This window comes from Pantoea sp. CTOTU50773 (assembly GCF_032082325.1).
Classification (GTDB): domain Bacteria; phylum Pseudomonadota; class Gammaproteobacteria; order Enterobacterales; family Enterobacteriaceae; genus Pantoea; species Pantoea communis.
In genome coordinates this window covers 1-52,139 of record NZ_DAMDQC010000012.1, presented here as the reverse complement: position 1 = coordinate 52,139, position 52,139 = coordinate 1, and the positions used below count along the sequence as shown (strand labels likewise).

Genomic DNA, 52,139 nt, shown 5'->3' with positions numbered 1-52,139 from the left:
GATCCTGATCGGAAATGCCTTCACGTGCATCAATCACCAGCATCACCACGTTGGCATCTTCAATGGCCTGCAGCGTTTTGATGACAGAGAATTTTTCTACGGTTTCGGTGATTTTCCCGCGTTTACGCACACCGGCGGTATCAATCAACACATACTCGCGCTCATCACGTTCCATTGGAATGTAGATGCTGTCACGCGTGGTGCCCGGCATATCGAAGACCACAACGCGGTCTTCACCCAGGATGCGGTTAGTCAGCGTGGACTTGCCGACGTTAGGACGGCCAACGATAGCCAGCTTGATCGGCAAGGTGGTCGGGTCGAAGTTTTCTTCTTCCTCCTCCGCCAACGCCTTCTCGTCCTCTTCTTCTTCTAACGCGGCCCAGTAAGCGGCGTTTTCTTCTTCTTCCGTCAACTCCACTTCCGGAACGGCTTCTTCCATCCATGGCAGCAACGCAGCTTCAAGCAGGTTGTTCACACCGCGACCGTGCGAGGCCGCAATCGGGTGAATGTCACCCAAGCCCAGCGCATAGAAATCCAGCACGGCAGCATCAGGATCGAGACCGTCAGTTTTGTTCGCGACCAGGAAGGTGGCTTTTTCGCGCGAACGTAGGTGATTGGCGATCTGTTGATCGGCCGGCATCACACCCGCACGCGCATCCACCAGGAACAGCACCACATCCGCTTCTTCAATCGCCAGCAGCGATTGTTCTGCCATGCGGTTTTCGACGCCTTCCTCGGTGCCATCAATACCGCCGGTATCAATAACAATGAATTCGCGCCCTTCCACTTCGGCGCGACCATATTTGCGATCGCGAGTCAGTCCAGGAAAATCCGCTACCAGCGCATCACGAGTGCGCGTTAAGCGGTTAAATAGCGTAGATTTTCCCACATTGGGACGCCCAACCAGCGCGACCACAGGTACCATAACACTTGCCTCAGTTTTAAAAATAAATCGCCCGAATGGCGTGATTATAACGACATTTGCCAGAAGGCGTCAGGCTGAAGGCGCTAAGAATACCATGCCTGACTAAAAACGAAACGGCCCCTGACGAATCAGGAGCCGTATTAGCGAGCAGGAAGCCGGTTCCTGCAAAGCCCAATCTTAACGAGTGATGGCGTAAACTTCGCCGCCCTTCGCCTGGATCAGCAGCTTGTCACCGGCAACCACCGGGTCAGTCTGGAAGCCATCGCTGTCCAGTTTCTGCTGCGCAACAAAGCGCCCGTCAAGGGTGTTAATCCAGTGCACATAACCTTCGCTATCGCCAACCACCAGATAACCGTTAAACAGCACTGGTGAAGTCAGGTTGCGATGCAGCAGATCGCTCTGGCGCCAGATGGCCACGCCACCGTCGGCATTGAGCGCAATCACGCGGTCATCCTGATCGACCAGGTAAATACGACCCGCATCAACCACCATGTCTTTCACGCCGCCGATTTCGCGTTTCCACAGAATCTGGCCTGAACGCAGTTCCAGCGCGGTCAGATTACCGTTGTAAGCCAGCGCATAGATCACACCGTTAACCACAACCGGCGTCGTATCCACATCGCTCAGACGATCAATCTCTGTGGCGCCACTTGGTTGCGAAATACGCTGCTGCCAAATCAACTGCCCCTGGTTCATGATTACTGCACTCACGCGGCCATTGTCACCACCGACAATCGCACCACCGAATGCCACAGTCGGTGCAGATTCACCGCGCAGTGACAGCGCAGGCATATCGAGGTTGACGCTCCATTTGATCGCGCCAGTACTCTGGTCCAGCCCCTGCAACATACCGTTGCTGGTGTGGATCAGTACCAGGCCATCACTCACAACTGGACGCGACATCGCTTCACCGGCGACTTTCGTCTGCCAGGCGATGCTGCCATCGTTATTGTTCAGTGCAAAGACCTGGCCGCGCTCGCTGCCGATATAAATGCGATCGCTGGTAGCGGTAATGCCGCCAGAGAGAAGAGCTGAGATGTTTTTCGAGAAGAAACCGGTTTTCTCAGAGAGATCGACTTTCCATTTCTCTTTACCGTTGCTGGCATCCAGGGCTTTCACTACGCCAAAGCGGTCGGCCGCATAGACGGTACCGTCCTGCCAGGCTGGATGCAGATTGGAATAGAAATCGCCAACGCCATCACCCACCGAGGTGCTCCAGGCCGTCTGTGGCGTAAACTGGTTTTCCACTTTCGGCAGCGGAGCCATTTTTACTACATCTTCTTCGCCGCTGAACAGCGAGCAACCGCTGAGCAGAGTGACTGAAATCAGCCCTGGCAGCAGGTATTTACGTAATTCCATGTGCGCTCTCTTGACTGGCTTAACTTAAGTTATTCATCTTCATCTGCAGCATTTGCTTCAACGCAGGAGAGGCCTGCGATTCAGCACCTTTGCTCCAGGCATCACGTGCGCCCTGCTTGTCGCCTTTGCTCAGCAGTGCTTCGCCACGAATGTCCGCAATAATGGCTGTCCAGCCATCACCCTTAACATTGTTAAGAGTTGAAAGTGCGGCATCGGCCTGATTTTGCTGCAGTTGAATGCGTGCCAGACGCAGGTTAATCACCGCCTGCAGGTTGGCATCTTTGGTATCTTTCAGCCCGCTCTGAAGCAGCGTAATGGCTTTATCTAACTGATTTGCTTCAACGTACTGTTTCGCTAAATCGAGCGAAGCCAGTGCGCCATAAGTGTTGTTATTTTCATTGGCAAAGGCGGCAACCGCTTCCAGCGTTTGCGGCTTATCCGCCTGCATCGCAGTGGTCAGTTGTTGATACTGTGCCGACGCAGCTTTATCCGCACCATCCTGATGACTGGTCCAGAAACGCCAGCCACCCAGTGCAGCAATGCCGATGATCACACCCACAGCCAGCGCTTTGCCGTTGTTCGCAAAGAACTGACGCAGTGCGTCAACCTGTTCGTTTTCGTTGCTGTAAACTTCCACGCAATCCCTCTCCTTTAAATGGCTGTTGCAGTGCTGCGTTTACTGCAGCAGCGTGCGCAATGTCGCAGCGGCTTCGCTTTGGGCAACGGTTTGTTGATCGCCTGTGCTCAGGTTTTTAATCACGACCTGACCCGCTTTCACTTCGTCTTCACCCAGCACCAGCGCAATGCGTGCGCCCCACTTGTCTGCACGGCCAAACTGCTTCTTGAAGTTACCACCACCGAAGTTGGTCATCAGCTTCAGCGCCGGATCTGCATCACGCAGTTTTTCCGCCAATTGCATCGCAGCGGACTGAACGCCCTGCCCCGAAGCGATAACATAGACATCAACAATGCGCGTCGGTTCAAATTCTGGATTAACCGCCTGGACCAGCAATACCAAACGCTCAAGACCCATGGCAAAACCGACCGCTGGCGTAGCGCGACCACCCAGCTGTTCAACCAGACCATCGTAGCGTCCACCGGCACACACCGTGCCCTGTGAACCTAAGCTGTTGGTCACCCACTCAAACACGGTGCGGTTGTAGTAATCGAGGCCACGCACCAGACGCTGGTTCACGGTGTAAGCGATACCCGCGTCATCCAGCAGGCTGCACAGCCCGTCGAAGTGCGCGCGTGAGTCTTCATCGAGATATTCATTCAGCGTCGGCGCATCGTTGAGTAACAGTTGGATGTCAGGGTTTTTGCTGTCGAGTACGCGCAGCGGATTGCTGTACATACGACGTTTGCAATCTTCATCCAGTTTGTCTTTGTGCTGCTCAAGGAAGGCCACCAGTGCGTCGCGGTAGTTCGCGCGCGCTTCCAGTGAGCCGATAGAGTTGAGTTCGAGACTCACGTGTTCAGCGATACCTAACGCTTTCCACCAGCGCGCGGTCATCATAATCAGTTCGGCGTCAATGTCCGGGCCTTGCAGACCAAACACTTCCGCACCAATCTGATGGAACTGGCGGTAACGACCTTTCTGCGGACGTTCGTAGCGGAACATCGGACCGATGTACCACAGACGCTGTTCCTGATTGTACAGCAGACCATGCTCAATACCGGCGCGCACGCAGCCCGCGGTGCCTTCCGGACGCAGAGTCAGGCTTTCACCGTTGCGGTCGTCAAAGGTATACATCTCCTTTTCAACCACATCGGTGACTTCACCGATAGCGCGTTTAAATAGCGGGGTCTGCTCTACAATCGGCAAACGGATTTCGCTAAAGCCATAACTGGCCAGCACCTGCTTCAGGGTGCCCTCAATACGCTGCCAAATCGCAGTATCCGCCGGCAGGTAGTCGTTCATCCCACGGATCGCTTGAATATTCTTCGCCACGTTAGAATCTCTTAATACAAAAAAACCTGTCCGGCATCATACCTTATGAGGATGAAACCGCACAGGTTCAATCACAAACCGGCACGCGGCGGGCGCGCACCGTCCCTTACTTTTCCAGCTGCTGCACGTTAATGCGGCGGCTTTCATCCAGCATGCTGGCCTTGGCACGAATACGTGCTTCCAGCTGGTCGATCATATTGTCGTTATCGAGGCGATCGCGCTGACGCACACCGTCCTCGTAGAAACCACTTTTACGGCTACCGCCCGTCACGCCCATGGTCGAAACAGTGGCTTCGCCAGGACCGTTCACCACACAACCGATAATCGAGATATCCATTGGCGTGATGATGTCTTCAAGACGTTCTTCCAACGCATTCACCGTCCCAATCACATCAAATTCCTGACGTGAACAGGTTGGGCAGGCAATAAAGTTGATACCGCGTGATCGAATGCGCAGCGATTTCAGAATGTCGTAACCGACCTTGACTTCTTCCACCGGATCCGCCGCCAGCGAGATGCGCAGCGTATCGCCGATCCCTTCTGCCAGCAGCAAGCCCAGGCCAATCGCTGATTTTACTGAACCGGCGCGCGCGCCACCCGCTTCGGTAATACCGAGATGCAGTGGCTGATCGATGGCTTTTGCCAGCAGGCGATAAGATTCAACGGCCAGGAACACGTCAGAAGCTTTTACGCTCACTTTGAACTGATCAAAGTTGAGGCGATCGAGGTGATCAACATGGCGCATCGCGGATTCGAGCAGCGCCTGTGGCGTTGGCTCACCGTATTTTTCCTGCAGATCTTTTTCCAGTGAACCGGCATTTACGCCGATACGGATAGGGATGTTGTAATGACGGGCACAATCCACGACCTGGCGGATACGCTCATTGTTGCCGATATTGCCGGGGTTGATGCGCAGGCAGTCGACGCCATATTCGGCGACTTTCAGTGCGATACGATAGTCAAAATGAATGTCCGCCACCAGCGGCACATTGACCTGTTGCTTAATCAGTTTGAACGCTTCCGCCGCATCCATGGTCGGAACAGAGACGCGCACGATATCGACACCGACACGCTCAAGCTGGCGAATCTGGTTAACCGTGGCGTCCACATCCGTGGTGCGGGTGTTGGTCATTGACTGAACGGCAATGGGCGCACCATCACCAACCGGCACCTTGCCGACGTAAATCCGTGTTGATTTGCGACGGATAATGGGTGCTTCGTTATGCATATTCTCTCTCCACAATTACCCGGAAAGCGCGCTGCGCGTTATTGCGCACCCAGCGTCAGACGGGCAACCTGGTTATTACGGATAAAACGACTTAAATCAACGGGCTGATTCTGATATTGCACATCAACCGCACTCGGAGCGCCAATTTTCAGACGATACGGAGCCGTTCCGGACAAGCTGAGCTTACCGCCGCTACGTTGCAATCCGCTGAACAGCTTCTTGCCAGTAGCGTCGGTGACCTCCAGCCAGCAGTCGGCTTTGAAATTCATCACCACCGCATTTGGGTCACCCGCTGGCTGGCTTACCGCCGCGTTGCTGGTCGGCATTTGACCTGCTGGTACACTGTTGGCAGGTGCCGGAGAGGTGGCTGCTGGCGGTGCGTTATCGATCGGTGCCTGGCTCGGTGAAACCACGGCGTTATCGCTGCTGGTCGCAGGCGCAGTGGTGTTGGCAGCCGAAGCCGCGTTGTTGCTGGTACTCGGTGTCGCAACCGCACCTGCACCGTTATCCACCGGCGTACCGGCGGCATTGGTATCACTGTCAGTCGCGCTGTCAGTGCTGTTTTCACCCAGCGGAATAGACTGACTGTTATCGCTGCTGCTGCCATTCTGGTCGGCCATTGAGACCAGATCGGCCTGCGAGGCTTTATGGTTTTGCCACCACCACGCGCCGGTCAGACCAATGACCACAAAAATCACCAGCCAGGTGAAAATCATCAGCCAGCCATCACGCTTTTTACGGCGCTTACCTAACGAGAAGCTCTGCATTGGCTCAATTTTGGCCGCGCGCACGGGAGCCTGCTTCGCCATCATCGGCAACAGGTCATCTTCCGGCACATGCACCAGACGAGCATAAGAACGAATGTAACCGCGCAAGAACGTCGAAGCTAAATCAGCTGGCGACTTATCCTCTTCAATGTCTCGTACGGTAGAAAGTTTCAGGCACAGGCGTTCAGCGACATTTTGCTGAGTCAGCCCCATCTGCTCACGGGCCAGACGCAGGCGTTCACCTGTGGAATGTACTGCAGAATTCTCTTGAGTGGCTTCAGTATTCATTAGCTAAATAACGCTGGTACTGTATCGATTGTGGAAAACTTCGCGCCAACCGGTCGCTATAACGTGTAACGTCAGCAGCGTTTCCCTGTTGCGCGGCGAAACGTATTTGTAACCACTGGCTCTCTGCCGTTGCGGGCAAACGCTGGTGGTACACTTCTAATAGCAGCGGAACCGCCATGCGATCCTGCTGTTCAAGCCGCCTTTCCACTTCCAGAAGCAGTTGACTGCCCTGCTCCGGTGCGGCAATCAGCGCGTTGCTCAAAGACTCGCGCGCTGAGGCACTCTCTCCAGCCTGCAGGTAACAATAGCCCGAAAACAGAAATGCATCCTGACGAGCTTCGATTTCCTGTGCAGCCATCGCCAGCTTAAACTGTTGATGCGCTTCGCCATACTGCCTTAAACCGCAAAGAAACGCACCGTAATTGTTAGCGATGTAGCCATTCGCTGGCGCTAACTGCTGGGCGCGTTGGTAGTGCCAATGGGTCTGCGCGCTATTCTGCTGCGCCTGTGCCAGCCGCGCAAGCGCCAACGGCACACGATAATCTTGCGGTGCGGCCCGCTCAGCGCGTAATAAATTACGCTGTGCTGCAGCAAAATCTTTCACCGCCAGGTAGTGCAACCCTAGCTGTAGCCTGATATCCGCAGCGCCTTGCTGGACCGGTGGATTGACACAACCGGTTACAACAAAGCCCGCCAACAACACTGCCGATAATCCTTTGTGCATTTCAGTCTCTCCCTCTGACATTGAGAGGAGAGACTGGCACGGCTTACGCCCGGTGGGTATCACCAGGCGCCGTGTTTCAGAGCGCCTTCACAGAGATGGTTTCACCGGCCATTTTCTTACGCAAGGTGCGCTTGGTACGGTCGATAACGTCACCCGCTAACTGACCACAAGCCGCATCAATATCGTCGCCACGCGTTTTACGCACGATAGTGGTAAACCCATAATCCATCAGCACTTTGGAGAAACGATCGATACGGCTGTTGGAGCTACGGCCATATGGCGCGCCCGGGAACGGGTTCCATGGGATCAGGTTAATCTTGCACGGCGTCTCTTTCAGCAGTGCAGCCAGCTCATGCGCGTTGTCGGTGCTGTCATTGATGTGATCCAGCATCACGTACTCGATGGTCACGCGGCCCTGATTGGCGTTCGATTTCCCAATGTAGCGTTTAACCGCCGCGAGGAAGGTTTCGATGTTGTACTTTTTGTTGATCGGCACAATTTCGTCACGAATCGCATCGTTCGGTGCGTGCAGCGAAATCGCCAGTGCCACGTCGATCATATCGCCCAGCTTATCCAGTGCCGGCACGACACCCGAGGTAGACAGCGTCACGCGACGTTTTGACAGACCAAAACCGAAATCATCCAGCATGATGTCCATTGCTGGCACCACGTTGTTCAGGTTGAGCAACGGCTCGCCCATGCCCATCATCACCACGTTGGTGATCGGACGCTGGCCGGTAATTTTCGCCGCGCCGATAATTTTCGCCGCGCGCCATACCTGACCAATGATTTCGGAAACACGCAGGTTACGGTTGAAGCCCTGCTGCGCAGTCGAACAGAATTTGCACTCCAGCGCACAGCCTACCTGTGAAGAGACACACAGCGTTGCACGGTCAGCTTCCGGGATATACACGGTTTCGACCAGCTGATCGCCCACGCGAATCGCCCACTTGATAGTGCCATCGCTGGAACGCATCTCTTCCGCTACTTCCGGCGCACGGATTTCAGCGCGCTGCATCAATTTGCCACGCAGCACTTTGTTGATGTCAGTCATCTGCTCGAAATCATCGCAGCAGTAGTGGTACATCCACTTCATGACCTGATCGGCGCGGAACGGCTTTTCACCCATCTCTAAAAAGAATTCGCGCATCTGCTGACGGTTAAGATCCAGCAGGTTAATTTTTTCGTTTTTTGGGGAAACAACCACGGGGGAAGCGGACGACGGCGTCACAATCTGTTCGGACATAATGTTCTCTGGCCTCGTTGTTACACGTTACGGCTCTGGTTAAGAATAGGAAAAAAATAACGCCCTCGCTGAGCCAGGCTCAACAAGGGCGCATTATTGTACTACATCTGCTGCATGATGCCAGGGGAACGACTTTACCGATGATGAAAAGGTGTAAAGTCGTTTATCCGCATTGGCAGCAACGCACTTAGCGAGTGCGTGGGCAGACTTCGTTCTCTGCGAAGAAGTATGCGATTTCGCGTGCAGCAGATTCAGCTGAGTCAGAACCGTGGGTTGCGTTCTCAGTGAAGCTGTCAGCGTAGTCAGCACGCAGAGTACCGGCCAGTGCGTTGTCTGGGTTGGTTGCACCCATCAGATCACGGTGACGCTGAACGGCGTTTTCGCCTTCCAGAACAGAAACAACTACTGGACCAGAAGTCATGAACTCAACCAGACCATCGAAGAATGGACGGCCTTTGTGCTCAGCGTAGAAGCCTTCAGCCTGCTCTTTGGTCAGGTGCAGCATTTTTGCGCCAACGATTTTGAAGCCTGCGCTTTCGAAACGGTTGTAGATAGCACCAATCACGTTCTTAGCGACGGCGTTTGGTTTAACGATAGAGAAAGTACGTTCGATTGCCATGATGACCTCTAGTTAGCATCCTGAAGAAACCGGGAATTCGCTCCCGGTAAGAAAACGCGCCGATTATAGGGACATCATCGGGCGTTGCCTATTGCCGATTGGTGGAATTATCGAAAATAATTGATTTTTGTCGGGGCGAACACGCGCAAAATCTGGCATGCGCGGATATCTAACCCCGAATAAATGAGACGGATGCCAGTTGGCCCGCCTCATCCATCACCACCAGTTGATACTGGCCCGGTTCGCTGAGCACCAGCGCCGCACTGTTTTGTTCTGCCTTCTGTTCCACCGGTTGCCCGTTCAAAAACCACCAGCGCTGCGCCCCCTTTCCGCCCTGAACGGCCACCGGCAGCACCAATACCACTTTGCCTGGCAGCGGCTGCACACGCTGCCCCTCAATCACGCCGGTGATCAAGAGCGGTGGCGCGCTGCCCTGATTTAAGGGTGGGCAGCGAGGATCAACAGGCGGCAGGCGCTGCTGGCGGCGTTCCGCCACTGGTAACCAGGGTTCCAGCGGCAGAGGCCACATCAAACGTTCGTGACTCTGCGCCTCGGGGCAATCGGCAGCCACGCGTAAGCCCTGCGGGTTTATCCAATAACGCTGACGTAAACCATTCACCCCTTCCTGACCGGGTGCCAACAGTGTCGGCGGCACGGTTTGATTCAGTATCCAGCTTTGGCGGCGCTGGCGGCAATTTTCGTCGCCCTGCGGCAAAGGTTGTCCTCCGGGCCAGCAAATACTCATGGCGCTGACGCTCTTCGGACGTGGATCGCGCGGTACGCCGTGCAGCGGCATATGCCCCGCCAGCAGGTTGTTAACCTGATTCATCACCGGTACCGCAGAGGCAAAGCCAAACTGACCGGCAACCGGCGTGGCATCGGGCCTGCCAACCCACACGCCAATTAAATAGCGGGGCGTAATGCCAATCGTCCAGGCATCGCGATAGCCGTAACTGGTGCCGGTTTTCCAGGCCAGTGGTGCAATATCAGGAATGGCCGCGGATGGCAGCGCTTCGCCCGCCAGAATACGTCGCCCAATCCCGGCTGCGCCCGGCGAAAGCAGTGGTCGCCCTTGTAATCGCTGATTGGGCAACCAGCGCAGCTGCGCGGCATTCCCCTGACGGGCAAAAGCGCTATAAGCCGCCACGATGTCATCGAGCCGCGCGCCCGTGCCGCCGAGCACCAGTGACAGATTCGGTTCGGATCCCGCCGGAAAGCGCAGGTTCAGACCGACATTGCGCAGGCGCGCCGCCACCGTTTTCGGGCCAAGCGCGTCCAGCAGTTGCACCGCTGGCAGGTTCAGTGAACGCTCCAGCGCCTCGCTGGCACTTACCGGACCGTGAAAACCGGAGTCAAAGTTTCCGGGGCGATAATCACCGAAACGGCGCGGCACATCCTGCAGCAGTGATTCACCGTGGATCAGGCCATCATCCAGCGCCATGCCATAAACAAAAGGTTTCAGCACCGATCCGGGCGATCGCACGCTGGAGATCATATCGACATGGCCAAAGCGACTGTCGTCATTGAATGACACCGAGCCAATATAGCCACGCACTTTCATATCCTGATGATCCACTACCAGCAGCGCCAGCGAGGTGCGTGGCGGCAACTGGGTTTTCATCGCTGACGCCAGACTCTCCAGTTCGCGCTGCAGCGACACATCGATGGTCGAGGTAATTTTGTTGTCGGGAGAGAGCGACAGCAGGCGGCGTGCCAGCAACGGTGCCATTTGCGGCGTTTGTCGCGGCGGCAACCAGATCGCTTCCTGTTTAATATCCGCCACATCCTGCGCCGACCACACCTGATATTCTGCCAGTCGATCCAGCACTTTATTGCGCGCCGCTTCCGCACGTTGCGGCCAGCGGTCCGGGCGCAGACGGCTCGGGGCCTGTGGCAGCACGGCGAGCAACGCTGCTTCACCTTTGGTGAGCTGAGATGGCGGCTTACCCAGCCACATCCAACTTGCTGCGCCAATGCCTTCCACCGTGCCGCCAAACGGCGCACGATTAAGATAGAGTGTGAGAATGTCACGCTTGGATAAATGCCACTCCAGCTGTAGCGCTCGCCAGGCCTGAACCACCTTACCACGCAGCGTACGCGGTTGTGGGTCGATCAATCGCGCTACCTGCATGGTTAGCGTGCTGCCGCCTGACACAATGCCGTGATGCAGCAGGTTTTGCCCGATGGCACGCACAATCGCCATCGGATTGATGCCGGGATGGTGCCAGAACCAGCGATCTTCGTAAGTGAGCAGCGCCTGAATATAGTCGGGCGAGACCTCCTCCAGCGTCACCGGATAGCGCCAGACGCCTTGCTTGTCGGCAAAGCGCCACAGCGGCGTGCCATCCTCCGCGACCACCACGCGTGCAGGTTGCACTTCCTGCAGCGGCAGGGGATCGAGTCGATCCAGTAGCCATATACCGACGAGCATCAGCAGTAAAAAAAGCGGCAGCCAGCGCCACCGCTTCAGTGCATGACCTTTTTTCATTACCGCTTAGCGCACATTCAGTTTTTCCGGCGTGATGCCAATCGCGCGCCACTCCGGCACATACATTGATTCGACCTGCGGAGGCGGCAGACGATAGCTACCCGGCGTCACCGCGCGTGCCAGATACAGCAGCGTGGCTGGTGTGTAGCCATCCAGCGCCAGTGCCGCAACGAAGCGGTCATCACGGAACTCAATGTGTTTGATGTTGGCTTGCTGCATATCCATCATGCTCTCTTTCAGCGCATCGGCACTGTCGCCCAGACTGGCGCTGCTATCGCTCAGGTTCTGGTTTTCCAGTTCCAGTCCTGCAGGCAGTAAATCCACCACCAGCGCATCGCTCACCCGCTCGCTGGCCGTCACTTTCAACCGCACCACCAGCAATTCACCACTTTTCAGGTTGGTGAGGTCAGCTGGCTTACCGTCGAGGGTGAAATACTCGCGGGTGATCTTCAGCACGTTGCTGATTGGCGACGGTGCTGTTTGCGGATAACCCACCACATTGAGCGTGCCGTAAAGCGGCGAATTATTGTCGCTTTTCACCGACAAGCCCTGGCGTAGCTGATCTTCGCTGATGCCCATATTGAGCGTCTGATTGCTGCTCAGCGGCTCACTTCTGCCCTGCAATGTGGCTTGCCACTGTTCACCTTTGTGCTGCTGCAAGGTGCGAGCGGCGAGGAACAGCGCATTGTTTTCCTGGGTGGAGAACCAGCGCTGACCATGTACCGCTTTCGCCAGATCAATCAGTAATGGCCCCTGCATATCGGGCAGCAGTTGGTTTTCAGTGATGAGCGCAACAATCAGCGCGCGGTCACGCACCGGGCTGCCGTAATCACCCAACCAGCTGTTGGGTTTGCGCTCCAGCCCTATGCCCTGTGCCAGCGCCAACTGCGCACGCTGTTGATCACCCATCAGTTTCAGCGCCACACCCAGTTGCACCAGCGCCAGACCTGATTTTGCCTGCTCACGCTTGTCGTACAGTGCACGCAATGCACCGAGCGGCGCCTGTTGCTGTCTTGCTAATACCAGCCCGGCGTAAGCTTGCACACTGAAACGCAATCCATCGGCATCGCTGCTCCAGCTGGTTTCTATCTGTGCCGGGTCCTGCAGATAGCGCAGCAAGCGTTCATCGGCGCGGCTGATCACCCCTTCCGGCACGCTATAGCCCGCTTCACTGGCACGCAGCAGGAAATCAGTGACGTAAGCCGTCAACCAGAATTCCTCTGGACGCTCTTTGCTCCACAAACCAAAGCTGCCATTACCACGCTGCATACCTGCCAGGCGTGCAATACCGGTGGCAATCGATGCCCGGCGTGCCTCATCGGTGCTGGTTTTAATACCCAGCGCATCCAGCTGCGCTTTGTTGGTGAACACCGACGGCCAGATGCCGCTGGCGGTCTGCTCAAGGCAGCCGTAAGGGTAGGCATACAGCTGGCTGATAAAGCTGGCGATATTCAGCGGCGGACGATTGCTGAGTGACAGCTGTCCGGTCAGCGTATCCTTTTGCAGGCCGCTAAAGGCACTCGCCACCACCTGCCAGCTCTGCCCGGTTTGCATCACATTATCAAAACTCAGGGTTTGGGCGGGATAAGCCGGGCGCACGCCGATGGTCCATTTACGCTCGCTGGGCTCCAGCGTCTCACCCGGCAGACTCATGCCAGAGACGTTGAGCTGCACCGCCCCCTCACCAAAGGCTCCCTGGGCTTTAACCGGGATTTGCAAGGTCGTGCGCGCACCTTTCGCCAGTTGCACGCTGGAAGTGACCGTGCCGTTCAGGGCGATCAGACCCTGCGTTGTTACGTCGACTTTTAGCGTCTGCGGCTGATCGGTCAGGTTGGTAAGATCCAGCGCCAGCGTCGACTGGTCACCGCTGGCCATAAAGCGCGGCGTCGCCAGTTCACTGATGAGCGGCGCGGCCACCACCATTTTGCGCTCCGCTGAGCCGAAGCTGTCTGCGCTCCATACCTGCGCCATCAAGCGTAACTCGCCATTAAAGGCCGGAATCGGGAGATCGATGGTGCCTTCGCCGTTGACATCCAGCGTGACTGGCTGCAGCTGTTGTGCGACGATCTGCACATCGGTGACCGGCTTTTTACCCCCTCGCGACAGTGCATCGGCATCATCGCCGTCACCACCAAAGCGCAGTGCCGCCAGCTTGCCACCGCCTTCGATGAGCTGACCATAGACATCATATTGATCGGCGTTGTAACGCTTACGGCCAAAGAACGCGTCCCATGGATTTGGCGTTTTGTAATCAGTGATGCTCAACACGCCGCTGTCCACCGCTGACAGCAAGACCTGAACCTGCTTAGGCAAATCGCCGCCTTCACGGCTGGCTTTCACCTTCACTTTGATTGTCTGCTCAGGGCGGATTTTTTCGGGCGCATCCATCGCCAGATTGAGACGTCGCGCTTCGGTCGCCATCGGCAAATGCAGCAGCCCTACTGCCCTTTTCGGCGTGGTGCCGTTGGCTTTATCGCCGTCACGCACCACGATGGCGCTGAGATAGAGATCGTGACGCTTCCAGCTCTCATTAATCGGTACATCAATGGTCGTGCCACCGGCAGGAACGTCGAGCGGCTGCCACCACAGCGTTCCGCTGCTGGATTCCACCATCAGATACCCTTTACCGGCAGCCGGTGATTCCACCTGTACTTTAGCGGTATCACCCGGTTGGTAGGCGCTTTTATCAATTTTCAGTTTGACCTGATCGGGACGTAACGCACCGGTGCCATCAGTGTTGTCCTGCCACCAGTAGCCCGCATTAAAGCGCACGCTACTGACAATGTTCTCTCCCGCATGCACCTCCAGACGATAGGTGCCCCACTCCACCGGGAAGCTGATTTTCTGGCTGCCGCCCGCGGCAATAGTGATGCGCTGCTCGTCTTCCTGCAGATCTTTCTGGTCATAACGCGACTGCCAGCCTTCGCTGTCTGAGAAGCTCCAGAAGTAGTCACGGCGTTCGTGGATCAGGCGCACATCCAGATCCTGCGCCGCCAGTTTCTCGCCTTGCGGATTGGCATAAACAACATCAAATTCCGCCAGGCCGTTTTCAGGTACAGTCGGCTCATCGCGGTAACGATCGGTGCGATAGTCATAAACTGACTCACTGTTAAACAGTGGACGGATACCCGGCAGTGCAGGCGCGGGCCAGATCGATTGAGTCGCGCGACGTGTCACCGGACGCCCACCGGTTTCCAGCAGGCTGGCTTGCAGTATCAGGTTGAGCGGCGAATGACTTTCTGCCCAGCTGCTTTCCACGTTGAGCTGCAGTTTGCCGCTCTCATCCAGCTTTTCATCAACGTCATCGAGACTGCGTTTCAGATCTTCAGTGATATCGCCAAATTGATAGCCTGGCAGCGCTACCACAGCTTCACGCGCCGGGCGCAGGAACAGTTGCCCCTGCAACTCATTACCCGCCGCTGGTGCGCCATACAGATAACGGCCCTCAACATCAAAGGTCACTGAGGCGTCCGGTGCCAGCGGCTGTTCGCTGTTGCTCAATGCCAGCGCCATACGTTCTGGCAGGAAATCTTCTACATGGAACGACCAGTTGCGCGGCTGGTTATCACCGCTGTTGATGCGCAGCGTCCATTCACCGGTCATGGCTGAAGCTGGAAGAGCAAAGCGCTGCTGGTACACACCGTTCTCCGGCTGCCAGACAAAGGTCTGGGTGACTTCACCATTAGGCTGCACCACTTCGGCTTTGACCGGTTGTGGCGGCAACGGCTTGCCATCGGCATCACGCAGCAGCGCATTAACGATCACCGTTTCACCGGGGCGATAGAGATCGCGCGGGCCGAACAGGAAGAACTGCTTGTCATAACCCTGCGGACCATCAATCGGGAATTCGGCGAGATCCAACGCCGGACGATTGAGATCGATCAGAGAGGTTTGCCCTTTCTGCGTTGCCAGCAGCAACTTGCCTTTGGCGTTGGCGGGCAGGCGCAGATGGCCATTGCTGTCACTGGTGCCACTCGACAGCTGTTGGCCTTTCTCGTCCAGCAGTTGCACATTGACGTCATCTAGCGGTGCGCCATTGGCGAGGCTTTGCGTAAAGAGTTCCAGTTGATCCGGGAAGCTATGCAGCGATAAACCAATGTCACTGAGCGTAAACAGGGTTGCTGGCTGTGTGTAATTGTAGGTTCCGGCCTGTTTCATCACCGCCAGATAAACACCGGGCTGCTTGAGCGCATCCACATCGCTGAGCGGCAGCTGCATCTTCTCACGCGTGTTGCGGGCCGGATTGAGATCAAAACGTCCACTGTAGACCAGATCGGCATTTTTCAGTAAATCGCGTGATTCCCAGTACGACAGGTTATTACCGTAATTCCACTGGGCGAGAAAATCGGCCAGTACGGCGCTTTTCACCCGGAAGAAATCGACATCAATGTTGTTCACATTGAGTGCCAGCACCGGTAATCCCTGCGTCAGGCGCAGCGGCAGCAGTGATCCCCGGCTGGCGAAACCCACCATCGGCTGGATATCGCGGGTAGTCAGCGTCTGGCTGAAAGGGCTGGATAAGGTACTGCCATCGGCGGCCTTGAGGCCGGCATCGACGGTCACTGTTAATTTGCGCGACGGTTCAGGATGGCGGAAGCGTAGCGCCTTGCCATTTTGCGCCAGTTCCCAGCCGCCATCGACCTTACCGCTTTTCTCATCGCTGATATGGACCCGCGCGTTCAAGTCCTGTTTGCTATCGATGGCAGTATTGAAACTCAGCACCAGTGCTGATGCGCCATCCAGTTGCAGCTCGGAAAGGTCGATCACCGAGATCGTTTTCGCCGCATTTTGCACCACAGGCGTATCCTCAGCCTGCGCAGGCAGCAAAGCGCCGCCCAATAGTGTTCCGCCGATCAGCACGCTGAGCAGCAGTCGATTAACGCGTTTTGCCATGGTAAGTCCCTCACCAGCCCCAAAGGTTAAAATAGTGTGCTGCGCAATTTCACATCAACCTACTCACTTTAGCAACGATACCCTTGAGATAGCGTTCACATTCCCGGACACTGGTCCTTTCCGTTTTCTGATGATTGAGAAGAGGTTGTTGCGATGACAGCTCCCCTGTTTGTCTCTGCCGATTGGTTAAAAGAGCATTACACCGATGAAACGTTGCAGGTATTAGATGCGCGCATGTTGCCGCCAGGTCAGGAAGCGGTGCGTGATATCCAGGCGGAATATCTGGCAGGGCATTTGCCCGATGCGCCTTATTTCAATATCGAAGCTTTGTCCGATCACACCAGCGCTTACCCGCATATGATGCCGCGCCCGGAAGCTTTTGCCGTGGCGATGCGCGAACTGGGTGTTAATCAGGATAAACACCTGGTGGTGTATGACGAGGGCAACCTGTTCTCTGCACCCCGCGCATGGTGGATGTTGCGCGCCTTTGGCTGCGTCAATGTGTCGATTCTGGCGGGCGGTTTGCAGGGCTGGAAAGCGGCAGGCTTTGATGTCGCTTCAGGCCCAGTTAACCTGCCGGAAGGCGAGTTCGAAGCTCATTACGATCAGGGGCTGGTGAAACGCCTGACCGATGTGTTGTTGATCAGCCATGAAGGCGGCGCGCAGATCGTTGATGCCCGAGCGGCTAACCGCTTTAACGCAGAAGTGGATGAACCGCGTCCGGGCCTGCTGCGCGGGCACATCCCGAATAGCTTGAATATGCCGTGGAACAATCTTGTGGCGAACGGCGAGCTGAAACCGGCGGCTGAACTGCGCGATTTGTTTGAAAAAGCCGGCATTAAATTGGATCAGCCCATTATCGCCAGCTGCGGTTCGGGTGTAACGGCGGTGGTGGTGATTCTGGCACTAACCTCGCTGGGCGTGCGTGACGTCACCCTGTATGACGGATCCTGGGGCGAATGGGGTAGCCGCGACGATTTACCGATTGAGAAATAAAGTTTAGCTAGCCGATTAAACTGCTGAGCATGGCAATGAAGGGGGTTGCAGAACAAACTTCTGAGCCTGCTAATGATGATTTGACTACCGCGCAATAAATTGCGCCGCTACCCGATAAGTGCGATCTGTAGCGGCGCGATCAGATAAGTGCGATCCGTAGCGGCGCGATTTATCGCGCGTATCTTAAGCCGGACAATGGCTGTCAGATGCGCAATAAATTGCACCGCAGCTAGCGATGTTTAGATAATCCGCTGACTGCCTTTGAAGTCGCGCAGGAAACTCCCCCAGCGACGTTCATAAAATGGCGTGATGTGCGCGGTAAAGAAGTGGCTGACGCCTTTCTCGTCGACCACCACTTCGCAGATATCAATCGGTGCGTCATCCGCCAGCGTATCGGTTGCCACGCTGCCTGCCGCCTGAATAATCTCATCGATATTGCTATCGGCTTCGATACCGATCAGTAGATTCGGCTCTTCCATAGCATTCTCACGAATGCTGGCGATGTAAGCACGACGCACCTGTTTATATTTAGCAAACAGCTGCGTCAGAGAATCAATCATCTGCGCGGGCGGTTCAGCCACTTCCGACAGAAGCAGGGCATGGCCGCCTTCCAACACCGTTTGCTGACTCAGCGCACTGCCCTCTTCACCGATCAGATGGGCGATTTCACCTGGCGAAAACTCTTTACCCGCCGGTAATTTGGGATTGAGGAACAAGCTCTCACCCAGGGTCATTTCAAACAGCGTGCGCGCGGGCAGGCGCAGATAAGGCTGCTCTTCTTTAATTGCTTCGCCCATCGCCTCTTCTGAGGTGAAGAACGGGATAACGCTGCCGCCACCCTCTTTTTCCCAATGCAGCAATTCCACGGGCGAAGTGGCATCAAACTGCTCTGCAGGACTTTCACCTGGCACCCAAATGTCAGATTCCAGCAGCAGTTGAAAGAATTCCGGACGGTGCGCAGGCTCAGTGGCGGCCAGCTTTAGCACCTCTTCAAGACGATTGCTCATTTATCAAGTTCCAAAAAAACGGCAAGCTCATGCATGAGGTTTGCCGCTTAAGCGCTGTTCGGTCGCCATCAATGACGACCCTACACAATACTGATGAAGGATGCACATCAACGACGACCTGACGTAGGTTGCACATCAATGGCGACCAGACGAAAGGTGCATGCACATCAATGGCGGCCTGACGTGGGTTACACATCTATCTGCGACCTGACTTAGGGTTCGCATTGATGCGCGCCGGTTTTACTTCAGCAGCAGATTGGCAATAGTGCGCACACCCAGACCGGTGGCACCCGCTGACCACTGATCCACCGCGCTTTTACGGTAAGTGGCAGAACAGTCAATGTGCAGCCAACCCTGCTGATACTTGCTAACGAAGTAAGAGAGGAACGCCGCCGCGCTGCTGGCGCCTGCTGCATGCGCAGGGCTGGCAATGTTGTTCAAATCGGCAAAGTTTGACGGCAGATGGCTGCGATGGAACTCCGCCAGCGGCAGACGCCAGAAGGCTTCGTTTTCACCAGTTGCACTGCCCAGCAGAGATTCCGCCAGTACATCGTCAAAGGTAAACAGGGCGTGATAATCGTTGCCCAGCGCCGTTTTCGCGGCACCGGTCAGGGTCGCGGCATCGATCAGCAGTTCAGGATTTTGCTCGCTGGCATCAATCAGGCCATCAGCCAGCACCAGGCGCCCTTCCGCATCGGTGTTCATCACTTCCACGGTTTTACCGTTACGATAGCGGATGATGTCGCCGAGACGGAACGCGTTACCGCTCACCATGTTGTCAGCACAGCACAGGAACAGCTTCACACGTTTGGTCAGGCCACGCGCAATCGCCAGCGCCAGCGCGCCAGTTACCGTTGCCGCACCGCCCATATCGGATTTCATCGAATCCATAAACGCGCTCTGCTTCAGGCTGTAACCACCGGTATCAAAGGTGATGCCTTTTCCGACCAGACAAGCGTATACCGGCGCATTTTCATCGCCGGTGGGGTTGAAGTCGAGCGCCAGCAGCACAGGTGCGCGAGTTGAACCACGGCCCACGGTGTGAATACCGGCATAACCCTGCTCACGCAGATCTTCGCCTTTGGTGATGCGATAGCTCACTGCGTCACCGCCCACTTCGCTGATCAGATCGATCGCGCTGTGCGCCAGTTGTTCCGGACTCAGATCTTCCGCTGGAAGGTTAATGGTGTCGCGCACCCAGTCAACGATCTTCAGACGACGATCAAATTCAGTTTGATCGTTTTCGCTTAATGCTGGCCACTCTACCTGGCGCTTGCCTTTCGGGCTGCGATAGCCTTGCCAGAATGCCCAGCACTTCTCTAAATCCCACTCTTCGCCGCTCAGGGCAACGTGGCGAATCCCCTGACCGTCCAGCTTACGCCCCGCGCGCTGGATGCTCATCAGCGCATCGGCGCCAGTCAGGTGAAGGGTCATGCCACTTTCAGTGCTGCTCAGCAGTGCTTTTTCACCCCAGCGCGCATCGGCGGCCTGGGAGCTGAGCGTAATTGTCATCGGTTGTGTTGTCATCGCGTGGCTCCGTTTGCGTTAGGTGTCACCTTACGCCAGAACCGGCGCAAGGGGTGCATGAATTAGCGGGACGTGGCGGGCGTTATTGCCCGTAAACGGCTTACCGCTTTATTGACCAGCTCAATGGCATAGTCAATTTCCTCTTCGGTAGTGAAGCGTCCCAGCGAGAAGCGCAGCGAGCTGTGTGCCAGCTCCTGCTCAACGCCCATGGCGCGCAGTACATAAGAGGGTTCGAGACTGGCCGAGGTACAGGCAGAACCGGACGACAGCGCCAGATCTTTCAGCGCCATAATCAGTGATTCGCCATCGACCTGAGCAAAACTGAGGTTGAGGATATTCGGTGCGCCCTGCTCCAGCGAACCGTTAATATTCACATTCTCTAACTGGCTGATGCCGTGCCACAGACGTTGGCGCATGGCTGCGAGACGCGCCATTTCACTGCTCATCTCTTCACGTGCAACGCGATACGCTTCGCCCATGCCCACGATTTGATGCACCGGCAAGGTTCCGGATCGCATACCGCGTTCATGACCGCCGCCGTGCATCTGCGCATCGATCTGTAATTTAGGTTTACGACGCACCCACAGCGCACCAATGCCTTTCGGACCGTAGATTTTATGCGCTGAAAACGACATCAGATCCACCGGCAGTGCCGCAACATCAATCGGCAATTTGCCGACGCTTTGGGTGGCATCAACATGAAACAGGATGTCACGCGCGCGGCACAAGGCTCCGAGCGCGGCGATATCCTGAATCACGCCGGTTTCGTTGTTCACATGCATCAGGGAAACCAGCACCGTGTCATCGCGCAGTGCGGCTTCCAGCATCGCAGGCGTGACAATGCCATCGCTGCCGGGTTGCAGATAGGTGACGTCGAAGCCTTCACGCTCCAGTTGCTGGCAGCTATCGAGCACTGCTTTGTGCTCAGTTTGACTGGTAATAATGTGTTTGCCGCGCGCCTGATGGAATTGAGCCGCGCCTTTAATGGCGAGGTTATCAGCTTCGGTGGCACCGGAAGTAAAAACGATTTCACGCGGATCGGCATTGACCAGCTCTGCAATCTGATTGCGCGCCACATCAACGGCTTCTTCTGCCTGCCAGCCAAAACGGTGAGAACGGGAAGCGGGGTTACCGAAGGTGCCATCCAAAGTAAGAAACTGCATCATTTTGGTGGCGACACGCGGATCGGCAGGCGTTGTCGCTGCGTAATCCAGGTAGATCGGTAATTTCATTGCGCTAAAACTCCGTATAAAAAATCATACGTCTTTATAGCACGATTCAGCCCCGGCTGTGTGAACAGCAAGGGCTGAAGGGGAGCGGATTAAGCACGCAGATTAACGTTAATGGTTTCCTGCATACGATGCTGCTGGAAGCGGCGAGTGTCGTTCATGTTCTGACGATCTGCCACATCCAGGATTTCCTGGTTGTTTACCAGTTCAGCCAGCGTGATGTTGTTGAGGAATTCGCTGATGCGTTCGCTCAGGTCACGCCACAGGACGTGAGTCAGGCAGCGCTCGCCACCCTGGCAGCCTTCTTTGCCCTGGCACTTGGTGGCATCAACAGATTCGTCAACCGCCGTGATCACCGCGCCAACGGCAATCGCGCCAGCATCTTTACCTAACAGATAACCGCCACCTGGACCACGAACGCTGGCCACTAAACCGTGCTTACGCAGACGTGAGAATAACTGCTCCAGATAGGAGAGCGAAATGCCCTGACGCTCAGAAATGTCAGCCAGCGGCACCGGGCCCTCGTTTGAGTGCAGTGCAACGTCCAGCATAGCGGTTACGGCATAACGTCCTTTGGATGTCAGTCTCATAGCATACAACCTCGTAAGCGTCCGTCCGGGTATCGGCGGGCTATCTGATGAATTGACGCCAGTCTGCCATTCCTGAGTAAAACGGTCAACTATTTAACCAAGTAATTTACTCAACTATTTAACCAACTGTTTTACTCAACTATTACCCTTATTACCTTTAGGCTTTTGGAACGAAGCCAGCATACCCCGCAGGATATTGAGTTCATCACGTTCCGGACGCGCGCGGGTGTAGAGACGGCGCAGTTTGCTCATCACCTGACTCGGGGTGCCTTCGCGGATAAAGCCGCTCTCCAGCATCATCTTCTCAATGTGTTGATAGAAGCGCTCCAGATCGTCCACCAAAGGATAAGGGGATTCTTCTTCTTGCGGTTGTGGGCTGGCTTTCTCCTGCGCATCCAGCCATGCCATACGCACTTCGTAAGCAATGATCTGCACTGCCATCGCCAGGTTTAGCGAGCTGTATTCCGGATTTGCCTGAATGGCGACGTGATAGTGGCACTTCTGCAACTCTTCGTTGGTCAGGCCCACACGTTCACGACCAAACACCAGTGCAACCGGTGCCTGCTGGCCCTCTTCCACGCTTTTGATACCGCATTCACGCGAATCCAGCATCGGCCAGGGCAGCGATCGGGAACGCGCGCTGGTGCCGACAACCAGGCTACAGCCCGCAATCGCTTCGTCCAGCGTATCCACGATTTTTGCATCGCCAATTACATCGCTGGCGCCGGCGGCAAGAGAGATGGCCTGCGAGTCAGGTTTGACCAGCGGGTTGACCAGATAAAGATTGGTTAAGCCCATGGTTTTCATGGCGCGAGCAACAGAGCCCATGTTGCCAGTGTGCGAGGTTTCAACCAGTACGATTCGGATATTTTGCAGCATAATAGTGAGCGGTGAGAAAATGATGGCGCGTAGCCTAGCATAAAAGCAGGACATTTGCTGAACACCCTGATATACTCCGCGCCGTTTTCACCCGTTCTTTAACATCCAGCGAGAGATACCGATGCATCCGATGCTCAACATCGCCGTGCGCGCAGCGCGCAAGGCCGGAAATTTAATTGCCAAGAATTATGAAACCCCGGACGCTGTCGAAGCCAGCCAGAAAGGCAGCAACGACTTCGTTACCAATGTTGACCGTGACGCAGAACGTCTGATTATCGAAGTGATTCGTAAATCCTACCCGCAACACTCCATCATCACCGAAGAAAGCGGTGAACTGGCGGGCGATGATCAGGACATTCAATGGGTAATCGATCCGCTGGATGGCACCACCAACTTCATCAAACGTTTACCACATTTCTCTGTATCTATCGCTGTGCGCATCAAAGGCCGCACCGAAGTGGCTGTGGTCTACGATCCAATGCGCAACGAACTGTTCACCGCTGTACGCGGTCAGGGCGCACAGCTCAATGGTTATCGTCTGCGTGGCAGCACCGCGCGTGACCTGGATGGCACCATCCTGGCAACCGGCTTCCCGTTCAAGCTGAAACAGCACGCAACCCCTTACATCAACATCGTGGGCAAACTGTTCACTCAATGTGCTGACTTCCGTCGCACCGGTTCTGCTGCGCTGGATCTGGCTTACGTGGCCGCTGGCCGCGTGGACGGTTTCTTTGAGATCGGTCTGAAGCCATGGGATTTCGCTGCGGGTGAACTGCTGGTACGTGAAGCGGGCGGCCTGGTGACAGACTTCACCGGCAACCATGGCTACATGATGTCAGGTAACATCGTTGCAGGTAACCCACGCGTTGTGAAAGCCATGCTGGCGACCATGCGTGAAGAACTGAGCGAAGCGCTGAAGCGCTAAGCACCAAAAAGGCGGATATCATATCCGCCTTTTTTTACGCCGTTAAAACGGTCGTAACCCGCTACTCATCATCGGCTGTGCGCTTTGCCACAGTAACCACCCTGCCAGTACCAGCAGAATCCCACCTGCTAATCCTAATGCCGGCATAATGATTTTCGCCCCGTGCGACATTGCACTGTTTGCCCCTAGCTTTTCAGCTAATCGCCGCGATCGTTGAACTAATAAGCCCATTGCGGAGACCGTGACCGCCGTACCGATGGCCATGGCCACCGCCGAGGCCACACCCCACGCATAAACACCAATCACCTTAGAAAACAGCAGCATCATGATGGCGCCAGAACAGGGACGCATGCCCATGGAGAACACTACCAGCGCCTGGGTTTTCCCGCTCACCGCGCGATCCATCTGTTCAGCACTCGGCAGATGCGCATGACCGCATCCGCAGTGTTCATCATGCTGGTGATGTGGGCGAATGGCGTGAATCTGAATCTTCGCCGACGCGGGACGTAATAGCGGAAGTAATGTACGCAGCGCACGCCAGCCGACCCACACGCCCAACGCCATCACCAGCAGATAACTGCCCTTCTCCAGCCAGTAACTGCCGAGATGCATTTGCCGCGATGAGGTTTGCAATACCACCAGCATCACTGTGACCAAACCAATCGCCACACCGCCTTGTAACAGTGCGGCCAGTAGCGTCAGTTTCATGCTGGTTTTCAGCTTCGCGGGATGCGTCGCCAGGAAGGTGCTGATCACCACTTTGCCGTGCCCTGGTCCCAGCGCGTGCAGCACACCATAAGCCAGGCTAAAAAGCATTAAAGTCACGCCCGCCTGCTGAGGCTGGTCAGCGACTTGTTGCAGGAGTTGGGTCATTTCGCGATTGAGGACTTTCTGCCACAACACGCTTTGCAGCAAAATTTGCGACCAGTGCTGCCACAGGGTATATCCGGCAGCAAGCATCACTATGGCCAGCAACCAAAGCGGCCACAGTCTGCGTGAACGAGAAGGCAGAGAAATCAATGACATGTCAGGGTTACCGTTTGCGCGAATTGCTGACCAAGATCCATGTCTTCCGGCGGCGCATCGGCTTTATCCAGCGACAGCGCATATTGCTTGAGCGAGTCATCCGGTTTGGGGGTGTGTAAGTCTATCTGGCAGTGTGCTTTTACGCCGTCGTCCATGGTTAATGCCTGTGGGTTATCGTAATACATATCAACAAAGTAGCTCGGATCGAAGGTCTGAATACGATACTGTTTCGCACTCAGCGACTGGGGTTCGCCAAACGGCACAATAAACTCCAGCACTGCTTTGTTGCCGTTGCGCGACAAATTGTACTCTTTGGGCAAATTCAGGAACTTCACCCGCGTTTTGTCCTGCCATACCTCTGAGAAGTAATGTTGCCCCAACACGTTCGCCATCACCTGCGCCGCCAGCTTTTTCCATACCACGTCACCGGGTTTCGCTTTGCCGGCATCGTAAAGCAGATCGGCTGAAGTAATTTCATCCATGGTCCACACCATTTTCATGCCTGTCAGGTGATCGTTTTCGCTGACAAACTCGTTTTTCATATCGATAAAGCTGTGCGGATGAGACCAGGCTGCAGCGCTGAACAACAGCGTAAAAGGAATGAGTGCAATTTTCATGTGTTATAAAGTAACAATTCTCAAGTGAAGATTATACTGGTCCAGAAAAACTGTGACCCGCCTAAAAGCTCTGAGCAAAAGTCACGACAAAGTGCAGGGTTACCGCGTGGAGTTAGCTATTCTTAACTCAAAAATGACCCGCGGATAATACTATTGATGAGTTCTGCACCTTCATCTGCACCACTCTTCAGCCGTGCCCAGCGTCGTTGTCATCTGCTATTGCTACTGTTTCTGCCTGCTCCCGCGCTAACGCTTGAAAAGCTCTGCCAGTTAAATGGTGTTGATCCTGCCGTTGCCCGACAGGATATCGCGGATGTCGGTGATGAGATACAGCGCTTCCATCAACTGGAGTTACACCAGATGGTGGATGGCAGCTTCCGCATACACGGGACGGAACTGGACAGGCGGCTCTGCCTGCTCCATTGGCTGCGACGCGCGCTTCGCCTGTCGCAGGATTTCGTCTGCGAACATTTTGCTCCCGTGCTGCGTCAGCGCCTGAAAGTCCTCAATATCGAAAAGGCGCTGTGGGATGAAACCAATCTGCAGGCGTTAATTCAACATTGCAGTCTGCGACTAAGCCGCGATTTCACGCCGCGCGATCGCCTGTTCCTGCAAACCTTTATGAAGTACGCGCTTTGCCAACGGCAAAATGCACTGTTTAATGAAAAACAGCGGGCATGGCTGGCAGCAAAAACCGAGCGTGCTGCCGCAGATGATGTGATTCACCACTGGCAGAAACGCTGCCATTTAGCGCCGGACGTTAGCGAAACCGACTTCTGGACGCTGCTGTTCAGTTTGATTTATGCGCCGGATGGGAATCAGCTTGAAGACCACCAGGCACAGCAGCTCATGCTGGCCGTAGAAGCGTTAATCGCCCGTTTTGAACAGCTGGCGCAGACACGCGTCAAAAATCAGCACGAGCTGAAATTGCAATTATTCACGCATCTGGCGCAAGCGCTGGATCGCAGTCACTTTGCCATTGGGATTGATAACAGTGTGGCATTGGACGTGGCACGTCTTTATCCACGTTTACTGCGCACCACCGAACGCGCGCTGTATCACTTTAGCAGTGATTTCGGCACGAAATTTAGCGCGGAGGAAGTGAGTCTGGTTGCAGTGTTGTTCGGTGCCTGGCTGATGCAGGATAGCGCACTGCAGGAGAAGCAGGTACTCCTGTTGACCGGCGCGGATGCGGCAATGGAACAATTACTGGAGCAGCAAATCCGCGAGATAACGCTGCTGCCAATCAACATCACTTATCAGGATATGCTGCACTTTCAACGAGAAGGTGCACCGCGTGACGTGGCTCTGGTGATCACACCCTACGCCACATCGTTACCGTTGTTTTCACCGCCGCTGATCCACGCCGAGCTGCCGCTGAGCTACCATCAGCAGCAACGCATTCGTCAACTGCTGGAAGCTTAAGCGGCGCGCGGACGAAGGAACAATGCAGGAAGCGCCACCAGTGCCATCACCCAGAACAGATGTCCCTGTAAATGGGTAAACAGCACACCGCTGATCATCGTCATCACGGCAATCCCGCCGCCCATCGCCAGTGCAGAGTAAAGCGACTGCAATCGAATCACCTCGGCCCCTTTGCGCGCGGCAATAAAGCGCATCGCTGCCAAATGGCATACGGTGAAGCTGCCACAATGCAAAATCTGAGCAGCAATGAGCAGCGGCAGCGCGGTGCTGGATCCCAGCATCACCCAGCGCACTAACGCACAGCAGCAAGAAAGCAGCAGCAAGTCGCGGGCACTCCAGCGACGGAACAGACGATTGCTCAGCGCGAAGATGACGATCTCCGCCACCACGCCCAACGACCATAGATAGCCAATCACCGATGCGGAATAACCTGCTTCCTGCCACCAGATAGCACTGAAGCTGTAATAAGCTGCATGTGCCCCCTGCATTAGCGTCACGCATAACATAAAGCGCCAGACCGCGTTCTCCCGTAGCATATCGCGCCACGCCGTCCAACCGCCGCTTGCCCCCTGCCGCACATCACCTTGTGGCCGGGTTTTGGGTACTAACATCATGCCGCTAAGCATGGCCAGCAAGCCCACACTCAGCAGTGCCAGAATCGCCTGTGATGACCAGGCACTCACCAGCATCCCCGTCAGCGCAGAGCTAATCACAAACGCCAGCGAACCCCATAGCCGCACCGGGCCATAAGCCAGACCAATTTGCTGCGTCCAGGTCGCTGCCAGCGCATCGCTGAGCGGCACCAACGGCGAGAAAAACAGGTTGAAGCCCACCATGACCAGTAACAGCCATAACCATTGGCCGCCAAACCAGAAACCTAACGCAAAAAGGCACGTCATCAATGCCAGCAGCCGCAACGCCAGAATCAGCTGAGAAGGGTTTTTAACCTGCGAGGCGATCAGCAGGCTACCGACAAATCGCGCCACCATGCCGCAACCGAGCAGTAAGCCGATTTTTTCAGCATCCAGGCCTATACCTTTGAGCCAGACGCTCCAGAAAGGTAAGTAGATGCCGTAACAGAAGAAGTAGGTGAAGTAGCTGAGTCCCAGCCATCTGGCCGATCCGATGGTCATTTTGCCTCCCACAGGCATGTCAGCTGCGCCCGCAGCCCATTGGGCCGCTACTTTGTCAGAGGCTTGAACAAAAGTGAAATGAAAGGTCGGGGAATCGCTTTTTCTGCGACAGGCTTCGTATCGGAAATCGTACCTCAGACGCCGTAATAACAAGGTCTGCGTGAACGCTTCATGTGCGGTGTGTGCGGTGTGTGCGGTGTGTGTTGACTCTATACAGCATGGGTCGCGTGCATAAAAAAAGGATGGCAAGCGCCATCCTCTTTAATCACATCAGCATGGTGCCAAATCAGGCATACACAGGCAGACGCGCACAGATATCGAGTACCTTCTGCTTGGTGCGCTCGATGGTCGCTTCGTCGTTGATGTTGTCCAGCACGTCAGCGATCCAGCCAGCCAGCTCACGCACGTCTGCTTCTTTGAAGCCACGGCGTGTCACTGCAGGCGTACCGATACGCACACCGGAGGTCACGAATGGGCTCTTCGGATCGTTAGGTACACTGTTTTTGTTCACAGTGATGTTAGCACGGCCCAGCGCGGCATCCGCTTCTTTACCGGTCAGGTTTTTGCTCACCAGATCGATCAGGAACAGGTGGTTATAAGTACCGCCTGAAACGATGTTGTAGCCACGCTCCAAAAGAACTTCAACCATTGCTTTGGCGTTTTTAGCCACTTGCTGCTGGTAAGATTTGAACTCTGGCTCCATTGCTTCTTTGAACGCCACCGCTTTACCCGCGATCACGTGCATCAATGGACCACCCTGACCACCCGGGAACACCGCGGAGTTCAGTTTTTTGTACAGATCTTCGTCGCCGTTTTTCGCCAGAATCAGGCCACCACGTGGACCCGCGAGGGTTTTGTGGGTGGTTGAAGTCACGATGTGTGCATGCGGAACCGGGTTCGGGTAGACATCAGCGGCGATCAGACCGGCAACGTGTGCCATGTCAACGAACAGGTAAGCGCCCACGCTATCAGCGATTTCGCGCATTTTTGCCCAGTCGCACACGCCAGAGTATGCAGAGAAGCCACCGACGATCATTTTTGGCTTATGCGTTTTAGCCAGCTCAGCCAGTTCGTCGTAGTTAATTTTGCCGGTTTCGTCGATGCCGTAAGGGATGACGTTATACAGCTTGCCTGACAGGTTCACTGGTGAACCGTGTGTCAGGTGACCACCGTGCGCCAGGTTCATACCGAGGATGGTGTCGCCCGGCTGCAACAGCGCAGTGTAAACCGCGAAGTTGGCCTGTGAGCCAGAGTGCGGCTGTACGTTGGCAAAGTCTGCGCCAAACAGCGCTTTCGCGCGATCGATTGCCAGCTGCTCAACGATATCAACGTATTCACATCCGCCGTAGTAGCGTTTGCCCGGATATCCTTCGGCATATTTGTTGGTGAGCTGTGAACCTTGCGCCTGCATAACGCGTGGGCTGGTGTAGTTTTCAGAAGCAATCAGTTCGATGTGCTCTTCCTGACGCACCTTCTCTTGCTCCATAGCCTGCCACAACTCGGCATCATAATCGGCAATGTTCATATCACGCTTTAACATCCGGCATCTCCTGACTAGCTAACTTTTTTAACGGCAGTTTAGGCCCCGGCAAGGGGCGAAGGCCAACAGTGTAAACGGTTTTGACAGGTGACGGTAGCGCCAATCCCCTCTTTTTACGCAAACGATTGGCACGGCGCTGGAACGGGTTTTTTACGCCTTTTTGCAAGCCTGTAAATCACGATATTTGCTCACGCTGGAGAGGAATATTTTTCAGGTTTGTGGGCCAGCTTCCAGCTTCAGCACCTAACCCGCAATCAAAACAGGGGATTTACAGGCTAGATGAACGATCATAAGATGTATTTAAAATACATGTTTAAATTCACTGTGAGGCATTCACCATGCTTGATGCGCAAACTATCGCTACCGTAAAGTCTTCCCTGCCCGCTATTGCTCAGCTTGGCCCGCAACTCACTGGCCACTTCTACCAACGTTTGTTAACGGCACATCCGGAACTGAAAAACGTCTTCAACATGATTAATCAGCGCAGTGGCAATCAGCGTGAGGCGCTGTTTAATGCCATTGTCGCGTACGGCAGCAACCTGGAGAACCTGGCGGTGCTGCTGCCGGCGGTAGAGAAAATTGCACAGAAGCACACCAGCCTGAATATTCAGCCCGCGCAATATGCGGTAGTCGGTGAAACGTTGCTGGCCACCATCGAAGAGTTACTCAATCCCGGCGATGACGTCTTACAGGCGTGGGGCAAAGCTTACGGGGTGCTGGCGGATGTGTTTATCCAGCGTGAAGAGGCGATTTATTGCGCCTCAGAAGAGAAAGTCGGCGGCTGGCGTGGCGCGCGTGACTTCCGTATTCGCACCATCAACACTGAAAGCTCAGTAATTAAAAGTTTTGAGCTGGTACCTAACGATGGTCAGCCCGTCGCCGATTTCCTGCCCGGACAATATCTGGCTGTTAGTCTGCGACCTGAAGGAAGCGAAAATATCCAGCATCGCCAGTATTCACTCACCCATCTACCTAACGGTAAATCCTATCGTATCGCAGTGAAGCGCGAGGAACACGGCAGCGTTTCCGGTTGGCTGCACACCCATGCGAAGGTCGGTGATATTGTGCAATGTGCTGCACCGGCGGGTGATTTCTATTTGCAAACAAAGGGAACCGCGCCGATCACGCTGATTTCTGCCGGTGTGGGTCAAACTCCGATGCTGGCAATGTTAGCCAGCCTGGCTGAGCAGCAGTATGCGGGCGCGGTTAACTGGCTACATGCGGCCGAATGTGGTGCACAGCATGCTTTCGCGGATGAAGTGCAAGCCACAGGTGCTCGCCTGCCACATTTCACCAGCCATATCTGGTATCGCGAGCCGGAAAGCGTGGACAGTGGCCGTTTTGATGCGCAGGGATTCATGGACCTCGCAGGCATCTCCAGCCAATTGAATCAGGCCGACCGCCAGTTCTGGCTCTGCGGCCCTCTGCCATTTATGCAGTTTGTCGCGCGGCAGCTGGTCGATGCCGGTATCAGTGCCGATCGTATCCATTATGAAGTTTTTGGCCCGCACAAAGTGCTGTAAATAAAAAAGCCTGCATCATGCAGGCTTTTTAACAGGCTAACGAAGTGGCTTAGATCGCCTCTTCGTCCTCTTCACCGGTACGGATTCGCACCACGCGCGCCACGTCGAACACAAAGATTTTGCCGTCGCCAATTTTGCCGGTCTGCGCGGTATTCATAATGGCTTCAACGCAGGTATCGACGATGTCATCACCGACCACCATTTCGATTTTCACTTTTGGCAGAAAATCGACCATGTACTCCGCGCCACGATACAGCTCAGTGTGGCCTTTCTGGCGACCAAAGCCCTTCACTTCACTGACCGTCATCCCGGTGATGCCCACTTCAGCCAACGCTTCGCGCACATCATCGAGTTTGAATGGTTTAATAATTGCATCGATCTTTTTCATGACAGATCCTTTTTTCACTCCCTCCATGATGGACGGATAACAAGTAGTATATACCCGTCCTGCTTCAAGTTGCAGAGGGGTTGGCGGCTCTCTTTTCCCCAAATCGCTTGAAGAAGTAAGCTCATCGGGATGCTTTCGTTTGCCGTCTGACTGCAACTCAAATTATTTGGGGTAGTCAATGGATGAATCAATATGCCGCAGCAAGCTACTCTTTAAATTCACTGGCGTCCAGCTCATGGCGTGACAGCAGCTTATAGAATTCTGTACGGTTACGTCCAGCCAGACGCGCAGCGTTAGTGACATTTCCTTTGGTCATTTGCAGCAATTTGCGCAGATAGTTGAGCTCAAATTGATTACGTGCCTCAACAAAAGTCGGCAGCGCCGTATTTTCACCCGCTAACGCCTGTTCAACCAGCGCATCCCCGATCACGGGTGACGTGCTCAGCGCGACACACTGCTCAATCACGTTGACCAGCTGCCGCACGTTGCCAGGCCAACTGGCCCCCACTAAACGTTTCATCGCATCCACAGAGAAGCTGCGCACGAAGGGTTTATGGCGTTCGGCCGATTGGCGCAAGAGATGGTTCGCCAACAGCGGAATATCCTCTGCACGTTCATGTAGTGCGGGAATCTTCAGATTCACCACATTGAGGCGATAGTAGAGATCCTCGCGGAAACTCTTTTTCTCCATCGCTTTGGGCAGATCGCGATGGGTGGCCGAGATGATGCGCACGTTGATATCGACATCCCGATTACTGCCCAGCGGACGCACTTTTCGCTCCTGCAAGACGCGCAATAGTTTGACCTGCAACGCCTGTGGCATATCACCAATTTCATCAAGAAACAGCGTGCCCCCCTCCGCCGCCTGAAACAGCCCTTCACGCGCACTCACGGCACCGGTGAAAGCCCCTTTGGCGTGACCAAACAGCTCAGACTCCAGCAGTTGCTCCGGTAGCGCACCACAGTTAATGGCAATAAACGGCTTGTTTGCACGCGGGCTGGCGGCGTGAATCGCCTGCGCCAGCACCTCTTTACCGGTACCGCTCTGGCCATTGATTAACACGCTGACGTCGGATTGCGCCACCATGTGCGCTTGATCCAGCAAACGCAGCATCAGTGGATTGCGCGTCACTACCGCTTCACGCCAGGTATCATCACTGACGGGCGCGCGCTGTGCTAACGCTTCATCAATGGCTTTATACAGCGCGTCACGATCCACCGGTTTCGTCAGGAAACTGAATACGCCCTGCTGCGTGGCAGAAACCGCTTCGGGGATCGAGCCGTGCGCCGTAAGAATGATCACCGGCAAACCCGCATGGCGTTTCTGGATTTCGCCAAATAACGTCAGTCCGTCCATTTCATCCATACGCAGATCGCTGATCACCAGATCAACTTTCTCTTTCTGCAACTGGCGCAGCGCATCCGGACCACTTGCGGCGGTGGTCACCTGATAGCCTTCACTGCTTAAGCGCATGCCAAGCAGTTTAAGCAGGCCGGGATCGTCATCCACCAGCAGTAAACGTGCAGACTGTTTCATGGTCACTGATCCTCACTTTGTGCATCACTGGCACCGTGCGATGTATCGCTGCTGTCCGCCGGTTTACGGGACGACAGCTGGCGTTCGATGTCAGTTAAGCGCTCAAGCTTACGCTGAGTCTCCTCCAGTGATTGACGCAGTTTGGTTTGCTGCTGGCGCAGGCTATCCAGCTCAGTATCGTGGCTTTGCTGGAGTGCAGCATAGCGGCTGCGTTCACCGCTTAACGCCAGCTGCGCCGCCTGATTACTACGCCACAACATTAATAACGGACGCACGGAGGCTGGATAGGAAGCGCTGTAGCCGTCTAGCGTATCGACGAACTGACGGCGCTCAAAGGGCGTCACATTGCCATTTGCCAGCAGAATGCCTTGTTTAAAAGCACGCGACCAGCCTTGTACTGGCCAGCGCCGTGCCTCAGCCCGCGCTTCCGCTGGGGATAAACGCTCACCACAGTCGATAGCACGCTGCCAGTAGAGGGGGTTGCTCATGGCTGTTGGCGTTTCAATCTTCCACACGTTTTGACAATCGGTCGCCAGATAATCAGGCAGCCGCACTTCTGGCTCAGGAAGATTGGTGCCATCGTGTAACGCGCTGCCCGTGGACGGTGTCTGGCAGGCACTCAAGCCAAATGCCACCAACGCGCAGCTAAAAAGTTTAATCAGAGTGTGTTTCATTAATCAGGCATTCCCGGCGCTGGTCGTCAAAATGATTCGAAAACAGACATCCGCATCCTTGCGCGTTACCAATTGCAAATCGCCCTGCATCCTGCGCAGGCAATCTTTCGCGATGCTTAACCCCAGGCCGCTGCCTTTAACTGGCCCTTTGCGCTGCTGGCTGCCCTGAAAAAAGGGCTCAAAAATCATCGCCTGCTCTTCAGCCGGAATCGGTGTGCCGGTGTTCGCCACCTCAATCCACACCTGGTTGCCTTTCTGTTGGCTCTGCAGCCAGATGTTACCGGATTCGCTGCCGTAGTTCACGGCGTTCGAATAGAGGTTATCGATGACCCTTTGCAGCAATGATGCCTCTGCCAGACAGTGCGCCACCTGAAGATCAACATGGGTGGTGATCTGACGTGCACCGGCGGGCAATGAATGGATTTTAACGACCGCATCAACGATGTCATTGATTGCTACCGGCTCCAGCGCCATGGGGCCATCCGCCAGTTTGCGGTTGTAATCCAAAAGTTGTTCGATGAGACGCTGCAAATGGCGGCTGCTGGTATCAAGAATCGCGACCACTTCTTGCTGTTCCGCATTGAGCGGCCCAGCCACCTGATCGGCCAATAATTCCGTGCCTTCACGCAAGCTGGCAAGCGGGGTTTTCAGTTCGTGCGAGAGATGACGCAGAAACTCATGTCGCTGCTCTTCCAGCCAACTTAGGCGCTCGCTCAGCCACACGATGCGCTGACCGAGTGAGCGGATTTCACGCGGACCGCGAAAACTCACGCTGTCACCCAGCGCTTTGCCTTGCCCCAGTCGGTTAATCATCCGTTCAACGCGTTTAACCGGGCCGATGATCATGCCGGTAAACAGCAGCACCAGTGCCAGACTGATCAGAAACAGAATCAGCGCCTGCCAGCCGAAAAACTGGCCGCGATCGGCGATTTCGCGCTGAAGCTGCAAGCCACGCGAAAATACCACTTCACGCGTCGCCTGCACCATTTGCGCATTGGCATCAGAAAAATGTTCGAGGGCCGTTGCGGCTTTTGCCACTGGGTTACCGTTGTCGCACTGCACGCTGGCGAGCTGCGGCAAGGTTTCCTGCAACGCTTTGAAGGAAGGAAGATCCGGCAGGCTATCCGCATGGCTGGTGAGCATCTGACCGTACCGCGTCCACTGCGTCTGATAAAGCTTTTGCAAGGTGGCATCCCCTAACACGCAATATTGACGATAACTGCGCTCCAGCTCGAGCGCCGTGCGCGCCATCGCTTCGCTGCGGCGTACGTCGGTGAAGGTATTGCGATTGGTATCTGCGGCCTGATTACTGAGCGCAGACAAACTTTCCCAGGCTTGCCACGCCAGCACCAGCAATGGCAACAGGACCAGTAAAAAAGCCATCAAGACTAACTGCCGCAGGGATCGGGGAAACAGACGCCATCTCTTCACTACCGCGCATCCTTTAATGTGAGCTGCTGGCATGCTAACGAAGTATCAATAGGGAAGAAAGTACCGAAAGGAAAACGGCAGCCCTTTTGGGCTGCCGTGAGAGCGACGCCGCAGCATCGCTTGCAAAATAGGTGGAGCCTAACTCAACGTTGCGTCCGATGCTTGATAACGTTGCAAAGCAAGCGATTATCGGTTGGGTGGACGGCAGGCTCCGTTTGGTGCGTCATTCGAATTTTATGAGCTCAACCGCAGTGCGGGGCAATCATAGACAGGAGAATGAGCAACGCAGTGAGTATAGCAACTATCGTGCCAGAAATGAAATAGCATTGATTATCAGAGTAATGCGAGGTGTGACGCAGTTTTTTTATGAAAAAGCGGACCGGCTGGTCTGGCGAAAGTGTCGCTGATCAGCAACGAGTTAGAGGATGAAAAATTGATCCAATATAAATCAATAATTTAAATGTCACCATTTAGCGACACATCAATATCGTGTTTGTCGCTAATTTCCGACAATTTTGCGAGCCAGCCAAGTAGGTCATGGCGTAATGGATTGAGTGAGTGAGTGAGTGAGTGAGTGAGTGAGTGAGTGAGTCTGGACCAGCTGGCTAAAAGAAAGGCCGCCTTGCGGCGGCCTCTGATGCAGTCGGCTAAATTAGCCCAGCTGCTTGCGTGCGTTGCGGAAGATACGCATCCACGGGCTGTCTTCGCCCCACTCTGCTGGGTGCCAGGAGTTGCTCACGGTGCGGAACACACGCTCTGGGTGCGGCATCATAATGGTGACACGACCGCTTTCGTTGGTGACTGCAGTGATACCGTTCGGCGAGCCGTTCGGGTTGGCAGGGTAATTTTCGGTCACTTTACCGAAGTTGTCCACGAAGCGCAGCGCCACCAGACCTTTGCTTTCCAGCTGAGCCAGATGCGCACCGTCACGCACTTCCACGAAGCCTTCACCGTGCGACACGGCGATTGGCATATGAGAACCGGCCATGCCGTCCAGCAGCAACGATGGGCTCGCAGCCACTTCAACCAAGCTGAAACGGGCTTCAAACCGCTCTGACTGGTTACGTACAAAGCGTGGCCACAGTTCGCTGCCCGGAATCAGCTCACGCAGATTCGACATCATCTGGCAGCCGTTACAGACGCCCAGCGCCAGGGTCTGCGGACGGTGGAAGAAGTTTTCGAACTCATCACGCACACGGCCGTTGAACAGAATCGACTTCGCCCAACCTTCACCGGCACCCAATACGTCACCGTAAGAGAAGCCACCACACGCGACCAGCGCCTGGAACTCTTCCAGACCACGACGGCCCGCCAGCAGGTCACTCATGTGCACATCGACAGCGGTGAAGCCAGCACGGTGGAAGGCAGCGGCCATCTCAACGTGGGAGTTCACGCCCTGCTCACGCAGAACGGCAACACGAGGACGCGCGCCTGTGGCGATCATCGGCGCAGCAACATCTTCCTCTGGCTTGAAGGTCAGATGAACGTTCAGGCCAGGATCGTTGTCGTCTTTCTTCGCTTCGTGCTCCTGATCGGCACAGGCAGGGTTGTCACGCAGACGCTGCATCTGCCAGGTGGTCTCTGCCCACCAGGTACGCAGCGTGGTACGGCTTTCGCTGTACACCGCGCTGTCGCCAGAGCGGATGACAAAGCGATCGCCCGGCAGCGCCTGACCAATCACATGCACATTGCTGCTCAGACCATGGTCGGCAAACACTTTCTCAACGGCTGCACGATCTGCGGCATTAATCTGGATCACTGCACCCAACTCTTCGGTGAACAGTGCTGCCAGCGCATCGTTACCCAGCGCGGCGATATCGGCTTCGATACCGCAGTGACCGGTGAAAGCCATTTCTGCCAGTGTTACCAGCAGGCCGCCATCAGAACGGTCATGGTAAGCCAGCAGCTTCTGCTCGGCCACCAGCGCCTGAATGGCGTTGAAGAAGCCCGCCAGTTGCGATGCATCACGTACGTCGGCGGGTTTGTCGCCTAACTGACGATAAACCTGTGACAGCGCGGTAGCACCCAGGGTGTTTGCGCCGTTGCCCAAATCAATCAGCAACAGCAGGTTATCCTGGTCAGCTTGCAGTTGAGGCGTTACAGTGCGACGCACATCTTCTACACGCGCAAAGGCGGTGATCACCAGCGACAGCGGCGAGGTCATCTCACGCTCTTCGGTGCCCTGCTGCCAGCGGGTTTTCATCGACATCGAGTCTTTGCCCACTGGAATCGTGATGCCCAGCGCCGGACAGAGTTCTTCACCAACCGCTTTCACTGCGGCATACAAACCGGCATCTTCGCCTGGGTGACCTGCTGCGGCCATCCAGTTTGCAGAGAGCTTCACGCGCTGCAGGGAACCAATCGAGGTGGCTGCCAGGTTGGTCAGCGCTTCACCGACCGCTAAACGGCCTGAGGCAGCGAAGTCCAGCAAGGCGACTGGAGCACGTTCGCCCAGTGAGAAGGCTTCGCCGTGATAGCTATCCAGGCTGGCGGTGGTCACTGCACAGTTCGCTACCGGGATCTGCCATGGGCCGACCATCTGGTCACGCGCCACCATACCGGTTACCGAACGGTCACCGATGGTAATCAGGAAGGTTTTCTCTGCAACAGTTGGCAGATGCAGTACGCGATTAACGGCATCTGCCACGGTAATGCCGTCACGCACCAGCGCATCGCCTTTGGCCTGCTGAGTGGCAACATCACGCGTCATCTTCGGCGTTTTGCCCAACAGCACGTCCAGCGGCATGTCGATAGGGTTGTTATCGAAGTGGCTATCCGCCAGGTTCAGGTGCAGCTCTTCGGTGGCTTCACCGATCACCGCATAAGGTGCACGCTCACGCTTACACAGCTCGTCAAACAGCGCCAGTTGAGCCGGTGCCACCGCCAGTACATAACGTTCCTGGGATTCGTTACACCACACTTCCAGCGGGCTCATGCCTGGCTCATCGTTGAGGATGTCACGCAGGTTGAAGTTGCCGCCACGGCCACCATCACTCACCAGCTCTGGCATCGCGTTAGACAGACCGCCAGCACCGACGTCGTGGATGAACAGAATCGGGTTGGCTTCGCCCAGCTGCCAGCAACGGTCGATCACTTCCTGGCAGCGACGCTCCATTTCCGGGTTGTCACGCTGGACAGATGCAAAATCCAGATCCGCATCAGACTGACCAGAGGCCATTGAAGAGGCTGCTCCGCCGCCGAGGCCAATGTTCATCGCGGGCCCGCCGAGCACGATCAGTTTCGCGCCGACGACGATCTCACCCTTCTGCACGTGGTCAGCTCGGATGTTACCAATACCGCCCGCCAGCATGATCGGCTTATGGTAGCCACGCAGTTCTGAGCCATTATGGCTGTTCACGCGCTCTTCATAAGTACGGAAGTATCCGTTCAATGCAGGACGGCCAAATTCGTTGTTGAACGCTGCGCCGCCCAGTGGGCCTTCAGTCATGATATCCAGCGCGGTAACAATACGCTCCGGCTTACCAAAATCTTCTTCCCACGGCTGTTCAAAACCCGGAATACGCAGGTTGGAAACGGAGAAACCGACCAGGCCTGCTTTCGGCTTCGCGCCACGTCCCGTTGCGCCTTCATCACGGATTTCACCACCGGAACCGGTCGCAGCACCTGGCCACGGGGAAATCGCGGTCGGGTGGTTATGGGTTTCCACCTTCAGCAGGATATGCGCCTCTTCCTGATGGAAGGTGTATTCGCCCTTCTGCGCATCGGCGTAGAAGCGGCCCACTTTTGAACCTTCCATCACCGCGGCGTTGTCTTTATAAGCAGACAGAACGTGCTCAGGATTGTGTTCAAAGGTGTTTTTGATCATTTTAAACAGCGACTTCGGCTGTTTTTCACCGTCGATAATCCAGTCGGCGTTGAAGATTTTATGACGGCAGTGCTCTGAGTTTGCCTGAGCAAACATATAGAGCTCGATGTCGTTCGGATTGCGGCCCAGTTTGGTGAAGGCATTCAGCAAATAGTCGATTTCGTCATCGGCCAGTGCCAGGCCCAGCGTGGTGTTGGCCTGTTCCAGTGCAATGCGACCGGCACCCAGCACATCAACGCTTTTCAGCGGCTGTGGTTCATGGTGTGCGAACAACTGCTGCGCATCATTCAGGTCACCGAACACGGTCTCCATCATGCGGTCATGCAGCAGGCTAGCCAACTGTTGCCATTGCGCTTCCGTCAGCTGCGGCGCCTGCACATAGAAAGCCATACCGCGTTCGAGGCGGATAACCTGGGGCAGATCGCAGTTGTGCGCGATATCGGTGGCTTTTGATGACCACGGAGAAATGGTGCCGGGACGCGGCGTCACCAGTAACAGACGCCCTTGTGGCGCGTGCTCGGCGAGAGAAGGACCGTATTTCAGCAGACGTTGCAGGCGGGCATGTTCATCCGCACTGAGCGGTGCACTGACATCGGCAAAATGGACGTACTCGGCGTAAATATCACTCACTGGCAGGTGAGCGTCCTGAAAGCGGGTCAGCAGTTTGTTTACACGAAATGCCGACAGAGCGGGCGAACCACGCAGAATTTCCATCATCAAAGATCTCTCGTCTTCGAAGCGCCGGGCGACGCTTCATTGGGCGCAACAGGGGAAAACGGGCGGTATTATAGAGAAACAGCACGGGTTACGAAACCGTTTGCGCATAAAATCTGGCACTCAGCATTTGGCTGAATTTTGCACAATTCTTGCTATATAAGTTGCCCTGCTGCACTTTGTTGCGCAAAATGCCCCTCGCTCTGGGAGTAAAAACAACACAAATACTGCCTTTAAAAGACAGAGGCCTGTGAGCCATTACGAGACAACTATTTGAAACGCCTGAAAATAAACTATCTGTTTATCGGTCTGATCACCGTGCTGCTTGCGCTGGCACTGTGGCCTTCCATCCCCTGGTACGGGGGCGGAAAAGACGCGTTATCACAGATTAAATCACGTGGAGTGCTGCGCATCAGTACCGTCAACTCCCCGCTGACTTACTACACCATCAATAATGCACCAGCCGGTATGGATTACGAGCTGGCGAAACGCTTCGCCGATTATCTTGGCGTCAAACTTGAGGTTACGGTGCGTCCGAACCTCGGCGATCTGTTTGACGATCTGGATGATGGTAAGGCGGATTTGCTCGCAGCTGGGCTGATCTACAACGGTGAACGCCTTGCCCACTATCAAAGTGGACCGAGCTACTACTCTGTTTCGCAGCAGTTGGTGTACCGCATTGATAAGCCACGGCCGAAGAATCTCGGCGATTTGAAAGGCCGCCTGATTGTGCAGTCCGGTTCGGCATATCTGTCAACTTTACGTTCCGCAAAAGCTGACAGCTATCCCGATCTCGATTGGGCGATTTCTACCGATCAGGGACAGAAAGCGCTACTGGAAGCCGTCGCCGACGGCAAGCTGGATTACACCGTGGGCGATTCGGTCACCATCGGCTTATTGCAGCGCATCCATCCGCAGCTGGCCGTAGCATTCGACATCACCGATGAAGAACCGGTCACCTGGTATCTGCCACGCAGTGATGATGACAGTCTGAATGCGGCAATGCTCGACTTCTACAGCCAGATGGGCGAAGAAGGCACAATGGCGCGCCTCGAAGAGAAGTATCTCGGTCACGTTGGCACTTTTGATTACGTGGATACCCGCACCTTCCTGCGCGCGATTGATAACACGTTGCCGGATATCAAACCGCTGTTTGAGAAATACGCGGCGAGCATGGACTGGCGTCTGCTGGCAGCCATCTCTTATCAGGAGTCGCACTGGAATCCGCAGGCGACCTCACCGACCGGCGTGCGCGGCATGATGATGTTGACGCGTAACACCGCTGACAGCCTCGACGTCAACGATCGCCTTGATCCTGAGCAGAGCATCCGTGGCGGCAGCGAATACCTGCAACGTATGATGGAGAAGGTGCCGGACACCATCCCTGATGATGAGCGCATCTGGTTTGCATTGGCGGCGTATAACATGGGCTATGCGCACATGCTGGATGCCCGCAAGCTGACGGCCAAACAAGGCGGTAATCCTGATAGCTGGGCCGATGTCAAACAGCGTCTGCCGATGCTGAGCCAGAAGCGTTATTACGCGCAAACCTCCTACGGTTACGCGCGCGGCCATGAAGCTTACAACTATGTCGAGAACATCCGTAAGTATCAGATCAGTCTGGTGGGATATCTGCAGGAGCAGGAGAAGCGCATCGCTCAGCAGTCGGCGCTGGAAGCGGAATTGGGCGCCGGTTACCCGGCGGTCGAACCTAAGATTGCGATGAACTAACCTTCGCGCTGCGCCTGGCGCAGCGCTTTCTTTTGCTCACGGCGCATGCGGAAGAAGTCACTCAACATTCCGGCACACTCTTCTGCCAGCACACCGCAATCAATCTGAATCTGATGATTCATACCTGGATGACCAATCACGTCCATGAGCGAGCCCGCTGCGCCCGTTTTCTCATCCTTTGCGCCATATACAAGCCGCGTAATGCGACTGTGCACCATCGCACCGGCGCACATCACGCAGGGTTCCAGCGTCACATACAACGTGGTATCAAGCAGGCGATAGTTTTCGAGGATTTTGCCGCCCTGCCGCAGCGCCATGATTTCGGCATGCGCGGTCGGGTCGCACTGACCAATCGGTCGATTCCAGCCTTCGCCAATCACTTTATCACCCTGCACTAATACCGCGCCCACCGGCACTTCGCCCTGTTCCCACGCGCGACGCGCCAGCTCCAGCGCATGGCGCATCCAATATTCATCTGTTTGTGGGTTCACCGGGCAGCTCCTGCGGATTTAAAGGCGGCGCATTATAGACGGAATCGCCGCATGATTCACTCCAGCTGTTGCAGCTCACCGCGAGGTGTCACCCGCCAGCGATGCTGGCAGAAGAACAGCAGCGGGTTATCCTGTTTACTGTCGCTGTAACCGCTGTAGAGTTGCAATGGTGTACCAATCTTCTCTTCGAGTTGAGCGACCTTCTCATGCCCGAGGCAACGCATGGCCAGCACGCGCCCCCCTAAACCGGGTTGCATCTGACTGGCAATCAGCTGTACGCGCGGCAGAAAGGCCGAATCGAAATAGACCTGCTCCACCAGTGATTGTGGTGAACCAGTGATCAGCCACACATCCGCATCATCGCTGCTGAGATAATCGGTCAGACGTTGTTGCACCACCGGAAAGGCGGTAACACGCTGACGGAACCATGTCGCGAACTCCGCTTCACGCTGACGCAGGCATTGCTCACTGTGGCCGAAGGTAATGGCCCACAGCAGCAAGCTCATCGGCCAGCGTGCGGCGCGTCCTTTAAACAGCATTCCCAGGCCAATTACCGGCAACAGCGGCACCACCAGCAACAGGTTGATCGGCTGGCGTCGCAGCAGATAACGCATAAAGGTGCCAAACATGTCATGCAGATGCAGCGTGCCATCCAGATCGAAAAACACCACGCGGCGTTGCGTACCCTTTGTCAAACTCCTCTCCTTATCTTTCCTTTCTACGGCTTGCCCTACAGTGTAGCCAGCTTCAACGGCGGGGGCGAAAGCAGTCATTTTTAATTCCAATGGCCACAATGCCAGCTGAATAGTTTATTCTTTGTGTCGGCGTGCTGTCATTAAAACCTGATGGTGCGAAAAGAGACTAAGCTCAAGCGGGATTAGATGGATTAAGGATCGAACATGAGTTCATTGCTGCGAATTCGCCAGCTCTACCCTCGACTGGCGCTAAATGAGCGTCGGCTGGCGGATTTTTTGCTGTCGCAGCCGGATCGGGCACGGCATCTGAGTTCACAAAAACTGGCTGAGGAATCGGGCGTCAGCCAGTCGAGCGTGGTGAAGTTTGCCCAAAAATTGGGCTATAAGGGATTCCCTGCGCTGAAACTGGCACTGAGTGAGTCGCTGGCGGATCGCGACGCCATCACCGTGCACAATCATATTCTTAGCGACGATCCCCTCAAAGTGGTCGGCGAAAAATTACTGACTGAGAAGATTTCCGCTATCCGCGCCACGCTGGATATCAACAGCGAAGAGAAATTGCTGCAAACCCTGCAATTGCTGAAAAACGCCAACCGCATTTTGTTAGTGGGCATCGGTGCGTCGGGGTTAGTGGCGAAAGATTTCTCATGGAAGCTGATGAAGATTGGCATCAACGCGGTAGCCGAGCAGGATATGCATGCTTTACTGGCGAGCGTGCAGGCGATGGCACCGGGGGATGTGCTGCTGGCGATTTCCTATACCGGCGAGCGGCGTGAGATTAACCTTGCGGCACAGGAAGCCGCGCAGCTGGGGGTCGACGTGCTGGCGTTTACCGGCTTTACCCCCAACTCGCTGCAACAGTGCGCTTCCATATGCTTGTACACCGTTGCCGAGGAGCAAAGCACGCGCAGTGCCGCAATCTCATCCACCGGTGCACAACTGGCGTTGACCGACCTGCTGTTTATGGCGTTGGTACAAAACGATCCTGAACGCGCTTCAGGACACATAAGGCACAGTGAAGAACTGGTCAAAAAACTGGTGTAATGCGAATAAGGCCGTTATTCGGCCTTTTTACTTTGCGAAGCAGAATCGTGACGACAGGCCTGGCGGCTCGCATGCCGCAAGTTATGCAGGCACTCATCGCATAAAGAGGCATCATCAGACATCCTACGCGCCAGCCACCCTCGCGCAACTCCACACTGAATGCATTGCTGCTTTAAAAACATTTCTTTCAACGAGTTAATTTTTATCATGGTGCTTACGACAAACATTTATGCGGATAATTACCGCACAAAATGATAACTCGGAGTACTCCTAATTCCTATCTAACCTTTGATGAATTTTGCTTGAGTGACGCAATCCTCGCTTTGTTTGATCCCGCGCAATAAACCATGCGACCTTATAAGCCGGTTTTATGATAAGGTGCGCGCCTTCTTTCTCAGGCTAACGGCGATCATGGCTTTACTCATTACGGCGAAATGCATCAATTGCGATATGTGCGAACCTGAATGCCCGAACCAGGCCATCAGTTTAGGTGAGGCGATCTATGAGATTGATGTCGACCGCTGCACCGAATGCGTGGGCCATTATGATGTGCCGACCTGCCAAAGCGTCTGCCCGATTGATAACACCATCATTTCTGACCCACAGCACCCGGAAACCCGTGAGGCGCTGTGGGAGAAATTTGTCGTGTTGCACCCTTAGTCTTCGATGATCACCGTTGCGCAGGCGTAGTGGCGCTCATCGGCCAGCGTGACATGCACATGTTTCACGCCCAACTGGCTGGCAATCACTTTTGCCTGTTCGAAAAAGCGTAAGCCCGGTTTGCCAAGCGCGTCGTTGTACACTTCGAATTGATTAAAGGCCAGACCACCGCGAATGCCTGTACCAAAGGCTTTGGCCGCCGCTTCTTTCACCGCAAAACGTTTGGCAAGAAAGCGCACCGGTTGCTGGTGCGCCTGATATTGCTGCCACTCGGCTTCGCTCAAGACGCGACGCGCCAGACGATCGCCGGATCGCTCAATCACACCGGCAATACGTTCGATTTCAACGATGTCGCTGCCGAGTCCGAGAATCGCCATCAACGACGCGCTTCCCGCATCAGCTGCTTCATCTCTGACACCGCATCCGCCAGGCCACTGAACAGCGCACGGCCAATGATGGCGTGACCAATGTTTAGCTCATGCATCTCCGGCAGTTCAGCGATGGGTTGCACGTTGTGATACGTCAGACCGTGACCGGCGTTAACCTTCAAACCGAGGCTGGCTGCAAATGTGGCTGCTTTGCGAATACGCGATAATTCGGCTTCACGCTCCAGCCCTTCCGGTGCTTCCGCATAGGCGCCAGTGTGGATCTCAATGTAAGGCGCGCCGCTGGCAACGGCCGCTTCAATCTGGCGGTGGTCGGCATCGATGAACAGCGACACCAGAATACCCGCTTCGCTCAGCAGGCGAACCGCAGCATTGATTTTGTCCTGCTGACCCGCCACATCTAATCCGCCTTCAGTGGTCACTTCCTGGCGCTTTTCCGGCACCAGACACACGAAGTGCGGCTTGATATCACAGGCAATGTCGATCATCTCATCGGTCACCGCCATCTCCAGATTCATACGTGTCTGGATGGTGTCGCGCAGAATACGCACATCGCGATCGGTGATATGACGACGATCTTCACGCAGGTGCACAGTGATGCCATCTGCGCCCGCCTGTTCAGAAACAAACGCCGCCTGGACTGGATCGGGATAATTCGTGCCACGTGCGTTACGTACGGTGGCGATGTGGTCAATGTTGACCCCTAACAGCAACTCAGCCATGACAATCCTTAAATAGGTTCAGTGTGTTTGCAGTGTACCGTGCTGAGCATATCAGGCGGTACGACCAGCGCTAGTCGTTTGCCACATCGGGCTTCTTTTTGGGCACAAACTGGCGAAACAGTTCCTGGCTCTTCAGCGGTTTACCGCCCAGATAAGGCTTGAGCGCCATACGCGTGAAGCGCTTGGCAGCACGCAGGCTGTCGGCATCGGGAAACTCGCGTTCCCACAGCGCACGCAACTGGCGACCGGTAAAACTGCGTTGGTTCACCACCAGGCTGGCGATAAACCCCTTCTCTTCACGATAACTGTACGTCATGCCGTCATCGATCTCTTCACCACTGCCCGCACAGTGCAGGAAATCCACGCCGTAACCCAGGTGGCCCAGCAGCGCCAGTTCAAAGCGACGCAGCGCCGGTTCAGGCGTGCCACTGCCTGCGGCCAGCATCTGGATGCAATTGAGATAGTCAAAGAAGAGGTCGGAGAAAGGAATTTCCTGCTCAAGCACGCGAGACAGCAGTTCGTTAACGTACAACCCGCAGTAGAGAGTGATGCCACTGAGCGGTAAGGCCAGCGACACCGCTTCGGCACTGCGCAGCGTTTTAACTTCGCCACGTCCACCCCAGCGCACCAGCAGCGGCGTGAAGGGTTGGAGTGCACCTTTGAGTTGCGAACGGCGCGAGCGTGCGCCTTTGGCGAGGACGCGGACGCGCCCTTCGCTTTCGCTGAACAGATCGAGCAGGAGGCTGGTTTCGCTGTAAGGGCGACTATGCAGCACAAAGGCGCGTTGCCAGCCTTCCATCAATTATTCGTCTGTATAGCCCAGGCTGCGCAGTGCACGTTCGTCATCCGCCCAACCCGATTTCACTTTAACCCACAGTTCGAGATGCACTTTGGCTTCAAACATCTCTTCCATGTCTTTACGCGCTTCAATACCGATGGTTTTAATCTTGGCGCCTTTGTTGCCAATCACCATCTTCTTCTGCCCTTCGCGCTCGACGAGGATCAGACCGTTGATGTCATAGCCACCACGATCGTTAGAGACGAATTGTTCGATTTCCACGGTCACTGAGTAAGGCAGTTCCGCACCGAGGAAGCGCATCAGTTTTTCACGGATGATCTCAGACGCCATAAAGCGCTGTGAACGATCGGTGATGTAATCTTCCGGGAAGTGATGGTCAGATTTCGGCAGGCATTTACGCGCGATAGCGGCAATGGCATCAACGTTCTTACCGCTTTCCGCCGAGATCGGTACAATCTCAAGGAAGTTCATCTGCTGGCTCAGGAACTGCAGGTGTGGCAGCAGAATGGTTTTATCCTGAATGTTATCGACCTTGTTAACCGCCAGCACCACCGGTACTTTGCCGTCGCGCAGCTTGTTCAAGACCATTTCGTCGTCCGGCGTCCAGCGGGTGCCCTCAACAACAAAAATCACCAGCTCCACATCACCAATTGAGCTGCTGGCAGCACGGTTCATCAGGCGGTTAATCGCCCGCTTCTCTTCCATGTGCAGCCCGGGAGTATCCACGTAGATCGCCTGATAAGCGCCTTCAGTGTGAATACCCATGATGCGGTGACGCGTGGTTTGCGGTTTACGCGAGGTGATCGACACTTTCTGCCCCAGTAATTGGTTCAGTAAGGTGGATTTGCCAACGTTAGGTCGGCCAACAATCGCGATAAAGCCGCTGTGTGTTTCGATTTCGCTCATTCGAGTCCTGACTTGAGCAGCGTCGCTGTCGACGCTGCGATATGACTATGTATTTTATTCGAGACCAAGCTTAATTAATGCCTGTTCAGCGGCAGCTTGCTCTGCTTTACGGCGGCTGGAACCTACACCCACCACCGGTTCTGCCATGCCACTCACCTGACAGTGAATGGTGAATTCCTGATCGTGGGCTTCGCCACGCACCTGCACCACCAGATAAGAAGGCAGCGGCAGGTGACGCCCTTGCAGAAACTCCTGCAGACGCGTTTTTGGATCTTTTTGCTTATCACCCGGGCTGATTTCATCAAGGCGATTTTGGTACCAATCGAGAATCAGTTTCTCAACGGTTTGAATGTTGCTGTCGAGGAAGATACCGCCAATCAGCGCTTCAACCGTATCAGCAAGAATCGATTCGCGACGGAAACCGCCACTCTTCAACTCGCCCGGTCCAAGACGTAAACATTCGCCAAGTTCAAACTCACGCGCCATCTCTGCCAGGGTATTGCCCCGCACCAGCGTAGCGCGCATGCGGCTCATGTCACCTTCATCCACACGTGGGAAGCGGTGATAAAGCGCATTGGCAATCACATAGCTGAGAATGGAATCGCCAAGAAACTCAAGACGTTCATTGTGCTTACTGCTGGCACTGCGGTGAGTCAATGCTTGCTGCAGTAGTTCCGGATGAGTAAAAGTGTAGCCCAGTTTGCGCTGCAGCTTGTTAATAAGGATGGGGTTCATGCGATTCCAGTTATTCTGTGCGTCTGTAACTCTGCATACGAAACAGGGCTGAGGTTCCAACACGTTCTGTTTCGTTTGCAGTGGCCCCCCGAAAGAGGCCAACCGTGTTGCCCACCGCAGTGGGCATAATGCTTAGTGGATTCCGCCGATGCGACTTAAGCGCACGCCCGTTGGCCACTGTCCTTCTTGTTTCTCAAAGCTCATCCAGATAGCCACCGCTTTACCGACCAGATTCTTCTCAGGCACAAAGCCCCAGTAGCGGCTGTCGGCGCTGTTATCGCGGTTATCACCCATCATGAAATATTGCCCTTCCGGCACGATCCACGTGGATTGCGGCTGACCCGGCTGCTGATAATACATGCTTGCCTGGCTCTGCGCTTCGTTTACTAACAGGATATCGTGCGTCACCGTGCCCAAAGTCTCTTTACGTGTTCCCAGACGTAGGCCGCCCTTCATGGTTTCGCCCTGTGGTGCTTCAAAGAAGCCGTTGCCGGTTTCATTGCCATCAAAGCCGCTGAAGGTTTGAATGAAGCGGCTTGGCTCCACGTTGGTATAGGTGATCGGCAACGCGGTATCGCATTTGCCCGTGCCACAACCCGGGTTAACCGTCAGCGTTTTACTGTAAGGATCAAACACCACTTTGTCGCCCGGCAGACCGATCACACGTTTAATGTAATCGACGCTCGGATCTTTCGGGTATTTAAACACCGCCACATCACCACGCTGCGGATGACCCGTTGGGATCAGCGTGGTTTGAGTAATCGGATCTTTGATTCCGTAAGCAAACTTCTCCACCAGAATAAAATCACCAATCAGCAACGTCGGCATCATGGAACCTGATGGGATCTGGAACGGCTCAAAAATAAATGAGCGAACGATCAGTACCACTGCCAGCACCGGGAACACCGATGCCGCCGTTTCTACCCAGCCTGGCTGAGCCGCCACTTTGGCCAGCGTTTTGCCGTCCAATGTGTTGCCCGCCTGCGCTTGTGCAGCTGCCTGCTTAGCACGACGCGCCGGAGCCCACTTAAAGCGATCGATACACCAGATAACACCCGTTATAAGCGTGGCGATCACCAGAATCAGGGCGAACATATTAGCCATTAAAGTTCCTTATTTGCTGTCTTTACCGACATGCAGAATGGCAAGGAATGCTTCCTGCGGCAGCTCAACGTTGCCGACCTGCTTCATTCGCTTCTTACCGTCTTTCTGCTTCTGCAACAGTTTCTTCTTACGGCTCACGTCACCGCCATAGCATTTCGCCAGGACGTTTTTACGCAGCTGCTTGACCGTTGAGCGAGCGATAATGTGGTTGCCGATTGCCGCCTGAATCGCAATATCGAACTGCTGACGTGGGATCAGATCTTTCATCTTCTCCACGAGGTCGCGGCCACGATACTGAGAGTTATCACGGTGGGTAATCAGCGCCAGCGCATCAACACGTTCTGAGTTAATCATCACGTCGACACGCACCATGTCAGAGGCCTGGAAACGTTTAAAGTTATAGTCCAGCGATGCATAGCCGCGAGACGTTGATTTCAGACGGTCGAAGAAGTCGAGTACCACTTCTGCCATCGGGATTTCATAGGTCAGCGCAACCTGTTTACCGTGGTAAACCATGTTGGTCTGCACACCGCGTTTCTCAATACACAGGGTGATGACGTTGCCGAGGAATTCCTGCGGCAGCAGCATATGACACTCGGCGATCGGTTCGCGCAGTTCTTCAATATTGTTCAGCGGTGGCAGCTTCGAAGGGCTGTCAACATAGACTGTCTGGCCGTCGGTGGTGATGACTTCATAAACTACCGTTGGCGCTGTAGTAATCAGGTCGAGATCGTATTCACGCTCCAGACGTTCCTGAATGATCTCCATGTGCAGCAGACCGAGAAAGCCGATGCGGAAGCCGAAGCCCAGCGCCGTTGAGCTTTCTGGCTCATAGAACAGTGAGGCATCGTTGAGGCTCAGTTTGCCCAGCGCATCACGGAACGCTTCATAGTCATCAGAGCTGATCGGGAACAGGCCAGCATATACCTGTGGCTTCACTTTCTTAAAGCCTGGCAGGACATGTTCAGCAGGATTGCGTTGCAGCGTCAGGGTGTCACCGACTGGCGCGCCCATGATGTCTTTGATAGCGCAAACCAACCAGCCTACTTCACCGCAGTTCAGTTCATTACGGTCAACCTGTTTCGGTGTAAAGATGCCTAAGCGATCAGCGTTATAGGTCTGACCGGTGCTCATCACCTTCACTTTGTCGCCTTTACGCAGCGTACCGTTCTTGATACGAATCAGTGACACAACGCCCAGGTAGTTATCGAACCATGAGTCGATGATCAGCGCCTGCAGTGGGCCTTCCGGATCACCTTCCGGTGGTGGGATATCACGCACCAGACGCTCAAGCACATCCGGAACGCCAACGCCGGTTTTCGCCGAACAGCGCACGGCATCAGCCGCATCAATACCGACGATATCTTCAATCTCTTCCGCCACGCGCTCAGGATCGGCCGCAGGCAAGTCGATTTTGTTCAGAACCGGTACCACTTCCAGATCCATTTCCATTGCGGTGTAGCAGTTCGCCAGCGTCTGTGCTTCAACGCCCTGACCTGCATCGACCACCAGCAAAGCCCCTTCACAAGCCGCTAAAGAGCGGGAAACTTCATAGGAGAAGTCAACGTGGCCGGGAGTATCGATAAAATTGAGCTGGTAAGTTTCACCGTTCAGCGCTTTGTAATCGAGCGTGACGCTTTGCGCTTTGATGGTAATGCCGCGCTCGCGCTCCAGATCCATAGAATCCAGAACCTGCGCCGCCATCTCACGATCGCTGAGGCCACCACAAATCTGAATCAAGCGGTCAGAGAGCGTTGATTTGCCGTGGTCGATGTGTGCGATGATGGAGAAATTTCGTATGTGCTTCATTTATATGAATATCTTCACGTAAAAAATCAGTGGAAAACTTGAGCACAGACACATTCAGGAAAGTGAGCTTTACCCGGAATCCTGTCAGCCTCATTAATGACGACGCATATTACACTGTTAACGCCGCGCGTTAAAGAATGGAACTGTGGGGAATCGCAACAGATTTCAGCGGGTAAGCCTAAATGAAAAAGCCGCGCATTGCGCGGCCCTGGCAGGGATCAACCTTCATTTTCTACGCGCATGGCATCGGGCGGTAACGCAACGCTGAGGATGATCGGCTGAAAGGCTTCCCGATGACCGAACACGCTGGAAACCCCTTTAGCCACAATAAAGCCACCGATGCCGCCTAACAGTGCACCGCAGGCCGCCGCCAGATCGCTGTGGAACAGCATCTGAAACAGACCTGCGACTAAAAACAGGCCAAACAGCGGCGTCATGTAAACCAGTAGCGCTGAACCCAGCAGACTGCTTTCACGGATACCCAATTCAATGCGCTGTCCGGGCTGTAAAGGCTCCGGGCTGGCAATGGTCATGACATGAGCATTTTTCGGCCCAAGTTGATTGAGCGCGTGGCTGCCGCAGCCTTTGCGGGCTGAACAGCTGTTACAGGAGGTTTTCGCTTCCGAGTGCAGCGTGGCAATGCCTTTTTCCCACGCCACCACGGTGGCCCATTCTCTCATCATTTTTGTGCACCTGAATCTATGCTGTCCGCGATACGTTTGGCCGTTGCAGGGGGTAATTCGCCCACCACGGTGATTTCACGATTATCGCGCACTTCTGTCTGCACCGTACGACGCCCAGTGCGCAATGACTGCGGCACACTGCTTTTATCGGCAGGCGTAATGTTGATAGCAAAGCTAAATAAGCCATCGCTGTACAGACGGGATTCTACGGTTTTATTCATGGCTGGCATATCGCGGCGACTCTGCGAAATCAGTGTCATACCCGCTGGCAACCAGCCTGGCTGCCAGCTGAGCTGCACTTTATCGCCCGCCGGTAATGACAGCGTTGGCGGCAGATTGGCTTTTTCCAGCCCCTGCATCAGATTACGCACGCCTTCATCCACCGCAAAGCTGATGACACGGAACTGCTCCAGCGTTTCACCATCACGATCCAGCAAATCAATGCGTAGCGGCAATTTAGTATCAACATCCAGCCACACGACATAGCTGTAGCGCGTGCCATCACGCGACACGATGCGCACCACTTCGCACATTTGATCGGCCATACGTGAACGTCCTACCGGAATAAAATCGTAGGCATCACCAAGGCGGGAGAAATCAGCAAACATCAATGCAGGCAGCGCATCAATAATGTGATTGCCCGGTAGTGAGAAAGGATCAAGTCCAGGCTCGAAGTAGCTGATGTCATTGCCACGTTGAATCACTTCACGACGCGGCCCATCCATCTGCAACAGTTGGGCAAAGATACGATTATCGATAACTGCATGACGATAGCGCAGAGATTCAATGCCAAGACGAGAGACATTGATGTAGGCGAATTCGTAGTTGAGGTTCTGGCTTGCCTGCTCCATCTGCTGTAACAACGCCCCGGACGCAGATGTCTGCGCTGGGGCGGTAGA

General features: G+C 55.1%; 43 protein-coding genes. 7 read left to right on the top strand and 36 right to left on the bottom strand.

The window, feature by feature from the left end:
* The 11 genes from der to RT340_RS03475 all read right to left on the bottom strand — a co-directional run.
* On the bottom strand, positions 1 to 925 hold a 925-nt coding region (gene der / locus RT340_RS03525; RefSeq protein ID WP_313374118.1), incomplete at its 3' end, for a ribosome biogenesis GTPase Der.
* Positions 926 to 1,102: 177 nt separating this feature from the next.
* Positions 1,103 to 2,284, bottom strand: coding sequence for an outer membrane protein assembly factor BamB (gene bamB, locus RT340_RS03520; protein WP_097118605.1), 1,182 nt, complete (start codon positions 2,282 to 2,284; stop codon positions 1,103 to 1,105).
* 19 nt (positions 2,285 to 2,303) lie between these two features.
* The gene (locus tag RT340_RS03515; protein ID WP_045814917.1) at positions 2,304 to 2,921 is read right to left on the bottom strand and encodes a YfgM family protein; all 618 of its coding nucleotides are present in this window, start codon (positions 2,919 to 2,921) and stop codon (positions 2,304 to 2,306) included.
* A gap of 39 nt (positions 2,922 to 2,960) precedes the next feature.
* Positions 2,961 to 4,235, bottom strand: a complete 1,275-nt coding sequence (gene hisS, locus RT340_RS03510; protein ID WP_097118606.1) for a histidine--tRNA ligase — start codon at positions 4,233 to 4,235, stop codon at positions 2,961 to 2,963.
* Positions 4,236 to 4,341: 106 nt separating this feature from the next.
* Entirely contained in the window at positions 4,342 to 5,463 is a 1,122-nt protein-coding gene (gene ispG, locus RT340_RS03505; RefSeq protein WP_034825671.1) for a flavodoxin-dependent (E)-4-hydroxy-3-methylbut-2-enyl-diphosphate synthase, read from the bottom strand.
* Between the two features lie 38 nt (positions 5,464 to 5,501).
* Complete coding sequence (gene rodZ / locus RT340_RS03500; RefSeq protein ID WP_038645413.1) at positions 5,502 to 6,518, bottom strand: cytoskeleton protein RodZ; 1,017 nt, start codon at positions 6,516 to 6,518, stop codon at positions 5,502 to 5,504.
* Positions 6,508 to 7,242, bottom strand: coding sequence for a type IV pilus biogenesis/stability protein PilW (gene pilW, locus RT340_RS03495; RefSeq protein WP_313374112.1), 735 nt, complete (start codon positions 7,240 to 7,242; stop codon positions 6,508 to 6,510). The genes rodZ and pilW overlap by 11 nt, the downstream gene beginning before the upstream one ends.
* 76 nt (positions 7,243 to 7,318) lie before the next feature.
* The gene (locus RT340_RS03490; protein ID WP_034825665.1) at positions 7,319 to 8,488 is read right to left on the bottom strand and encodes a bifunctional tRNA (adenosine(37)-C2)-methyltransferase TrmG/ribosomal RNA large subunit methyltransferase RlmN; all 1,170 of its coding nucleotides are present in this window, start codon (positions 8,486 to 8,488) and stop codon (positions 7,319 to 7,321) included.
* Positions 8,489 to 8,675: 187 nt separating this feature from the next.
* Positions 8,676 to 9,107, bottom strand: coding sequence for a nucleoside-diphosphate kinase (gene ndk, locus RT340_RS03485; RefSeq protein WP_007884899.1), 432 nt, complete (start codon positions 9,105 to 9,107; stop codon positions 8,676 to 8,678).
* A gap of 169 nt (positions 9,108 to 9,276) precedes the next feature.
* Positions 9,277 to 11,595: a peptidoglycan glycosyltransferase PbpC gene (gene pbpC / locus RT340_RS03480; protein ID WP_313374110.1), complete on the bottom strand. Its 2,319-nt coding sequence runs from the start codon at positions 11,593 to 11,595 to the stop codon at positions 9,277 to 9,279.
* Positions 11,596 to 11,601: 6 nt separating this feature from the next.
* Positions 11,602 to 16,488 carry an alpha-2-macroglobulin gene (locus tag RT340_RS03475; RefSeq protein WP_313374108.1) on the bottom strand — a complete coding sequence of 1,629 codons (4,887 nt, stop codon included), beginning with the start codon at positions 16,486 to 16,488 and terminating at the stop codon, positions 11,602 to 11,604.
* Between the two features lie 153 nt (positions 16,489 to 16,641).
* Here RT340_RS03475 and sseA point away from each other — a divergent pair, with 153 nt between their 5' ends.
* Positions 16,642 to 17,484 (top strand): 3-mercaptopyruvate sulfurtransferase, encoded by an 843-nt coding sequence (gene sseA, locus RT340_RS03470; protein ID WP_058959144.1) that lies wholly within the window; start codon positions 16,642 to 16,644, stop codon positions 17,482 to 17,484.
* Between the two features lie 239 nt (positions 17,485 to 17,723).
* On the opposite strand, the gene sseB is transcribed toward sseA, so the two are convergent.
* The 5 genes from sseB to trmJ all read right to left on the bottom strand — a co-directional run bounded on the left by sseB (position 17,724) and on the right by trmJ (position 22,716).
* On the bottom strand, positions 17,724 to 18,491 hold the full coding sequence (gene sseB, locus RT340_RS03465; protein ID WP_058959145.1) for an enhanced serine sensitivity protein SseB: 768 nt from the start codon (positions 18,489 to 18,491) through the stop codon (positions 17,724 to 17,726).
* Positions 18,492 to 18,731: 240 nt separating this feature from the next.
* Positions 18,732 to 20,018, bottom strand: coding sequence for an aminopeptidase PepB (gene pepB, locus RT340_RS03460; protein WP_058959146.1), 1,287 nt, complete (start codon positions 20,016 to 20,018; stop codon positions 18,732 to 18,734).
* 62 nt (positions 20,019 to 20,080) lie between these two features.
* Positions 20,081 to 21,250 (bottom strand): IscS subfamily cysteine desulfurase, encoded by a 1,170-nt coding sequence (locus RT340_RS03455; protein WP_313374105.1) that lies wholly within the window; start codon positions 21,248 to 21,250, stop codon positions 20,081 to 20,083.
* 89 nt (positions 21,251 to 21,339) lie between these two features.
* The gene (gene iscR / locus RT340_RS03450; protein ID WP_034825654.1) at positions 21,340 to 21,837 is read right to left on the bottom strand and encodes a Fe-S cluster assembly transcriptional regulator IscR; all 498 of its coding nucleotides are present in this window, start codon (positions 21,835 to 21,837) and stop codon (positions 21,340 to 21,342) included.
* Between the two features lie 135 nt (positions 21,838 to 21,972).
* Positions 21,973 to 22,716 (bottom strand): tRNA (cytosine(32)/uridine(32)-2'-O)-methyltransferase TrmJ, encoded by a 744-nt coding sequence (trmJ, locus tag RT340_RS03445; RefSeq protein ID WP_058959199.1) that lies wholly within the window; start codon positions 22,714 to 22,716, stop codon positions 21,973 to 21,975.
* A gap of 121 nt (positions 22,717 to 22,837) precedes the next feature.
* Here trmJ and suhB point away from each other — a divergent pair, with 121 nt between their 5' ends.
* Entirely contained in the window at positions 22,838 to 23,641 is an 804-nt protein-coding gene (suhB, locus tag RT340_RS03440) for an inositol-1-monophosphatase (RefSeq protein WP_058959149.1), read from the top strand.
* A gap of 42 nt (positions 23,642 to 23,683) precedes the next feature.
* On the opposite strand, the gene RT340_RS03435 is transcribed toward suhB, so the two are convergent.
* Entirely contained in the window at positions 23,684 to 24,667 is a 984-nt protein-coding gene (locus RT340_RS03435) for a nickel/cobalt transporter (RefSeq protein WP_058959150.1), read from the bottom strand.
* Positions 24,658 to 25,284, bottom strand: a complete 627-nt coding sequence (locus RT340_RS03430; protein ID WP_058959151.1) for a DUF1007 family protein — start codon at positions 25,282 to 25,284, stop codon at positions 24,658 to 24,660. Before RT340_RS03430 ends, RT340_RS03435 begins: the two co-directional genes overlap by 10 nt.
* Positions 25,285 to 25,440: 156 nt before the next feature.
* Between RT340_RS03430 and csiE the strand changes: the two genes are divergently transcribed.
* Positions 25,441 to 26,709 (top strand): stationary phase inducible protein CsiE, encoded by a 1,269-nt coding sequence (csiE, locus tag RT340_RS03425; protein ID WP_313374100.1) that lies wholly within the window; start codon positions 25,441 to 25,443, stop codon positions 26,707 to 26,709.
* On the opposite strand, the gene RT340_RS03420 is transcribed toward csiE, so the two are convergent.
* Positions 26,706 to 27,842: a 3-phenylpropionate MFS transporter gene (locus RT340_RS03420; RefSeq protein ID WP_058959200.1), complete on the bottom strand. Its 1,137-nt coding sequence runs from the start codon at positions 27,840 to 27,842 to the stop codon at positions 26,706 to 26,708. The genes csiE and RT340_RS03420 overlap by 4 nt on opposite strands.
* Positions 27,843 to 28,128: 286 nt before the next feature.
* Positions 28,129 to 29,382 (bottom strand): serine hydroxymethyltransferase, encoded by a 1,254-nt coding sequence (gene glyA / locus RT340_RS03415; RefSeq protein WP_045814929.1) that lies wholly within the window; start codon positions 29,380 to 29,382, stop codon positions 28,129 to 28,131.
* A 338-nt stretch (positions 29,383 to 29,720) separates the two neighbouring features.
* Between glyA and hmpA the strand changes: the two genes are divergently transcribed.
* Entirely contained in the window at positions 29,721 to 30,905 is a 1,185-nt protein-coding gene (gene hmpA, locus RT340_RS03410; protein ID WP_313374097.1) for an NO-inducible flavohemoprotein, read from the top strand.
* A gap of 49 nt (positions 30,906 to 30,954) precedes the next feature.
* Here hmpA and glnB read toward each other — a convergent pair whose 3' ends face one another.
* The 5 genes from glnB to purL form a co-directional block, all read right to left on the bottom strand.
* Positions 30,955 to 31,293, bottom strand: coding sequence for a nitrogen regulatory protein P-II (gene glnB, locus RT340_RS03405; protein WP_034825643.1), 339 nt, complete (start codon positions 31,291 to 31,293; stop codon positions 30,955 to 30,957).
* A gap of 205 nt (positions 31,294 to 31,498) precedes the next feature.
* Positions 31,499 to 32,830: a two-component system response regulator GlrR gene (gene glrR / locus RT340_RS03400; RefSeq protein ID WP_409566096.1), complete on the bottom strand. Its 1,332-nt coding sequence runs from the start codon at positions 32,828 to 32,830 to the stop codon at positions 31,499 to 31,501.
* 2 nt (positions 32,831 to 32,832) lie between these two features.
* On the bottom strand, positions 32,833 to 33,504 hold the full coding sequence (gene qseG / locus RT340_RS03395) for a two-component system QseEF-associated lipoprotein QseG (protein WP_097118614.1): 672 nt from the start codon (positions 33,502 to 33,504) through the stop codon (positions 32,833 to 32,835).
* A gap of 3 nt (positions 33,505 to 33,507) precedes the next feature.
* Positions 33,508 to 34,935, bottom strand: coding sequence for a sensor histidine kinase (locus RT340_RS03390; protein ID WP_097118615.1), 1,428 nt, complete (start codon positions 34,933 to 34,935; stop codon positions 33,508 to 33,510).
* Between the two features lie 652 nt (positions 34,936 to 35,587).
* Entirely contained in the window at positions 35,588 to 39,478 is a 3,891-nt protein-coding gene (purL, locus tag RT340_RS03385; RefSeq protein WP_313374091.1) for a phosphoribosylformylglycinamidine synthase, read from the bottom strand.
* A gap of 270 nt (positions 39,479 to 39,748) precedes the next feature.
* Between purL and mltF the strand changes: the two genes are divergently transcribed.
* Positions 39,749 to 41,206, top strand: a complete 1,458-nt coding sequence (gene mltF / locus RT340_RS03380; RefSeq protein WP_058959158.1) for a membrane-bound lytic murein transglycosylase MltF — start codon at positions 39,749 to 39,751, stop codon at positions 41,204 to 41,206.
* Here mltF and tadA read toward each other — a convergent pair.
* Positions 41,203 to 41,697, bottom strand: coding sequence for a tRNA adenosine(34) deaminase TadA (tadA, locus tag RT340_RS03375; RefSeq protein ID WP_097118618.1), 495 nt, complete (start codon positions 41,695 to 41,697; stop codon positions 41,203 to 41,205). The two genes, mltF and tadA, sit on opposite strands and share 4 nt — an antisense overlap.
* A gap of 56 nt (positions 41,698 to 41,753) precedes the next feature.
* Positions 41,754 to 42,392 carry a phosphatidylglycerophosphatase C gene (gene yfhb, locus RT340_RS03370; RefSeq protein WP_313374088.1) on the bottom strand — a complete coding sequence of 213 codons (639 nt, stop codon included), beginning with the start codon at positions 42,390 to 42,392 and terminating at the stop codon, positions 41,754 to 41,756.
* 204 nt (positions 42,393 to 42,596) lie between these two features.
* On the opposite strand from yfhb, the gene RT340_RS03365 reads away from it, so the two are divergent.
* Complete coding sequence (locus tag RT340_RS03365; RefSeq protein WP_313374086.1) at positions 42,597 to 43,436, top strand: MurR/RpiR family transcriptional regulator; 840 nt, start codon at positions 42,597 to 42,599, stop codon at positions 43,434 to 43,436.
* 411 nt (positions 43,437 to 43,847) lie between these two features.
* Positions 43,848 to 44,096 (top strand): YfhL family 4Fe-4S dicluster ferredoxin, encoded by a 249-nt coding sequence (locus RT340_RS03360; RefSeq protein WP_058959160.1) that lies wholly within the window; start codon positions 43,848 to 43,850, stop codon positions 44,094 to 44,096.
* Here RT340_RS03360 and acpS read toward each other — a convergent pair.
* The 9 genes from acpS to rseB form a co-directional block, all read right to left on the bottom strand.
* The gene (acpS, locus tag RT340_RS03355) at positions 44,093 to 44,473 is read right to left on the bottom strand and encodes a holo-ACP synthase (RefSeq protein ID WP_034825626.1); all 381 of its coding nucleotides are present in this window, start codon (positions 44,471 to 44,473) and stop codon (positions 44,093 to 44,095) included. The two genes, RT340_RS03360 and acpS, sit on opposite strands and share 4 nt — an antisense overlap.
* Entirely contained in the window at positions 44,473 to 45,204 is a 732-nt protein-coding gene (gene pdxJ / locus RT340_RS03350; RefSeq protein ID WP_034825624.1) for a pyridoxine 5'-phosphate synthase, read from the bottom strand. The genes acpS and pdxJ overlap by 1 nt, the downstream gene beginning before the upstream one ends.
* 70 nt (positions 45,205 to 45,274) lie before the next feature.
* Positions 45,275 to 46,003, bottom strand: a complete 729-nt coding sequence (gene recO / locus RT340_RS03345; RefSeq protein WP_097118621.1) for a DNA repair protein RecO — start codon at positions 46,001 to 46,003, stop codon at positions 45,275 to 45,277.
* 3 nt (positions 46,004 to 46,006) lie between these two features.
* Positions 46,007 to 46,909: a GTPase Era gene (era, locus tag RT340_RS03340; protein WP_034825620.1), complete on the bottom strand. Its 903-nt coding sequence runs from the start codon at positions 46,907 to 46,909 to the stop codon at positions 46,007 to 46,009.
* Positions 46,910 to 46,963: 54 nt separating this feature from the next.
* Positions 46,964 to 47,644, bottom strand: coding sequence for a ribonuclease III (rnc, locus tag RT340_RS03335; RefSeq protein ID WP_034825618.1), 681 nt, complete (start codon positions 47,642 to 47,644; stop codon positions 46,964 to 46,966).
* Between the two features lie 132 nt (positions 47,645 to 47,776).
* Positions 47,777 to 48,748, bottom strand: coding sequence for a signal peptidase I (gene lepB / locus RT340_RS03330; protein ID WP_034825616.1), 972 nt, complete (start codon positions 48,746 to 48,748; stop codon positions 47,777 to 47,779).
* Positions 48,749 to 48,757: 9 nt separating this feature from the next.
* Positions 48,758 to 50,557, bottom strand: a complete 1,800-nt coding sequence (lepA, locus tag RT340_RS03325) for a translation elongation factor 4 (RefSeq protein ID WP_034825613.1) — start codon at positions 50,555 to 50,557, stop codon at positions 48,758 to 48,760.
* Positions 50,558 to 50,775: 218 nt separating this feature from the next.
* Positions 50,776 to 51,240: a SoxR-reducing system protein RseC gene (gene rseC / locus RT340_RS03320; RefSeq protein ID WP_058959162.1), complete on the bottom strand. Its 465-nt coding sequence runs from the start codon at positions 51,238 to 51,240 to the stop codon at positions 50,776 to 50,778.
* A partial coding sequence (gene rseB / locus RT340_RS03315; RefSeq protein ID WP_313374075.1) for a sigma-E factor regulatory protein RseB occupies positions 51,237 to 52,139 on the bottom strand: 903 nt, incomplete at its 5' end. The genes rseC and rseB, both read right to left, overlap by 4 nt.

Coding starts and splice junctions, on each gene's coding strand:
- bamB (WP_097118605.1), bottom strand. CDS start 2,284: ATGGAATTACGTAAATACCTGCTGCCAGGGCTGATTTCAGTCACTCTG.
- ispG (WP_034825671.1), bottom strand. CDS start 5,463: ATGCATAACGAAGCACCCATTATCCGTCGCAAATCAACACGGATTTAC.
- rodZ (WP_038645413.1), bottom strand. CDS start 6,518: ATGAATACTGAAGCCACTCAAGAGAATTCTGCAGTACATTCCACAGGT.
- pilW (WP_313374112.1), bottom strand. CDS start 7,242: ATGCACAAAGGATTATCGGCAGTGTTGTTGGCGGGCTTTGTTGTAACC.
- RT340_RS03490 (WP_034825665.1), bottom strand. CDS start 8,488: ATGTCCGAACAGATTGTGACGCCGTCGTCCGCTTCCCCCGTGGTTGTT.
- ndk (WP_007884899.1), bottom strand. CDS start 9,107: ATGGCAATCGAACGTACTTTCTCTATCGTTAAACCAAACGCCGTCGCT.
- pbpC (WP_313374110.1), bottom strand. CDS start 11,595: ATGAAAAAAGGTCATGCACTGAAGCGGTGGCGCTGGCTGCCGCTTTTT.
- RT340_RS03475 (WP_313374108.1), bottom strand. CDS start 16,488: ATGGCAAAACGCGTTAATCGACTGCTGCTCAGCGTGCTGATCGGCGGA.
- sseA (WP_058959144.1), top strand. CDS start 16,642: ATGACAGCTCCCCTGTTTGTCTCTGCCGATTGGTTAAAAGAGCATTAC.
- sseB (WP_058959145.1), bottom strand. CDS start 18,491: ATGAGCAATCGTCTTGAAGAGGTGCTAAAGCTGGCCGCCACTGAGCCT.
- pepB (WP_058959146.1), bottom strand. CDS start 20,018: ATGACAACACAACCGATGACAATTACGCTCAGCTCCCAGGCCGCCGAT.
- RT340_RS03455 (WP_313374105.1), bottom strand. CDS start 21,250: ATGAAATTACCGATCTACCTGGATTACGCAGCGACAACGCCTGCCGAT.
- iscR (WP_034825654.1), bottom strand. CDS start 21,837: ATGAGACTGACATCCAAAGGACGTTATGCCGTAACCGCTATGCTGGAC.
- trmJ (WP_058959199.1), bottom strand. CDS start 22,716: ATGCTGCAAAATATCCGAATCGTACTGGTTGAAACCTCGCACACTGGC.
- suhB (WP_058959149.1), top strand. CDS start 22,838: ATGCATCCGATGCTCAACATCGCCGTGCGCGCAGCGCGCAAGGCCGGA.
- RT340_RS03435 (WP_058959150.1), bottom strand. CDS start 24,667: ATGTCATTGATTTCTCTGCCTTCTCGTTCACGCAGACTGTGGCCGCTT.
- RT340_RS03430 (WP_058959151.1), bottom strand. CDS start 25,284: ATGAAAATTGCACTCATTCCTTTTACGCTGTTGTTCAGCGCTGCAGCC.
- csiE (WP_313374100.1), top strand. CDS start 25,441: ATGAGTTCTGCACCTTCATCTGCACCACTCTTCAGCCGTGCCCAGCGT.
- RT340_RS03420 (WP_058959200.1), bottom strand. CDS start 27,842: ATGACCATCGGATCGGCCAGATGGCTGGGACTCAGCTACTTCACCTAC.
- glyA (WP_045814929.1), bottom strand. CDS start 29,382: ATGTTAAAGCGTGATATGAACATTGCCGATTATGATGCCGAGTTGTGG.
- hmpA (WP_313374097.1), top strand. CDS start 29,721: ATGCTTGATGCGCAAACTATCGCTACCGTAAAGTCTTCCCTGCCCGCT.
- glnB (WP_034825643.1), bottom strand. CDS start 31,293: ATGAAAAAGATCGATGCAATTATTAAACCATTCAAACTCGATGATGTG.
- glrR (WP_409566096.1), bottom strand. CDS start 32,830: ATGAAACAGTCTGCACGTTTACTGCTGGTGGATGACGATCCCGGCCTG.
- qseG (WP_097118614.1), bottom strand. CDS start 33,504: ATGAAACACACTCTGATTAAACTTTTTAGCTGCGCGTTGGTGGCATTT.
- purL (WP_313374091.1), bottom strand. CDS start 39,478: ATGATGGAAATTCTGCGTGGTTCGCCCGCTCTGTCGGCATTTCGTGTA.
- RT340_RS03365 (WP_313374086.1), top strand. CDS start 42,597: ATGAGTTCATTGCTGCGAATTCGCCAGCTCTACCCTCGACTGGCGCTA.
- RT340_RS03360 (WP_058959160.1), top strand. CDS start 43,848: ATGGCTTTACTCATTACGGCGAAATGCATCAATTGCGATATGTGCGAA.
- acpS (WP_034825626.1), bottom strand. CDS start 44,473: ATGGCGATTCTCGGACTCGGCAGCGACATCGTTGAAATCGAACGTATT.
- pdxJ (WP_034825624.1), bottom strand. CDS start 45,204: ATGGCTGAGTTGCTGTTAGGGGTCAACATTGACCACATCGCCACCGTA.
- recO (WP_097118621.1), bottom strand. CDS start 46,003: ATGGAAGGCTGGCAACGCGCCTTTGTGCTGCATAGTCGCCCTTACAGC.
- era (WP_034825620.1), bottom strand. CDS start 46,909: ATGAGCGAAATCGAAACACACAGCGGCTTTATCGCGATTGTTGGCCGA.
- rnc (WP_034825618.1), bottom strand. CDS start 47,644: ATGAACCCCATCCTTATTAACAAGCTGCAGCGCAAACTGGGCTACACT.
- lepB (WP_034825616.1), bottom strand. CDS start 48,748: ATGGCTAATATGTTCGCCCTGATTCTGGTGATCGCCACGCTTATAACG.
- lepA (WP_034825613.1), bottom strand. CDS start 50,557: ATGAAGCACATACGAAATTTCTCCATCATCGCACACATCGACCACGGC.
- rseC (WP_058959162.1), bottom strand. CDS start 51,240: ATGATGAGAGAATGGGCCACCGTGGTGGCGTGGGAAAAAGGCATTGCC.